General features: G+C 41.9%; 52 protein-coding genes and 1 pseudogene (1 of these 53 only partly in view). 22 read left to right on the top strand and 31 right to left on the bottom strand.

Annotation, left to right across the window (positions count from 1 at the left end; all coding sequences use genetic code 11):
• Positions 1-515: the 3' end of a cellulase family glycosylhydrolase gene (locus tag Q0541_RS20945; protein ID WP_298914636.1), read on the top strand. 1,084 nt of this gene lie to the left of the window's left edge; the window shows 515 of its 1,599 coding nt (coding positions 1,085-1,599); the start codon falls outside the window, past its left edge; the stop codon is at positions 513-515.
• Between the two features lie 82 nt (positions 516-597).
• The gene (locus tag Q0541_RS20940) at positions 598-2,379 is read left to right on the top strand and encodes a M61 family metallopeptidase (protein ID WP_298914634.1); all 1,782 of its coding nucleotides are present in this window, start codon (positions 598-600) and stop codon (positions 2,377-2,379) included.
• A gap of 50 nt (positions 2,380-2,429) precedes the next feature.
• On the opposite strand, the gene pyk is transcribed toward Q0541_RS20940, so the two are convergent.
• A complete protein-coding gene (gene pyk, locus Q0541_RS20935) occupies positions 2,430-4,199 on the bottom strand; it encodes a pyruvate kinase (protein WP_298914629.1) in 1,770 nt (589 codons plus the stop codon).
• A 370-nt stretch (positions 4,200-4,569) separates the two neighbouring features.
• Between pyk and crtR the strand changes: the two genes are divergently transcribed.
• Positions 4,570-5,469 (top strand): beta-carotene hydroxylase, encoded by a 900-nt coding sequence (gene crtR, locus Q0541_RS20930; RefSeq protein ID WP_298914626.1) that lies wholly within the window; start codon positions 4,570-4,572, stop codon positions 5,467-5,469.
• Positions 5,470-5,513: 44 nt separating this feature from the next.
• Here the strand turns inward: crtR and Q0541_RS20925 are convergent, their stop codons facing one another.
• From Q0541_RS20925 to Q0541_RS20905, 5 genes are all read right to left on the bottom strand, one after another.
• Positions 5,514-5,804: a hypothetical protein gene (locus Q0541_RS20925; protein ID WP_298914623.1), complete on the bottom strand. Its 291-nt coding sequence runs from the start codon at positions 5,802-5,804 to the stop codon at positions 5,514-5,516.
• Positions 5,801-6,070: a DUF433 domain-containing protein gene (locus Q0541_RS20920; RefSeq protein ID WP_298914620.1), complete on the bottom strand. Its 270-nt coding sequence runs from the start codon at positions 6,068-6,070 to the stop codon at positions 5,801-5,803. Before Q0541_RS20920 ends, Q0541_RS20925 begins: the two co-directional genes overlap by 4 nt.
• A gap of 319 nt (positions 6,071-6,389) precedes the next feature.
• The gene (gene aroH, locus Q0541_RS20915) at positions 6,390-6,803 is read right to left on the bottom strand and encodes a chorismate mutase (RefSeq protein WP_298914617.1); all 414 of its coding nucleotides are present in this window, start codon (positions 6,801-6,803) and stop codon (positions 6,390-6,392) included.
• 127 nt (positions 6,804-6,930) lie between these two features.
• Positions 6,931-7,752, bottom strand: coding sequence for a signal peptide peptidase SppA (gene sppA / locus Q0541_RS20910; RefSeq protein WP_298914614.1), 822 nt, complete (start codon positions 7,750-7,752; stop codon positions 6,931-6,933).
• Between the two features lie 544 nt (positions 7,753-8,296).
• Positions 8,297-8,593 (bottom strand): hypothetical protein, encoded by a 297-nt coding sequence (locus Q0541_RS20905; protein ID WP_298914611.1) that lies wholly within the window; start codon positions 8,591-8,593, stop codon positions 8,297-8,299.
• Positions 8,594-9,011: 418 nt separating this feature from the next.
• Here Q0541_RS20905 and Q0541_RS20900 point away from each other — a divergent pair, with 418 nt between their 5' ends.
• The 4 genes from Q0541_RS20900 to plsY all read left to right on the top strand — a co-directional run bounded on the left by Q0541_RS20900 (position 9,012) and on the right by plsY (position 12,601).
• Positions 9,012-9,809, top strand: coding sequence for an MlaE family lipid ABC transporter permease subunit (locus Q0541_RS20900; RefSeq protein WP_298914608.1), 798 nt, complete (start codon positions 9,012-9,014; stop codon positions 9,807-9,809).
• Positions 9,810-9,922: 113 nt separating this feature from the next.
• Positions 9,923-10,339 carry a DUF3119 family protein gene (locus Q0541_RS20895; protein WP_298914605.1) on the top strand — a complete coding sequence of 139 codons (417 nt, stop codon included), beginning with the start codon at positions 9,923-9,925 and terminating at the stop codon, positions 10,337-10,339.
• Between the two features lie 232 nt (positions 10,340-10,571).
• Positions 10,572-11,846, top strand: a complete 1,275-nt coding sequence (locus tag Q0541_RS20890; protein WP_273766264.1) for a DUF3086 domain-containing protein — start codon at positions 10,572-10,574, stop codon at positions 11,844-11,846.
• 77 nt (positions 11,847-11,923) lie between these two features.
• Positions 11,924-12,601 carry a glycerol-3-phosphate 1-O-acyltransferase PlsY gene (gene plsY, locus Q0541_RS20885; protein WP_298914601.1) on the top strand — a complete coding sequence of 226 codons (678 nt, stop codon included), beginning with the start codon at positions 11,924-11,926 and terminating at the stop codon, positions 12,599-12,601.
• 54 nt (positions 12,602-12,655) lie between these two features.
• Here plsY and Q0541_RS20880 read toward each other — a convergent pair whose 3' ends face one another.
• The 12 genes from Q0541_RS20880 to Q0541_RS20825 all read right to left on the bottom strand — a co-directional run bounded on the left by Q0541_RS20880 (position 12,656) and on the right by Q0541_RS20825 (position 25,838).
• A complete protein-coding gene (locus tag Q0541_RS20880) occupies positions 12,656-12,913 on the bottom strand; it encodes a hypothetical protein (protein ID WP_298914598.1) in 258 nt (85 codons plus the stop codon).
• A 63-nt stretch (positions 12,914-12,976) separates the two neighbouring features.
• Positions 12,977-13,216: a hypothetical protein gene (locus Q0541_RS20875; RefSeq protein ID WP_298914595.1), complete on the bottom strand. Its 240-nt coding sequence runs from the start codon at positions 13,214-13,216 to the stop codon at positions 12,977-12,979.
• Positions 13,217-13,567: 351 nt separating this feature from the next.
• Positions 13,568-14,140, bottom strand: coding sequence for a hypothetical protein (locus Q0541_RS20870; protein WP_298914592.1), 573 nt, complete (start codon positions 14,138-14,140; stop codon positions 13,568-13,570).
• A 119-nt stretch (positions 14,141-14,259) separates the two neighbouring features.
• Positions 14,260-15,864 (bottom strand): TrbI/VirB10 family protein, encoded by a 1,605-nt coding sequence (locus Q0541_RS20865; RefSeq protein WP_298914589.1) that lies wholly within the window; start codon positions 15,862-15,864, stop codon positions 14,260-14,262.
• On the bottom strand, positions 15,861-16,565 hold the full coding sequence (locus Q0541_RS20860) for a hypothetical protein (RefSeq protein WP_298914586.1): 705 nt from the start codon (positions 16,563-16,565) through the stop codon (positions 15,861-15,863). Before Q0541_RS20860 ends, Q0541_RS20865 begins: the two co-directional genes overlap by 4 nt.
• A gap of 135 nt (positions 16,566-16,700) precedes the next feature.
• Positions 16,701-17,525 (bottom strand): hypothetical protein, encoded by an 825-nt coding sequence (locus Q0541_RS20855; RefSeq protein ID WP_298914583.1) that lies wholly within the window; start codon positions 17,523-17,525, stop codon positions 16,701-16,703.
• Positions 17,526-17,638: 113 nt separating this feature from the next.
• The gene (locus tag Q0541_RS20850; protein WP_298914580.1) at positions 17,639-18,700 is read right to left on the bottom strand and encodes a hypothetical protein; all 1,062 of its coding nucleotides are present in this window, start codon (positions 18,698-18,700) and stop codon (positions 17,639-17,641) included.
• Between the two features lie 173 nt (positions 18,701-18,873).
• Positions 18,874-19,749 (bottom strand): hypothetical protein, encoded by an 876-nt coding sequence (locus tag Q0541_RS20845; protein ID WP_298914577.1) that lies wholly within the window; start codon positions 19,747-19,749, stop codon positions 18,874-18,876.
• 85 nt (positions 19,750-19,834) lie between these two features.
• Positions 19,835-22,582 (bottom strand): hypothetical protein, encoded by a 2,748-nt coding sequence (locus tag Q0541_RS20840; RefSeq protein ID WP_298914574.1) that lies wholly within the window; start codon positions 22,580-22,582, stop codon positions 19,835-19,837.
• Positions 22,536-22,907 carry a hypothetical protein gene (locus Q0541_RS20835; RefSeq protein ID WP_273766249.1) on the bottom strand — a complete coding sequence of 124 codons (372 nt, stop codon included), beginning with the start codon at positions 22,905-22,907 and terminating at the stop codon, positions 22,536-22,538. The genes Q0541_RS20840 and Q0541_RS20835 overlap by 47 nt, the downstream gene beginning before the upstream one ends.
• 18 nt (positions 22,908-22,925) lie before the next feature.
• Entirely contained in the window at positions 22,926-23,543 is a 618-nt protein-coding gene (locus Q0541_RS20830; protein ID WP_298914569.1) for a hypothetical protein, read from the bottom strand.
• Between the two features lie 1,059 nt (positions 23,544-24,602).
• On the bottom strand, positions 24,603-25,838 hold the full coding sequence (locus tag Q0541_RS20825) for a choice-of-anchor tandem repeat GloVer-containing protein (RefSeq protein ID WP_298914567.1): 1,236 nt from the start codon (positions 25,836-25,838) through the stop codon (positions 24,603-24,605).
• 1,504 nt (positions 25,839-27,342) lie between these two features.
• Here Q0541_RS20825 and Q0541_RS20820 point away from each other — a divergent pair.
• The 3 genes from Q0541_RS20820 (at position 27,343) to Q0541_RS20810 (ending at position 30,512) form a co-directional block, all read left to right on the top strand.
• Positions 27,343-28,386 (top strand): substrate-binding domain-containing protein, encoded by a 1,044-nt coding sequence (locus Q0541_RS20820; RefSeq protein WP_298914564.1) that lies wholly within the window; start codon positions 27,343-27,345, stop codon positions 28,384-28,386.
• A gap of 1,262 nt (positions 28,387-29,648) precedes the next feature.
• A complete protein-coding gene (locus Q0541_RS20815; protein WP_298914561.1) occupies positions 29,649-30,077 on the top strand; it encodes a hypothetical protein in 429 nt (142 codons plus the stop codon).
• Positions 30,078-30,278: 201 nt separating this feature from the next.
• Complete coding sequence (locus Q0541_RS20810) at positions 30,279-30,512, top strand: DUF3134 domain-containing protein (RefSeq protein WP_179074150.1); 234 nt, start codon at positions 30,279-30,281, stop codon at positions 30,510-30,512.
• A gap of 141 nt (positions 30,513-30,653) precedes the next feature.
• Here the strand turns inward: Q0541_RS20810 and Q0541_RS20805 are convergent, their stop codons facing one another.
• Both Q0541_RS20805 and Q0541_RS20800 read right to left on the bottom strand, forming a co-directional pair.
• Positions 30,654-31,937 carry a murein transglycosylase A gene (locus Q0541_RS20805; protein ID WP_298914555.1) on the bottom strand — a complete coding sequence of 428 codons (1,284 nt, stop codon included), beginning with the start codon at positions 31,935-31,937 and terminating at the stop codon, positions 30,654-30,656.
• Positions 31,938-32,313: 376 nt separating this feature from the next.
• On the bottom strand, positions 32,314-33,669 hold the full coding sequence (locus Q0541_RS20800; RefSeq protein ID WP_298914552.1) for a proton extrusion protein PcxA: 1,356 nt from the start codon (positions 33,667-33,669) through the stop codon (positions 32,314-32,316).
• Between the two features lie 78 nt (positions 33,670-33,747).
• Between Q0541_RS20800 and Q0541_RS20795 the strand changes: the two genes are divergently transcribed.
• Positions 33,748-35,925 carry a recombinase family protein gene (locus Q0541_RS20795; RefSeq protein ID WP_298914550.1) on the top strand — a complete coding sequence of 726 codons (2,178 nt, stop codon included), beginning with the start codon at positions 33,748-33,750 and terminating at the stop codon, positions 35,923-35,925.
• A gap of 84 nt (positions 35,926-36,009) precedes the next feature.
• On the opposite strand, the gene Q0541_RS20790 is transcribed toward Q0541_RS20795, so the two are convergent.
• Together Q0541_RS20790 and Q0541_RS20785 are read right to left on the bottom strand one after the other, a co-directional pair.
• A complete protein-coding gene (locus tag Q0541_RS20790) occupies positions 36,010-36,909 on the bottom strand; it encodes a beta-1,6-N-acetylglucosaminyltransferase (RefSeq protein ID WP_298914547.1) in 900 nt (299 codons plus the stop codon).
• 139 nt (positions 36,910-37,048) lie between these two features.
• Positions 37,049-37,471: pseudogene (locus Q0541_RS20785) on the bottom strand (DUF202 domain-containing protein); the annotation flags it as partial.
• Positions 37,472-37,639: 168 nt separating this feature from the next.
• Here Q0541_RS20785 and msrA point away from each other — a divergent pair.
• Positions 37,640-38,305 carry a peptide-methionine (S)-S-oxide reductase MsrA gene (gene msrA, locus Q0541_RS20780; RefSeq protein ID WP_298914544.1) on the top strand — a complete coding sequence of 222 codons (666 nt, stop codon included), beginning with the start codon at positions 37,640-37,642 and terminating at the stop codon, positions 38,303-38,305.
• A 184-nt stretch (positions 38,306-38,489) separates the two neighbouring features.
• On the opposite strand, the gene Q0541_RS20775 is transcribed toward msrA, so the two are convergent.
• Positions 38,490-39,683 (bottom strand): serine/threonine-protein kinase, encoded by a 1,194-nt coding sequence (locus tag Q0541_RS20775; RefSeq protein ID WP_298914541.1) that lies wholly within the window; start codon positions 39,681-39,683, stop codon positions 38,490-38,492.
• A gap of 113 nt (positions 39,684-39,796) precedes the next feature.
• Between Q0541_RS20775 and Q0541_RS20770 the strand changes: the two genes are divergently transcribed.
• The 3 genes from Q0541_RS20770 to Q0541_RS20760 all read left to right on the top strand — a co-directional run bounded on the left by Q0541_RS20770 (position 39,797) and on the right by Q0541_RS20760 (position 41,060).
• Complete coding sequence (locus tag Q0541_RS20770) at positions 39,797-39,967, top strand: hypothetical protein (RefSeq protein WP_298914538.1); 171 nt, start codon at positions 39,797-39,799, stop codon at positions 39,965-39,967.
• A gap of 128 nt (positions 39,968-40,095) precedes the next feature.
• Positions 40,096-40,302 (top strand): HigA family addiction module antitoxin, encoded by a 207-nt coding sequence (locus tag Q0541_RS20765; RefSeq protein ID WP_298914755.1) that lies wholly within the window; start codon positions 40,096-40,098, stop codon positions 40,300-40,302.
• Between the two features lie 98 nt (positions 40,303-40,400).
• The gene (locus Q0541_RS20760; RefSeq protein WP_298914536.1) at positions 40,401-41,060 is read left to right on the top strand and encodes a hypothetical protein; all 660 of its coding nucleotides are present in this window, start codon (positions 40,401-40,403) and stop codon (positions 41,058-41,060) included.
• A gap of 340 nt (positions 41,061-41,400) precedes the next feature.
• Here Q0541_RS20760 and rfbB read toward each other — a convergent pair whose 3' ends face one another.
• The 4 genes from rfbB to Q0541_RS20740 form a co-directional block, all read right to left on the bottom strand.
• Entirely contained in the window at positions 41,401-42,462 is a 1,062-nt protein-coding gene (gene rfbB, locus Q0541_RS20755) for a dTDP-glucose 4,6-dehydratase (protein WP_298914533.1), read from the bottom strand.
• Positions 42,463-42,785: 323 nt separating this feature from the next.
• Positions 42,786-43,784: a glycosyltransferase gene (locus Q0541_RS20750; RefSeq protein ID WP_298914530.1), complete on the bottom strand. Its 999-nt coding sequence runs from the start codon at positions 43,782-43,784 to the stop codon at positions 42,786-42,788.
• Positions 43,785-43,986: 202 nt separating this feature from the next.
• Positions 43,987-44,688, bottom strand: coding sequence for a DUF6391 domain-containing protein (locus tag Q0541_RS20745; protein WP_298914527.1), 702 nt, complete (start codon positions 44,686-44,688; stop codon positions 43,987-43,989).
• A gap of 468 nt (positions 44,689-45,156) precedes the next feature.
• Positions 45,157-45,420, bottom strand: a complete 264-nt coding sequence (locus tag Q0541_RS20740) for a helix-turn-helix transcriptional regulator (RefSeq protein ID WP_273766227.1) — start codon at positions 45,418-45,420, stop codon at positions 45,157-45,159.
• A gap of 362 nt (positions 45,421-45,782) precedes the next feature.
• Here Q0541_RS20740 and Q0541_RS20735 point away from each other — a divergent pair, with 362 nt between their 5' ends.
• Positions 45,783-46,760, top strand: a complete 978-nt coding sequence (locus tag Q0541_RS20735) for a carbohydrate kinase (RefSeq protein ID WP_298914521.1) — start codon at positions 45,783-45,785, stop codon at positions 46,758-46,760.
• Here Q0541_RS20735 and Q0541_RS20730 read toward each other — a convergent pair.
• The 4 genes from Q0541_RS20730 to Q0541_RS20715 all read right to left on the bottom strand — a co-directional run bounded on the left by Q0541_RS20730 (position 46,757) and on the right by Q0541_RS20715 (position 49,083).
• Complete coding sequence (locus tag Q0541_RS20730) at positions 46,757-47,521, bottom strand: HIRAN domain-containing protein (protein ID WP_298914516.1); 765 nt, start codon at positions 47,519-47,521, stop codon at positions 46,757-46,759. The genes Q0541_RS20735 and Q0541_RS20730 overlap by 4 nt on opposite strands.
• A gap of 28 nt (positions 47,522-47,549) precedes the next feature.
• Positions 47,550-47,753, bottom strand: coding sequence for a hypothetical protein (locus Q0541_RS20725; RefSeq protein WP_298914513.1), 204 nt, complete (start codon positions 47,751-47,753; stop codon positions 47,550-47,552).
• Positions 47,754-47,817: 64 nt separating this feature from the next.
• On the bottom strand, positions 47,818-48,498 hold the full coding sequence (locus Q0541_RS20720) for a polysaccharide deacetylase family protein (RefSeq protein ID WP_298914752.1): 681 nt from the start codon (positions 48,496-48,498) through the stop codon (positions 47,818-47,820).
• A 123-nt stretch (positions 48,499-48,621) separates the two neighbouring features.
• Complete coding sequence (locus tag Q0541_RS20715) at positions 48,622-49,083, bottom strand: hypothetical protein (protein ID WP_298914510.1); 462 nt, start codon at positions 49,081-49,083, stop codon at positions 48,622-48,624.
• Positions 49,084-49,244: 161 nt separating this feature from the next.
• Here Q0541_RS20715 and Q0541_RS20710 point away from each other — a divergent pair, with 161 nt between their 5' ends.
• The 6 genes from Q0541_RS20710 to Q0541_RS20685 all read left to right on the top strand — a co-directional run bounded on the left by Q0541_RS20710 (position 49,245) and on the right by Q0541_RS20685 (position 57,652).
• Positions 49,245-50,087: an RnfABCDGE type electron transport complex subunit D gene (locus Q0541_RS20710; protein WP_298914507.1), complete on the top strand. Its 843-nt coding sequence runs from the start codon at positions 49,245-49,247 to the stop codon at positions 50,085-50,087.
• A gap of 77 nt (positions 50,088-50,164) precedes the next feature.
• Positions 50,165-51,544, top strand: a complete 1,380-nt coding sequence (locus tag Q0541_RS20705; RefSeq protein WP_298914504.1) for a DUF2330 domain-containing protein — start codon at positions 50,165-50,167, stop codon at positions 51,542-51,544.
• A gap of 101 nt (positions 51,545-51,645) precedes the next feature.
• On the top strand, positions 51,646-52,296 hold the full coding sequence (locus tag Q0541_RS20700; RefSeq protein WP_298914498.1) for a sigma-70 family RNA polymerase sigma factor: 651 nt from the start codon (positions 51,646-51,648) through the stop codon (positions 52,294-52,296).
• A gap of 657 nt (positions 52,297-52,953) precedes the next feature.
• A complete protein-coding gene (locus tag Q0541_RS20695; protein ID WP_298914496.1) occupies positions 52,954-53,571 on the top strand; it encodes a cytochrome C in 618 nt (205 codons plus the stop codon).
• 725 nt (positions 53,572-54,296) lie between these two features.
• A complete protein-coding gene (gene secA / locus Q0541_RS20690; protein WP_298914493.1) occupies positions 54,297-57,089 on the top strand; it encodes a preprotein translocase subunit SecA in 2,793 nt (930 codons plus the stop codon).
• A gap of 104 nt (positions 57,090-57,193) precedes the next feature.
• Positions 57,194-57,652: an aspartyl protease family protein gene (locus Q0541_RS20685; protein WP_298914490.1), complete on the top strand. Its 459-nt coding sequence runs from the start codon at positions 57,194-57,196 to the stop codon at positions 57,650-57,652.
• Positions 57,653-57,671: the final 19 nt, after the last annotated feature.

Here is a 57,671-nt window from a genome sequence, read left to right as displayed (position 1 = left end):
ACTTGAGCTTTACTTACTGGAGTTGGAATCCTAATAGTAGTGATACAGGCGGAATTTTACTAGATGATTGGCAAAGTGTTGATCTACCCAAGCAGCAATTACTGTCCCAACTGCTTCCATCTGTACAACTTCAACAGCCAGACCAACCGAATAATCCTCCTGTTTCCCCAACTCTTACTCCTTCTGTCTCTCCATCTCCTACTGGTGCTGCCCAATTAAAAGTTACTACTGACATCTATTCCAACTGGGAAACCGGATTTTGTGTCAGGTTCAAAATTATAAATCAGGGCAATGTCAAGGTTAACAACTGGCAACTGGCGTTTCAGATGAATCAAACTAAGATTAATAACTCTTGGAACGCAGATTTTAAGCAGCAAGGAGCGATACAGTATCTAGTGACTCCTTTGGACTGGGGAAAAACAATTGAACCAAATCAAGTACGGGATACTGGCTTTTGTGCCAATAAACTTGGTTCTGACTACCAGCCACAGCAAATAACCGCCGTCTTGATTTGAACTCAAAAATTAAAAGCCGAATTTGTCATGATAGGAGAAATCACCAATCCCATTAATCATTGCTATTAACTCAGCACACAAGATGACTCAAGCAACAGCACCTCATCTCAATACTAACGTTCAGGAAACCAGGCCGACGATTCATTACCAGGTGGAAATGTCCCAACCAGAAACCCATCTGTTTGAGGTGACTTTACACCTTGTCGATTACCCCTCGCCGATTCTCGATTTAAAACTACCGGTGTGGACACCCGGTTCCTACTTAGTTCGGGAATATGCTAAGAATTTACAGGATTTTGTGGCTTTTGCAGAGGATAAGCCTTTACCTTGGCACAAGATCAGTAAAAATCACTGGCAGGTAGACAAAACGGGTATTTCAGAATTAACTGTACGTTACCGCATTTTTGCGAATGAGCTATCGGTGCGGACAAATCACTTAGATGCCACCCACGGTTATTTCAACGGTGCGGCACTATTTTTTAGAATACCGGGCTGTGAGAAGCAACCCATTCGCGTTACTATCATACCGCCACGCCTGGAATGGCAGGTAACTACTGCCCTGCCACCCGTTGCTAAAGAAACGAATACTTTCTTGGCTGGCGATTTTGATACTCTTGTTGATACTCCCTTTGAGATTGGTCGCCACCAATTGTATAAATTTGAGGTTTTGGGAAAACCCCATGAACTGGCAATCTGGGGACAGGGAAATTTCCAAGCCCAGCAGATGATTGCTGATATCCAAAAAATTGTCCAGGTAGAAGCGCAGATGTTCGGCGGTTTGCCCTATGAACGATACGTGTTTCTGCTACATTTATTTAGCCAAGCTTTTGGCGGTTTGGAGCATAAAAACTCTTGCTCCTTAATTTACCAACGTTTTGGGTTTCGTGCTCAGGATAAGTACGATCGCTTTATCCAATTAGTTGCACACGAGTTCTTTCACTTGTGGAATGTCAAGCGAATTCGCCCCAAAGCATTAGAGGTTTTTGATTACGACCAGGAAAACTACACACCATCATTGTGGTTTTGTGAGGGTACTACTAGTTACTACGACTTGTTAATTCCTTTGCGAGCAGGAATTTTTGATATTCAGTCGTATTTAAATAACTTGGGCAAGGAAATTACTAGATATGAAACGACACCGGGGCGCAAGGTACAACCCGTTTCTGAGTCGAGTTTTGATGCCTGGATAAAACTCTATCGCCCGGATGCCAATAGCGGTAATTCCCAAATTTCCTACTATTTAAAAGGAGAAATGGTATCCCTGTTGCTGGATTTACTGATTCGCTCCACTCACGATAATCAGCGCTCCCTCGATGACGTGATGCTGAAAATGTGGCAGCAATTTGGGCAAGCTGAAATTGGCTATACCCTAGAACAGTTGCAGGAAGTTATAGAATCTGTTGCAGGAATCGATTTGACTGATTTCTTTAAACGCTACATTGATGGCACTGACGATTTGCCCTTGAATCAGTACTTAGAACCCTTTGGCTTGGAGTTGGTAGCTGAACAGCAGGAAGAACCTTACTTGGGTGTGAGAATAAATACAGAGAATGGGCGGGAGATCATTAAGTTTGTGGAGACTGGTTCACCTGCACAAGCAGGGGGAATTGATGCAGGTGATGAGTTGTTAGCAATTGATCGGATTAAGGTAACGGGGAATAGTTTAAGCGATCGCCTCAAAGATTACCAACCAAGCGATACAATTGAAGTCACAGTTTTCCACCAAGACGAACTGCGTACCTATTCCATCATCCTCGCCTCACCACGTCCGACTCGATATCAGGTAAAACCTGTTGAGCATCCTGACTCCATGCAGCAGCAAAACTTTGCTGGATGGCTTGGGGTAGCGATCGCAACTGTTTGATCAAGGATTAGGGATTAGGAAAATTTTTTCCCAGTCCCCAATCCCTATTGCTAAGGCGTTCTCACCGCCCCAGAGTAAATCAAACCCCGTTGCAGATCCAGCGTTATAATCGCTCCATCCCGAATCACCTGCGTTGCCTGCTTCACGCCGACAATCACTGGCACACCCAGACGCAAGCCAATGACTGCTGCATGACTCGTGAGACTTTCCTCTTCGGTAATAATCCCGGCAGCTTTCCGAATTGCCTCAACAAAATCGGCACTAGTGCGGGGTGCAACTAATATGTCTCCCGGATTAAAGTTACTAACATCCATACCAGTATTAGCCACCCGGGCGCGACCACTCACTGAACCTTGTCCCAGTCCAATTCCGTGACCTAGTATTGCCGTCACCACCTCAACCTTAATCAAATCTGTGGAGCCGGAAATTCCCTGGAGTGTGCCAGCGGTCATTACTACTAAATCTCCCTCAGACAGTAACTTAAGCTCCTGAGCCACATTGATCGCAGCTTGAAATGTCTGACCAGTGGAAGGTAATCCTAGCACCAACAGCGGTTTTACTCCCCACACCATCTGTAGCTGCCGCGCCACATTCACATGGGGTGTCACTGCCAAAATCGGTGTCTGGGGGCGGAACTTAGAGACATTGCGAGCTGTTGCCCCAGTTTGCGTTAGCGTCATGATTGCCGCTGCACCTAGTTGTTCGGCAATTTGACCCACAGCTTGACTAATAGCGTTGGGAATAGAGCGTCGGGCATCTCTCAAAGAACGTAAGTTTAAGTGTTGGGCTTCCTCCTGCTCCATGCGCTCGGCAATCCGCGCCATCGTCGCCACGGCTTCTACTGGATAGTCGCCGACAGCAGTTTCATTGGAGAGCATTACAGCGTCTGTGCCATCTAAAATTGCATTTGCCACATCCGACACTTCCGCGCGAGTGGGACGGGGATTGCTCACCATGCTGTCTAACATCTGGGTGGCGGTGATGATGGGAATCCCCAAGCGATTTGCTGTAGCAATTAGCCGCTTTTGGAGTACGGGGACATCTTCCGCTGGCAATTCCACGCCCAAATCGCCTCTGGCAACCATGACGCCATCACATAAAGCCAGAACCGCCTCCATTTGTTCGATGGCTTCATGCTTTTCAATTTTGGCAACCACTGGCACTTGCTTGCCTGTACTTGAAATTAGCTCTTTAATTTCGATCATGTCCTGTGGATTGCGGACAAAGGAAAGTGCCACCCAATCTACACCCTGATCTAGACCAAACATCAGATCCTCTCGGTCTTTGTCGGTCATTGCTTTAATTGACAGGTAAACGCCGGGAAAGTTTACGCCTTTATTATTAGAAAGTTTTCCAGGCACGGTAATCCGACAATGCAAATCACCTTTGTCCCGGTTGATCTCCTCCACAACCATTTCGACTCGTCCATCATCGAGAAGGATTTTTGCACCAACTGGGACTTCTTCGGCTAAATAATCATAGGTGACGCAGCTAATTTCGTGCGTACCGACCACCGGACGATTTGTCAAGGTGAAGCGATCGCCTTTTGCCACAACTATAGATCCGTTGTCAAACTTCCCCAAGCGAATTTTTGGACCCTGCAAGTCTTGGAGAATAGCCACTGGCTGATTTAGTTCAAAGGCGGTTTGCCGAATTAAGCGAATACTACGCTGATGGTCGGCATGAGTTCCGTGGGAGAAGTTTAGCCGCAGCGTCGTGGCTCCCGCTTCAATAATTGCCTTGAGCATTTCAGGACTGCTAGTGGCGGGGCCAATAGTAGCGACAATTTTTGTCCGGCGCAGAGAATCTCTTAATTGCATAGGGGCTGAAGTTAGGGAGCTATCTGGGAAGTCATCGTAACTTGAGTGGCATCTCCTTTTCAGTCACTGCTATATCAATAGATATAAGCAGTTAGAGAGGGTTTATGGGAGAGTGGGGGCTGTGGGATAGACTAGATATAGTACATCAATCTTGTATCCATCCTCCCAACAAAGGAGTTTATCCGATCAACTTCTTACGAATTTTCATCCCCTACTTGTCAGTAAAGACTAGGCTTTGTCTGGAATCATAGCGTTATTCATCTGCTGATATGCAAAGCTGTAGATAAATCTTGCTATACAAAACTTTACAAAAATTTATTCTTTCCTCATCTTTATCGTATATTTGTAATGTTTGGTTAAGAAGGAGTCAATGTTAGAGAAAATCGCATCGGAGGCACAAAAGCCACTGACAATCCCACCCAAGGAATTTTTAGCGCCTCCTGGTGATTTCAATCGCACGCTACTGCTGTTTTTCGTAGCTGTGGCAATGCTGGTGTTATCTAGCTTTGGTTACTGGCTTTGGGAATGGCCGCACTGGTTGTGCTTTTGTGTTAATACTATTGCCTTGCATTGTGCTGGGACTGTAATTCACGACGCTTGTCACCAATCTGCCCATCGCAACCGGGTAATAAATGCGATGTTAGGGCATGGCAGTGCATTGATGCTAGCTTTTGCTTTTCCAGTGTTTACGCGGGTGCATTTGCAGCATCATGGCCATGTCAACCATCCCAAGGACGACCCAGATCATTATGTCTCTACGGGTGGTCCGCTGTGGCTGATTGCGGTGCGGTTTTTGTACCACGAGGTGTTTTTCTTTCAACGGCGACTGTGGCGTAAATATGAGCTACTAGAATGGTTCATCAGCCGCTTGATTGTTGGTGTAATTGTTTATATATCAGTGCAATACCACTTTTTGGGTTATATTCTCAATTTTTGGTTTATACCGGCTTTTGTGGTGGGAATAGCACTGGGATTATTTTTTGACTATTTGCCCCATCGTCCTTTTGCGGAGCGCGATCGCTGGAAAAATGCTCGCGTTTATCCTAACCCAATTCTGAATATTCTGATTATGGGACAGAATTACCACTTAATTCATCATCTATGGCCTTCTATTCCTTGGTATAATTACCAGCCTGCATACTATGTGATGAAGCCACTTTTAGATAAAAAAGGATGTTATCAAACTTCAGGATTGTTACAAAAAAAGGACTTTTTTGAGTTTGTTTATGACATTTTTTTAGGAATTCGGTTTGATCACCACAAAGAATAAAGTTGTTGCATAAAGCGATGCCTACGGCGGGCTACCCCAACGCGTCAAAAATCTCTGATTTCAACAACCACACCCGGAGCGATCTTTTCTAGGACACTACAAACACTGGGTATCAATGGAAGCAAATCAAGCAGGCGATTACTAAACGCCACCAGAACAACGACTGCAACTCCAGCCTGTTGCAAATTTTGCTGATATCGTAAGTTTTGGTCTGTTGTCAGGAGAACCGTGAAACTCTCTTGCACCATCAATTGCAAAAGTTCACCATTCTTTTTGCCTGACCATCCCATTTCCACAACTGTACGTACCTCATAATCAGTGAGTTCACGCCTCAAGGGTCGTGGAACACACTCATCAAGCAGAATTCGCCATAGGCGGTCAGCATTTCCTTTGCTAATTCGAGAGTGGCGTAGGCGTAGCCCGTCGTAGACATCGCTTGCTCACGGCTGACACTGGGAAAGTGATCTAAAAACTCATCCAGTGAGTCACCCGCTTCTAGGTAATCAAGCAAGGTTTTTATCGGCACACGAGTATCAATAAAAACAGGTGTTCCTCCCAATATATCAGGGTCGCTATGAACAACACGTGATGTGGATGTCATATAGTTAGCTTGTCTGCGACAGACTACCTTCTTATCCTAGCTATAGTTGTCTTAGAGGTTGTTTGAAAAGTGGTTGGCTGTTTAAAAATGCTGAACCGATTTGACGTTTTCACGATTTGATTTTAAGTATTCTATCTTTTCAGTCAGAAATCACTGCAAGAAAGGTTTAGCGTTTTTATGGCTTCTTCAATATCTACTCTGAAATCTAAGCGTTGAGTCATAAAATCTACATCGCTCTAATACCAATTCTCTATAAATGATGACGATTCGTTTCCTTGGCGTTCTTAGCAGTTCGCTTTTATTTATTAATATGAGTATTTTACACTTTTGACTTAACTGCTTGCTGTGATGCTTGTAAAGTCTGGGGCAAACTCCAGTCTGGACGCAAGCTAGCGGCGTTGCGTAAATAGATATGATGAATTGAGGCGGAGGCTGGCAGATAGGTGTGGATTAGGAACCGAATGCAGCGCTGTAAGCTGCCTTCGACATGCATTTGCTGCACATCCAACATGGCCACATTATCCCAACCAGGACGCGCTCTAGCGATCGCAGCTGGAAAAACTACGTCTAAATCACGTGTCACAGAGAAAGTCACACTAATCATGTCCCTCAGCTGGAATTGATTCCGGTTTTCCAGCTCATCTAGTAGTTCTGTCACCACCTCTCGGATTGCCTCAACAGTATTTTCTGAAGCAGTTGTTGCTCCGCGAATAGCCCGCATTTGCCAGTCCACGCCAAAATCCTCCTTAAAACACAAAAGTGAGGAGTTAGGAGTTAAGAATGAGAAGTAAGATTTTTAACTCATAACTCCTCACTCATAACCAGAGGCGGAGCGTCTTTGGCTCCGCTCCTAACTCATACTAGGGTCGATATAACCACAACGGTAAACCACTGGTAGACATTTCAAATTCGAGCCAATCAATACCAGCCCCAATTCCTGATGAAACCTGACGACTTCCTGGTAAAAGGCGACTCAATAAAGGTTTACGTTCTTCTAGGGTATAGCAGAGAGTTTTTTCCGGATCAAGACCGACCAGTTCTGCTGTCCAGCGACGGGCATCTTCTTCTGTACCCAGGCGGTCTACAACACCCAACTCTAGGGCTTGCTGTCCAGTAAAAATCCGACCATCGGCGAAACTTTTCACAGTTTCTACTGCTAAAGAACGGCCATCAGCTACCGTTTGGACAAACTGCTGATAACTTGTGTCAATCAACTCTTGCAGGATGTTTGCTTCTGGTTGAGTCAGTTCCCGGTCAAAAGCCAAAATGTCTTTATAAGGGCCAGACTTAATTACCATGAAGGAAACACCGATTTTTTCTAGCAAGCGTTCTAAGTTATTCCCACGCAAAATCACACCGATACTACCTGTAATCGTACCTGGGTTAGCTACGATGTGTTCGGCTCCCATGCCGATGTAGACTCCTCCAGAAGCCGAAATATTGCCAAAGCTAGCGACGATTTTAATTTTTTCGCGCAAACGCTTCAAGGCGCTGTAGATTTCTTGGGAATCTCCGACTGTACCGCCAGGACTATCAATACGTAGCAATAATGCCGGAAACTTTTTTTCTTCTATAGTTTTCAGGGCTTCTAGGACGCGTTTGCGAGTAGCACCGGCGATCGCACCAGTAATTTCAATCCGCGCAATTTGTTTTCTAAACTTGGGCTTAAACGGCCAAATCATGAGTTGTCAACATACCTCGTAATATAATTCAATATAAGATGCCCAGAGGTCACACGACTTGCTTTGCTCTGTTAAGAAACATGAGTCGGCACTGTGCTGGTCAGGATTTTAAGGAAATTTTTATATTTTACAGGGAGTTTTTTTTGATATTCTCGATAAATACTAATCAAGTCCTTAAAGATTTTAGCTAACACAAAATGCCAAACTCTAGTTTAGCGTCAAACGTGGTAATTTAGCACAGACTTTTTTAGCGGTTTTGCAGAATTCAAAATTTTAAAACCCTTGATAATTTATCTTTTTGACCTCTTGATAATTGATTTGCTACGGTCGCGCACCTGTACTAGTCGTCAGTAATTAATAACTAATAACTAATGAATAATAAGTATTTAGTCAAGAATTTTGGTACTTAATTTAATCAATAAAAATTCATTCAGCAACACTAATCCCTATTTAGGTTAAGACCAGTAGTACTTTCACTTTTGGAAATATCACTTTTTCTTTTGTTGTACAGCCTATGAGCACCTGACGAAGGAATTTGCACTACTTATGAATCAATTCGTAAAATTTGACACCGATAATAAGCGTACATATCAAACAGTGCCCCGACGAAACTCCAGGTCAAGCTAATCACAAATAATCCCCGGAGGGGAGTTCCACTGCCAAAGGTGGCGAGAAAATGCATAATCTGAGTAGCGATCGCCTCAGTTAACTCTTGTAAACCGGGGAAGTGACCGATGAGGGATAAAAGGAACAATCCGCCGCCAACGAGTAACATGGGAGCGACAAAACTAAAAATGATCGTAAGTAGTAAAGAGCGGAGAAAGTTAATGAAAATAGTCATTTAGGACAAACTCCGTAAGTAGAGATGACAATAGCTCGATAGCGGTTTGTCATTTTCTACAATACGTGCGATCGCTTCAGAGCAGACAATCTGTCAAAAATCTTAAGTTTTCATTAAAAGAAACGGCTACCAGTTACAGCACATGCTGGGGATATAAAAAATGACTTAAATCTACGAAAACCTTGTAAACTCAAGGTTATAGCCAAGGCTAGTACCTATTTATTGGTTTGCAGTATGTTTAACAACAGCTTCATTTTCTGAGAGCATCTTTAATCTAAGTTAATATTCAACCCCGTTGGGGGTATGGGGAGATCAGGGAGATGGGGGAAATAACCAATGCCCCAGTCGCCAGTCCCCATTCCCTATTCTCAACGACTTCCGCTATTCTTAAGGCAGTTACCGAGTTAGCTACAGAACATTGAACCAGACTACATCCAAATCCAGTTTAGGAGAATGGAGTCAGCGGCTGCTGGCAGCGATTTTTCTGGGTGGGCAAGTACTAGTTCACCTATTGAGGGGCAAAATCCATCGGCGCAACACCTTGCAACAAATGGCAGCAGTTGGGCCAGATTCCCTATTTATTGCTCTATTGACGGCTATTTTCGTTGGCGCAGTGTTTACCATTCAGGTGGCGCGGGAATTTATCAACTTTGGCGCAGGAAACATTATCGGCGGAGTGCTTTCTGTCGCGTTGACACGAGAACTCGCTCCCGTGTTGACAGCAGTGGTTTTGGCGGGGCGAGTTGGTTCTGCCTTTGCAGCCGAAATCGGTACCATGCGGGTCACAGAACAAATCGATGCCATGTTGATGTTAAGAACAGATCCAATCGATTACCTGGTTATCCCCCGCGTCCTTGCTTGCTGTTTAATGCTACCAATTTTAACCCTCTTGTCTTTGGTAACAGGGATGTTCGGGGGATTAATAATTGCGATAAATATCTACAGCCTGTCTGATACGGTATTTCTAGACTCAGCCCGTAACTTTCTTGGTATCTGGGATATTTTGAGCGCCATGATTAAGGCGTGTTGCTTTGGCATTTTAATCGCCATAATTGGTTGCAGTTGGGGGTTGACGACAACAGGAGGAGCCAAAGGTGTAGGACAGTCAACCACAACTGCTGTTGTGACTGCCTTACTGATTATATTTGTTAGCAACTTCTTTCTTTCTTGGTTAATGTTTCAGGGGACTGGCAGTGCATTCTTGCAAGGCCTATAAAAGTTAGGAGCAAAGCCGGAGACGCTCCGCCTCCGGTTAAGAGCGGAGCCGGAGACGCTCCGCCTCCGGTTATGAGTTAAAACTCCTTACTCCTAACTCTTAAAATAGGAGAGATGCCTACTAATAAAGCAGGATTTAAGACTGTGACCAGTTCATTTGCTCCTAACTCCACATCAACTGTGGAACTTAAGCCTAGTTACAATATACCTATAGTATTGGTGATTGCCGCCATTCCACTACTGTTGGTACAACCGTTGGTAGGTTCCGTTTTCACACTGTTTGGTTTGTTTCTCATGTTTCAGGCGTTAACGCTGCGTTTACAATTTACCGCCACCGACTTAGATATTTACAGAGGCGAAAAATGGATTCGGCGCTTTCCCTACCAGGAATGGCAAAACTGGCGGATATTTTGGAGTGGAGTCCCCATCCTGTTTTACTTTAAAGAAATTAAAAGCATTCACTTTTTGCCGATTTTATTTGACCCCAATACCTTGAAAAATTGCTTAGAACAACGTTGTCCACGTACTTAGTGCTGATATTGATTACCTATGAGGTTGCCCCAGAACTTGGGGCAAAATCCCCAAGTCTGACCAAGCTTGATTTTGTGCAGCTTCACAAATAATTGGTATAAGTACCATCTGTGCTGAGTCGTTTTGCTCTAGACTCGTAACTCAGCACTCATGACTCAGGACTTTTATGGCAGGTCAATTGTAATATTTCTGAAAGCTATTTATTCGCGTCATAGGAATTACACTATTGTTTATGAACCCAGAGGAATCTCAAACCCCAGAACCAATTGATGAGCGGTTGGCAGAAAAACAAGAACAGAACAATGCAGTTGAACATCCAGTAAATCCATCTGTTGAGTTAGTGGTAGAAACAGCAGCCATTAGCTCATCACCAGACTACGCAACTTTTGAGCCACTCATCTCCAATGCAGAAGTGGTAGATTCTACAGTAGAGCTAACAGAAAATTCAAATGGCGAGTTTGTAGCACAGTTAGAAGCAGGAAATGTCGGACTGGGGTCAAAAATCGGATCAGGAAATAATTCATTATACGCAGAGGCAGAGCAGCGAGTGGCAGAGTTGCAGAGCGCTGAAGCTGCCCTCAAGGAAGAAATAGCCAAGCTGCAAGCTTCTTACAAAAACCTTCAGTCACAAGTGACTGAAACTCAAACCTCACTGGGACGGCTTGTGCAAGAGTCACTGGTGCAATTAGAACAACGCAAACAAGCGCTGCAAATTTCTGTAGAACAGCTAGAACGCCGTCAAGAACGTATCCGCAACGAGATGCGAACCACTTTTGCCGGAGCATCCCAAGACTTGGCAATTCGGGTGCAGGGTTTTAAAGACTATCTCACAGGTAGCTTACAGGATTTGGCCGCAGCCGCTGAACAGTTGCAACTGACACCAAGTGTAGTGGAACGAGAAAAACCATCTGTAAAAGAGGCTAAACCAGTTGAACCCCAACCTGGAATACCCCAATTTGCCCAACAGCAATTTCAAGATACTACAAAGCAAATTCGCCGCCTAATTGACCAATATCGCAACAAACCAGATTACTACGGGCCAGCGTGGCAACTACGCCGAACCTTTGAACCAATCCACGCAGAACGAGTCTCCAACTGGTTTTTTACCCAAGGGGGACGGGGTGGTTTACGGACAATGGGGAGCCGCTTACAGAATATCCTAATTGCCTCAGCCGCAATTTCGATATTACACAAGCTGTATGGCGATCGCGTTCGTACTTTAGTTTTAGCTAATACACCGGAGCGATTAGGTGAATGGCGGCGCGGTTTGCAAGACTGTCTGGGAATCGGTCGCCCAGATTTCGGACCAGACCGAGGTGTGGTATTATTTGAGGCGTCTGATGCTCTGGCTCAGAAAGCAGACCGATTGACGAAGGCCAATCAACTGCCCTTAATTATCATTGACGATTCAGAGGAGCAAATCAGTTTGTCACTACTGCAATTTCCTCTGTGGTTAGCCTTTGCCCCTGACCCTAAAACCGTGAGAAACTATGATGATGACTTTTAATTAGTCAATAGTCCAGAGCTAAAAGCTATTTCTCTGGACTTTTTTGAATTTTGAATGAGTGAATTTTAAATTTTATTATGGCTATTTGGTTAACCGGATGTGGGGCAATTGTGGTCATAGCCTACCTGCTGGGTTCTTTTCCCACTGGGTACATTGCTGTGAAGCAGTTAAAAGGTATTGATATTCGGGAAGTTGGTTCAGGTTCCACTGGTGCAACTAATGTACTAAGAACCTTGGGGAAAGGGCCAGGAGCATTGGTTTTAGTACTTGATTCTTTAAAGGGAGTATTAGCGATCGCTCTAGTTTATTGGTTATTCAATTTTGCACCCAGTCAAAATTTTATCCCCTCAACGGTAGATGCACAAGTGTGGCAACCCTGGTTGGTAACAATAGTAGGGTTAGCTGCCATCCTGGGACATAGTAAATCGATTTTTTTGGGCTTTACCGGTGGTAAATCTGTTGCTATTAGCCTGGGAATTTTATTGGCAATGAGTTGGCAGGTAGGTTTAGCAACAGCGGGTGTGTTTGCCGTCGTTGTGGCGATATCACGGCTTGTCTCTTTGAGTTCAATTGCAGGTGCGATCACTGTTTCCATTTTCATGATACTTTTGCATCAACCGTTACCCTATGTTCTATTTGGGATTGCCGGTGGATTGTATGTGATTTTGCGCCATCGCACTAATATTGAACGACTGCTTGCGGGAACAGAGCCAAAAATTGGGCAAAATGTAGAGACACCAGAACAAATTGGATAATTAACCAACCGCAAATAGATATATTTTTTGCCCCATGCTTCAGCCGAGTTAGGCTTATGAATGAACGTTCCCTTTAATTAAACGGTGGAAAAGACGGCAAGGCCACAAAAAAGCTCCACAGATACTTACTGAGGCGATGGCGGCTACAACTCGCCAACTCGAACTAGGCGGAGTAGCAGAATCTGAAGGATGAGCTTGTGTACTTTTAGCTAGTTCTGGCACTGAATGAGATAACTGACTGGCTGTACTCACCCCTTCAATCGCTGCTCCAATTAGATAAGCTACCAGGGCAATTACTAGCCAGTGATTCATAATATTCCACTGTTTGAACTATGAGCGTATGCTTGGCAGTGAGCAATTATTTGATTTCTCGTGCTAATCATTACCGCCTTGCCCGAAGGATAATCGACCTTCAGCTGTATCGCGAATCAGGGGCAGTTTAGATTCTATATAAGTATTGAGGGTGCTATCTGCCTGGGCATCAATCCCCTGCTTAACTTTTAACTGCTGGAGGAGCAATTGTACTAAAGCAGCATCGTCAAACTGGAGCAGGGTGCTGACCTGGGTAGATTCGATTATAGCCCAGAGCTGTTGCATCATTTTAGCAGTCACCATGAGTCTGTAACCTCTTAAGCTTTTCTTTATATTTGCACGGATTTAGGATTTGTAGTTAGTTTTTATTTAAAGATTTATAAAGATGTAGGCTGAAAACGCCTGAGTCAGTTAAGAGGGTTAAGTTATAGCATTTTTTAATTGATTGAACTACACCATTCTCTATTTTCTATCTTAAACCGTACTCTATAAAGAAAAAAACTGCTAAAAGACTTAGATCCTCCCTAACCCTCCTTTCTAAAGAGGGAATTAGAGCAAGGCTTTTGAAAAGACACAAAGCAGATATACGTAACCATCAGCGCTTTTTGTGGAGGGAAACTTCAGTAGTTGTCGTCTGGTACTTTTGCTAGAAGTTTATTGTGAAACTCTCGCACAAGCTCCTTCCTGACCAGGAGGATCGGGAAAAATTGCTAAAGTGTGATATTCAGGGTTATCTTTTCCATATAACACTCGAAAAGTATACAACTTATTTTTACCTTGTGCTTCGGTAACAACTGTTAAAAGTGTATTGCTAGTGGGAGGAAATCCACGAATATCCAGTTTTTTAATTCGTCTAAGTTGAATGACATTCGCTGCTGAGTTTTTACAATCTCCTCCACTAGTATTAGGATCTTGACCAAACTGCATACATACTGGGCCATCAAAATCCATAGTTACCTGTGATGGATCGTTTAACCAAACTTTTTTAATTACTTCTCCAGCCGGAATAAAACTTAAGTTTGTTCCTTGTTGATACCAAACGTTGATAGTAGGTATTAGTCCCCCTAAACCCTGTGCTTGGCAAGAAAATACGGAACGCAGAACAGCATTATTAGCTACAGCACGACCTACTAACAAAAACATAGCAACCGAGAAAATTAAGGAAGCTATAGGTAGGAAATAATAATTATTTGAGGTATTTCCTGACAAGTTAGTATTATTTTTCATGATTGCAAATGGGGTAGATTGGTAGATATAATAAGGGGAGATGGGAAAGATAGAAGGAAAACTAATTACCAATTACCATTACCCAATCCAAAATCTAAAATTAGTATAAATCCTACCTCTTAAAACTGGGTTGCTTGATTAACGTATATTTCAATATTTGTACCGGCTGGCAAAAACCAAACATTAGTTTGTTGTGACATTTGGGCGATCGATTGTTGATTACGTTGGGCAATCTGGGGAACTACAGAGTTCATACCACCTTCCAGAACCGCAGCTGCAAGATTGCGTCTGTTCTTAGTGACAGGAATAAGCTGTTGGTATGGTTGGACGTTGGTGGTAGTAGGAGTGCCGTCGGTAGTGACAACTGGTGCAGTATTAACTAGTTGGTATTCAGTATCAGCACGATTTACTAACTCTGCTGCTTTACCAATACCTCCCAAAACGAATAGTCCTGCATCCATCGATGCTATCGACGAACTTGAACTGGGAAATTTATTTGCAATTAAAGGTTTACCTTGGGTACCGCGAAGAATAATTGTATTGTTAGGTAAGCTTCGTTCTGTAAGGTTGCCATCATTATGCGAGATAATTTTGACTACATTCATGGACAAAAGACCTTGTTCGGAAAGGGAACCAATTTCAGCGAGGAATTCGGTGTTTGCAGGTAGAGCAATCGAACCATCGGTAGATTTTAGTGGTTCTTTCAATCGGATCACAAATACGTTTTTCTGTTCACCTGTTTCATCACCACCGCCTGATTTAGTATTAGTTTCCCCAAATATCGCTGTTGCTAACACAGCTTTAGCACTACTTCCTACTGCTACAGATTTCTCTCCCTTCTCTTGCGCTTGGCTGACCACAGGAGCAGGAGTTTCCGGTTGTGGTGTCTGTTCCTGCGGCTGCGTATTGTTTGCAGGCTCAGGAGCAGCTGCGATGTTATTAGGTTGATCAGTGAGACTTACTTGACCGTAGCTACCTAACTTTGCTAACCTTGCCCACTCTTGTAATGGGGTTGGTGGAGATGGTGGAGTTATATTGACTACGGGTTGAGTGTTTGGCTGCACAACTGGTATTTGGGGTGATGGCAAAGGTTGAGAAGCAGGTACTTTAACGATGCGCTCAACTGTCACTGTCCGAGGTGGGTAAACTGTTGGTGGAGGTGTTGGGATCACTCTCTCTCTACCTCTGGAAGAAACTGACGGTTCTGCTTTTAAGGCTACTGTCGGCGTTGATTTAGCAATTCTGAGCTGTTGTTGGGCGGCTTTCACTGACTCTGCTTGTTCAGTCAGGGCTAATTTAGTTTTGTAAGTATCTAAATCTGTTTCTAGCTGTTGAGAGCTAGATTCATTAGTTGGCTGCGATGATACTTGTGGAGAAACAATATTTTTTGGCTTTGAATTGCTGCTACTCATCAACTGGGACAAAAACACACCACCCACCAAAACTATCGCTAAGGTAGCAGCCCCTACCAAGCCTAATTTTGCAAAGGGATTAGATGAGAGGGCTTGCTTAGTCTGAACTTCTTGTGGTTGAGAAAGCGACTCTTGCGGCGTTGCAGAGTCTTCTGATCCTTGGGTATCGGTAGAAAATTCTTCTTCAAAGCCGACCAACCTTGACATCCGCGATTCCCAATCAAAAGATTCTACATCTTGTTGGTGAGCATCGGTGGTTAGAGTAAATCCATTTTGAGGAGGTGTTTCCGCAGGAATTGAGTATTTAGTCATGGTAAAGCTTGGTTGGGATTTCCAGAACAATTTTTATCTTTGATATTACATACATTATAAATTTCTAGTCTGGCTTCACCAAGACGGTAAGCTGCGAAGTGCAATGGTAGTGATGCATTTGGTAGGGAAGTTGCGGGTTCATCTATTGCTCTAACTAAAACTTGTTTATTAAACGAAATTGATTTTCCCAACCTATCATAACCGTTAAAAACTAATTGATTAGCAAACATCTCCACTTTCCACTGTCCATCACCTATTTTTGTAGGTTGAGAGATTTTTTGAATTACTAATACATTTTCTGCTCCTCTATTAACATTTTCAAATTGGCTATCTGGATTTAAATTGGTAAGTTCTGACTTAAGTTTTTGTTTAAAATTATCAGCTACCAGTTGGGAGGTAATTTCCCAGACTTGCGTTGGCGGCTGTTGATCTGACCAAGTAAGCATTAAGCTCATAGTTTCACCCACAAACTGCCGAATCGCCTCTGGCTGTCGCTCTAAATTTGGTTGGGGGTCTACGGTTATAGTGCGACCATCAACAAGCTGCACTAAACTTTGAGGTGTGAGTTGACGACCTAATTGCTGTAACATAGACCCGTTAAATAGTAGTAAAAGCAGGGTAAATACATTTAACCCAAATGTTCCGACTGCCAACAGTGGCAATGGGTTATTTTTCCTATTTTCTGGTTTGAGTATTTGCATTTATATTTATATAAAATTAGTGAATTATAAATCTATAGGTCTTATTTGATTTTTTAAAAAACTCTGTACAACTCGAAAAGGCTGATTCCCTACTCCCCAGTACAGATGCGATTAATCGCGTCTCTGTCTACCTACTCATCTGATAAAGCTATCAGATGTTTGTCCAGCGCCGCATTGTGTAAATTTATCATTGTTAAGTCCGTTGTTGCCATCTAGCAAACATAAGTTCCGAATTTCATAAATTTCTAATCTATCAGCGCGGACACTATAAATTGCTTTTTGCAAGTCTGTACCATTGTCGCCTTGGGGATTACCAAAATAATCTGCTGCACGTACAAGTAAATCTTTGTTAAAAGGAGTTATGAGTTTTGCACCACCAACTCGGTTTTTTTGAATTAAGTCAGCTACCATACCCACTCGCCACTTTCCTGGTGCAATTTGTTTTGGCGGATAAACCCGCTTAATAACTAATTGTGATGTCATAGCTAAGCTGGGATTTTCAGAGAAAACTTCTGGCGGTGTCATTTCTGCAACTGTGCTTAAGAAACCTTTGCGAAAGTCTTCGGACAAGGCAAAACTAGCTATCCAACTGCTGGTACTAACTTTTTGGCTACTCGCTTGAGGTGTTTGAATAAGAACTCCTAAATCTGGTTTGGGGTTTGCAACTTCTTCGATATTTTGTGGTGGCAAGGTTCCAGACCAGCTAAACATTGATATCATCGTTTTGCTGATGAATTGGCGAATTGCTTCTGGATCTCTTGCTAAATCATCGATATTACCTACTGGTTTACCGTCGATTAATTGCACAAAGTTGGGAGGTTTTCTCAGACTGAGTTGGCGAATATTTAGCCCTTGTAATAAGAAGAAAAATAAAACTAATATATGTAAACCGAAGGTTGCGATCGCAAAAAGTGTCAAAACACTTGCTATTGATTGTCTTTTTTCCAGTAAACGCACCATTTACTCACCTCTTCCGCAAAAAACTTCAGCTATTCTATATAAATTATCATTTGCATATAATTCAGCAATTACGACACTTGCCAAAATTTTATTCATTTGGAATTTGGAATTTCCTATATCCTCTCCTTTACTAAAGAAGCCGTATTACTGATAGCACTGAAGACTGCAAAACCGCCAGCAGCAGCCACAAGTAATGATAAAATTGGTGCTAAAATTCCCAGAAAAATTATGAACCACATTAAGTCTGGATCAGCATTAGCATTTTGGCCTGGCCCATTTACAATAACTGCGGCAGTCAGCACAGCAATAATATTGAATGAAATTTTGGCGATTCCAATAGATAAAAATCCCGTCACCCATGCGAAAATTGGTTTACCAGCTACAGGCAGTAAAGACCCACCTACGGCTATTGGCCCTAAAACCGCTATCAGCAACATAGTAGCTTCTATCAAATTCTGGAAGGCATATTGTAAGGAAACTAAAAAGTTTTTGATGCTTGTTTGGACTGTAGAACCTAACAAAGAATTAAATGAGGTTTCTGATACAAAGCCTTTGTTATATCTAATATTATCTAACTTAGTTTGTAGCCTATATATCCAAATTTTACTTCCGTATGTATTTCTATATTTCTGCAAGAGAATATTGACTTTATCGGCAGCGCTGACAAAGCATTGACTTTGTTGAGCGCCAGTTAGCGATTGGCAAGGACGCAGAAAAGAACCAGTTACTTCTTCAGCAACACTCATATTCAGTGCTTGTTGGTACATTTTACCCGCATCTGCTGATACCACTACTTGCTGATTCACAGTGTTTAAAAAATCCCTGACTCCCAGTGTCAGATTAGAAAGGATACTTCCCTTCCCTGAATTACTTAAAAGGATCACCACCACAAAAGGCCAAATTAAAGCTGATATTGGACGACTATATTCGTAGGATATTAAGTCTTTGAGGAATTGTATCATAAAAAATAACAGGGTTCCTACCGCAAAAAAAATACCCAGATTTGTCAGCGCTCCATACAAGTTATTACTGGTATTATTTTGTAATAAATCCAGCCATTGTTTATTCCAACCTTCGGCAATACTTAGAGAAGTTACGGCACCATTATCGAGAACCTCATCAATGCCTACTTGGACACCTACTTGGGCAAAAATTAGTTGAATAGCAAGTTGCATTTTGAGTTGATGGGCTGTTTTTTTAGATTTCGTAGGGTGCGTTAGGAACGTAACGCACCATCCAGGATGCTTTCGGTGCGTTAGGCTGTCGCTAAAGCACCCTAGCAAACCGTTTTTTTAGATTTACTGTTGGTTTGTAAAAACTTTAAGAATTTTAAAAATTGTATGGAAAATTAGAGTTTTTTTATCCTAAAATCCGACTTACCAACTTTTCTGCCAAACAAATCTAGTTGAGAAGTAGCTCGTAAAAGTCGCGCTGCTTCTGTAGATGTATCTACTCTGCGAGCGCGATTCGCCTCTTCTGCCTGCTGAGAAATGTTTGCTAAATTTAAATTAGAATATTGCAAAGACTGATTCGTTTGTATTGTCTGAGCAAATGTTTCACCTATAATTGCTGATTGTGCCCGTTGAATCTTAATAGTTTGCAAGTTATTTTCATTTAGGATTTTTCCTAACTCTGATAAACCCGAAAGAGTCGCTACTGCACCCGCATCTATTGCAGCTTGCTTTAATCCCTTACTTAAATTATCAAATCTAACACTATCTAGGTTGTTCCCTGCCCCCGCCGTATCGCTAATTGCGTCAATATCTTTTAGTGTATTTTCAGTATTTTCTAACTTTACTTGTGTCCGATTTTGTCCATCTTTACCAAGAATAGCTTCTGCTGCTCCACGAGTAATAAAACGATTGAGTTCATTACTAACTAAATTTGCCCGTACTGCTGCATTATTTTCAAAGCGGCTTGCTTTAGATTCTGAACGATAAGATTCGTTGATAATGTTATCACGAACATTTTGCCCCGCATCGACGGGGTTAGGTATCTTCAATTCTGTATTTCCCTTGGCACTATCAAGAGCATTTCGGCTCTGTGTTTCTACAGGGTTTAAGTTTTCGCTCAGATTATTTTGAAAGTATTTTCCCATATCTGTGGAATATGATTTAAAATTAGTCCAAACCTCGCCTAATCCACCTCCCAGTTGAACTTGTGCCATTGCTGGTAGGATTGCCAGAGATAGCAACGTCAGAGTAAAAATGGTAGTTTTTCGCATACATTTGTGCCTGAAAAAGGTAATTTAGCTTTTTAACTATGATTTATAACTTTTTTAAACACTGTTAACTGCTTACAGAACCCGATTAACTACTACGTAGAGTAGCCACTAACTGACGTGCAAATGCAGAAATTGCTTCATATTTATTGCTGTGAAGTTGCATCATTTTACTGCGTGCAGTTTGTTCAGAGGGGTTATTAGCAACTGCTGCCAATTGTTCGTAACCTGGATAGTAACGACAGAATGTATAAATACCGTTATCATCTAGCAGCCATTGGCTATAAACGCCTTCTTTGCGGGGAAAAAAGCTTTCCGACGCATTACGAGAAATAATTTGGCGGGGATACTTTAAGATGTCTGCAAAACTATCCACTGCAACTGGCTGAATGCGTCCAATCAATCGTGTTGTCAGGTTTTGCAAAATTTTAGATGCAGCTTTAGATTTGGCAATAGTATCAGGATCTTGTCCTGATAAGATGACTCTGATACCGGCTTTAGCACCGTTCGCACAAATTCTGCCAACTAAGTCAGAAATTTGCTCGAATTCAAATAAAATTGGTGCTTCATCAATGAAGAATATAGAAGCTGGGCTGCTGAGTGCGCGTCGTAATGCTGCTGAATAGGCACTCAAAGATAGTACGGCTGCATCTTCACTATCTGATAGGTTTCTGAGAGCAAAAACTAAAAGTTGTGCATCGGTAGGAAAGCTGGATGGTGCAGAAATAGCTTGTCCCACGCGGCTAGAAAGCCAAAACCGCAAGCGCAGCTGAATTTGACTGAGGGCATCTTCTACTCTGCCAGTTAAAGAACTTAGCTGCAAGTGTTCTGATGAACAGAAAAACAGAAAATCTTTTAAGGTAGGAGTTTTCAGCCAAGCCTGAGTGCCAAATCCCCCTGCCATCGCCTGTATATATCGCTCTTTTATGCCCTGATCAGCAAAGAAGGCTTCTAATGCTAAGTTAAGCAGCGATCGCACGGTTTGCGATAAAATTTGACTTTCAGTCGATGATCCTAAAACCATTGTCATTAAAGCTGATTCTAGGAAGGCGGTATAATCGTTAAAGCGATCGCGCTGTTGTTCTGGTTCTAGCGATCGTAAGTCTGGCTGTTCAAATAAGTTATTCGATTGTTTAGAGATATCAAAATAGGCTCCATTCCCCTCCATAAACTCTGTGTAGTCAGTGAAAGTAGATGTGCCATCGGGTTTAGGGAAATCTAACGCCACTACAGGAATGCCATGCGCCAAAGCCTGAGTTAAAATCCCTGATACCAACACCGATTTCCCAGCACGAGTTGTGGCAAACAAAGCTAAATTTTTGTGTTGATTAAATAAATCTAAATGTACGGGTGTTCCGCCTTCTTCAGCAATCAACTCAAAGCCTTGTCTATCACCTTGTTTAGTTAAAACTAAAGGCATTAATCCGGGAACTTCACTTGTTAAATATAGCTGGCGACGGTTGAAGGGTGTTGCTAACAAACCCTCCCAAACTATCGGTAGAGTTTGCAGCCAAGTTTTCCAGGCGTACTCAGTTTCCCTAATTACCCTTGCTGGACGTTGAAAACAGTTTTCAATATATCTTGTTGCCTCATCTAATTTCTCTACAGTTGGACGATGTACCAAAATAGCTATGCTCGTATAGATTGGTACTGCACCTTCAAATAATTGTTCTTGTGCTGCTACCGATTTCTTCAACTTTAATTGAGCGTTGACATCAATAGTTTTACTTTTTTCTTGAGCCATGATTGTCGTCATGTTTGACTGTTTCAAGACTCGTTGCAAAGTAGTTTTCACTAATGCTGGATTTGCCGCCGTCAACTCACAAAAAATCTCTGTATCTACTACTCTTTCTCTGGCCAACAGTTCCCATAAATAGCGCAGTTGAGCAGACTTATTGGGCCAACCTCCGGGTTTTTCCAGAAATGACAGTGCGCCAATATAACGATTGTTAACATTTACCCAGCGGCGATCGGCACAAGGTACGCTAGACTCCATCAGCAAAGTTGTGCCGTGGATATTGTCTATAAGCAATTTAGTACTAGCTAAATCTGAATTAACTTGCTCATGTAGTCCTTGTTCATCTAAAGTCATCAACTGGGGAATCTCTATTGGTTCTGTATCATTAAACCTTTTCCATATCTCCTTCCAGAGTTCATCAGCTCTCAAAGGCTTGACATCCAATCCCATTTGGTTAGATAAAATTTGTTCCCAACGGAGAAAACCCTGTTTGTAAGCATTTGTGATCAAGGTTTCAATGCGTTGGTTTTCTACTTCTGAGAGATCCCCTTTGAATTTCAACCACCATGATTCAGCTTTGACTAAAAGTTTCTCTATCCAATCGTCTGCATGTTGCGAGTTAGATTCAATCGTGTAAGTGACGTAAATTCGTAAAAATTTTGGCTTCCGAACACCAGAAATAGTAAGTTCTTTAACTCTAGCTCTTTCCGCCATCAACAAATATTTGATATCTCGTGATGGCGCATTTCTGATTAATGTTGCTAATTCTTTTTGGCGCTCTTTGTCGGAACTAAAAGATCCCAAATGCAGTGTCATTCTTTCACCGCTAGGGATATCTTTCAATCCTGCTTCAATGTTATTAAAAAGTGTATCTATTTGTTCCGGTCTTAAAGTGGGATGGATTCCCTTACAGTCAAAACCAAAAACAAAGCAGAACCTATCTTTTTGAGTGCCTTTTGTCAAAAGGTAAGCGCCAATATCACGTCCATTCATTGCTACACGTAGCATTGTCGCCAAGTGTAAGGCATCTTCAAATGGTGTTAATCTACTTTCATTTCCGGCGACGCTGACGCTTTGTTTTCCGATTTTTTGCTTCATGGTTAACTTCCAGTAAGCTTTGATAACGAGCAAAGCCTCTTGTCCAAGCGGGAACACCAATAAATTTACTTAAAAAACTCCAACTTCTACCACCAGTTAAGATCCACCAAGTTCCGATTCCCCAACCAGTCATGAGTATTGTCCACAACCATTTTTGAAACTCTTCTTGGAAAATCCCCCCAAAAATTCCATTGATAATAAAGTAGGAGGCTAAGGCAATTACCGTCCAAGGAAGAATTTGATCAGCAGGGATTGGTCCTAATGAAGGTTGGCTTCCTAGAACCTGATTGACTGGACGAAATTCTTGTTCCCGCTCTTGAGACATTTGAAATATCTGAATTATTTACTGCCCTTGTGGACCAATTACAAAGCGTGTGAGTACATCAGCAATGGTAACAGCAACAACAACTAATAGGGGAGTTCTAGCAATGCTTTGCCAATCTTCATCTTTACGCACTGCGTTAATCACACCAACCAGAGAAATTGCAATATAGAGTAAATAAATCGCCCGCAACACATTAAATATCAAACTTATTGCTGTCTCACTACCACCACCAGCTGCCTGTGCTCCACCCAAGTTTCTTTTGAAAAACTTTTCAGCTTCCCCAAAAAACTGTGCTTGTGCGGGGGCTGCAAACCAGTCTAACCAATACAAACTCAGAATGATAGCTGCTGCTAAAATTTGTAATAATATTAGCGAGCGCTTTGGTAAATTCACCTGCTGCCCAATTTGCTGGGTAATGACTGCAATTAAACTACCAACTAGTAAACAAAAAAGCAGGATAGGACTTTTTAGGCTGATAACGCTTATAAATACAGCACAAGCAATCAAAAAAGGTATAGATTCAACCAGAATAATCAAGCTGGATTCCAGTCCCAGTCTTAACTTCTGAGATCCTTTGACAGCGCTACCAGTTAAAGCTTTGAAAAAGTTTCTCTTGTGAGAACTTTGTCTAGACATTTGCTAATTTTCCTATAATGTACTTGAGTGTTGGTTGTCTAAAATTTTACAATCGTTTCCAATTTTACATGATTGAATACTCATTTTTCCTCAACTTATAAAGTTTAGCAAAGTTCTATACTATACATAAATTCGTATTAAGTTAAGTTAAGAAAGCATTAATATTTCTTTAATTAAGTATAAAGGTACGAGCGTCACCCGTAGGGCTTGCCGCCAGGTATCGCTAATTCCCTGACAAATCTGACTTCATCGTTTAAACTCGTTATTATCTCACCAGAGTCATCAATAGCGATAGTTACAGCTTCTATAGAAAAACATTTTATTCTCTACAAGCAACCGTTTTGTAAGATATTATCCTGATAGGATGTACTACTAACCCAAGTTGCCAGTTATTGATTCAGGCGATCGCAACGAGATCATTTAAGGAATAAAATCCCCTCCAGAGAAAAATTAAAAGGGATTTATGTTGAATTAAATTATTACTATCTATGCTATCACTGATAACCTCTTAAAGCTGATTGGGCATTATTAGGCATTTCATATGATGTCTGGCAAATTACTTGTGATTCGTGCGTGACCTCTCAAGAGCAGCCCTTCCCCTAGTAGTGAAACTCAATGCCCCTACGAAGTGGGGATTAGAGGCATGGAGCCTGTAGCTTTAGCTATAGGCGGGATGAGGTTGTCTTAATTATGGGCAATTAGACGGAGATAATCTCAGAGAAATTATGTATAAATTATTATAACGTCATTAATTGCAGCAATTTTATTTCCATTTTAGGAAATTTAGTTTCTCCCACTGTCCATAATTACTTTCAGATAGCCATGCTTCCTGACTATCTAAAAGTAATTAATCAACATTTTTCAAATCTACGTTTTACTATTTATTTTGCACGTAGATTATAGCGGTTCTCAATTGCATAGAATACAGACCTAACAAGAACAGCCCCAACCCTTGTGGCGTTGGGGAGTAAGCCTCAAAGCCTCTCTCCTTTAAGGAGAGAGGAATGGAAGTGAGGTCAGAGTGTATTGCATCCAAACGAGAAGCGCTATATCTTCAGGCTATGGTGTAAATTTAAATACAGTTCCTTTACCAGAAGTGCCACCAGCAGAGGCAGTACCGTAATAATCAGTACCGACCGGAATTAGCGTGGACTCTGGCGTTGCCCCATTAGTGCCATTAAAATTAATCAACTGGGTGATAGTTGAAGTTGAAGTAGTTCCAACATTCAATTTATAGACAACTCCTTTGTTATTTGCCCCGCCAGTAGAAGCTCTGCCATAGAAGATACCACTGCTTGCTCCTGGTGTAAGCGCAGCCTTTGGGTTGGCCCCATTAGCGCCACTAAAACTGGCAACTAAAACCGGTGCACCGATAGGACTGGTGGCTGTTCCAATTGGAACTCTGAATATAGCACCTACATTGCTGGCTCCACCTAGCCTAGTAGTGCCGTAGAGGAATCCGCTAAATACAGTTAATCCAGCCTCTGGACTTGCCCCATTAGCGCCAGTAAAGCTAGAAAAACTGTACCTAGTAGCAATAGGATTAGCAGGAGTGTACTTGAATACAACTCCTTTATTACTTGCTCCACCTAAAGAGGCAGTGCCATAGTAGCTTCCATTGGTAGTCACCAGTTGCAATCTTGCTAATGGGGTTGCTCCATTAGTACCGGTGAAGCTGATTACAGTGGTGACTGGACTGCCACCCAGCGGAACATTGAATATAGTTCCTTTATTACTGGCCCCACCTGCCGAGGTTGTCCCCCACAAAACCTTGCCAGTGCTATCCGCAATCAGTCGGCCTGCTGGGTTAGCTCCATTACTGATGCCAGTAAAATTCACAAAAGTTGTCAGACCTGTAAAAGCTGGTGATGCCAAGCTAAACAATGTACCGAGGTTACTTGCGCCACCTGTAAAGGTCGCCCCATATAAATTGCCATTGCTTGCCTGGAATAATCTAGCGATTGGATTAGTCCCTCTGTTGGGTAGGGCTGTTCCCGTAAAGTTGATCAGTGTGGTCAGAGTACTGAAACCGGCACCACTCAACTTGAATGCACTTCCGTTGTTAGATGAGCCACCAGCAGAAGTGGTTCCATAAAGATTGAGATCCTTACCTTGAAATACACCAGCTCTTGGCGCAGATCCATTAGCACCGTTGAAATTTGCAACAGTAGTCAATGATGCAGCAACAGCTTGATGTAAAGGCAATACCAATGGAGAAGCCAAAACAGCCACGGAAGTTAAAATTGATACCCTGTTTTTGTTTTGACGTTGTTTGTACAGATTAGTCTTATTCATTTAAAACCTAGAAAAAATTTGATGAGACTGGATATAGGGCTTAAGTCAATAACGTAAAATTGACCTCGTTGATGACTTCGTTTAGTAGCATAAATAACTATTTTTTTTATAGATGTCGTGATCAACACAAAAAATGGGAAAAAACCCTAAATTTTGACAAAATAAAGCTTTTTTATTACTTTGATGAGAGAATAATCTCAAATGCTTTTAAAACAATACTTTTACGAAAGATATTTAATGATTACTCCAATTGGTATAACAGCCAAGCGATCGCCTATTTAATTAACCCCTCGTCAAATTAAAGGTGTCCAAGACAGACATCCAACCCATCCAGCCCCAATACGCTTGGGTTAAGCCCGAAATCTTTTGTAGAGAGGTTGCAAGGCAACGTGTCTATATACCTAAAATCAATACCAAAAATCCTTAACCCAAAAGTATTGCATCCAGCCCTGTTTACTGCTGGGACACAAAAGCATCTTATTTAACCACATTAAGAGCTTAAAAAGGAGTTTCTTGAGCAAAATTTTTATCCCCTTTGAAAGGGCTAATACTATGACTTACCCATTGACATAAAACACTAAATATGAAATATGAGTTTCTGGTATGATAACTAGATTTTCCAGCTATTTTTTTGCGACGTCTGGGTTAGGCTACGCCTATGCAACTAATAAAAGGATGATTGATAAAATGCTAAAACAACGTATTTTTGTGAATACATGCGCTGATTAATTTGTCAACTGCGTAAACTATATTAAATACTTATTAACACTTCTAAAAAAAGCTTAATTAAGTAAAACCATATATAAGCGAAAAGTTCAGATTTTACTCTGGATAGAGAATAAAAAACTGCGACAAAAACCACTTTTCAAACACCTCTAAATTCCAGAAATATATTTAAGTTTTTTAATCATTCCATAATGCAATCATTACTTGAACTTTACCTTGAGATTATACTGTTGATTTCGTTGGCCAATTTTAACAGCTATTAGCTACCTAAAAGATTTGTGAAATACTGACTTTCTTTACTTAGCACCTTAGCGGTAGCTTGTGGCAAACTGCTGGGCATGTACATTTAAAGATAGTGATTTTCATAATCTCAGATAAAATTGCCATCCCAAATAAGTAAGTAGGTAGAATTAAACATGGCTTTTTAAAAGGGAATAAGGACTGAGAATGGGAATTGAGGTATGACTCATAGTACCTAGTAACCACACTTCCTGATAATAAAGCCCCTCAAGATTTATTTCTAAAAACTTACTTATAAATGGAAAATTTTTAAGGAGCGAAAAATTATGTAATAGGGTCAATTAGCAATAGCTAAATGCCCTCTACATCTTTGAAAACTTTACCTTGAGTTTACTCTAAATTCTTCAGAGCTTTGTGAAAACTTTTGATTTACTGATAATCTTTATAATGCAAATTGTTTGTCATTATATAAGGTTATTTAGAATCGCCAGTTTGACACTTGATTTTGATTTGATAAGGTGTTGAACCGGAAATTAATTTGAAGGAGCAAGACATGGCTTTTTATCGCGATCGTCCATTGACCTACTTGGCAAGTTCAATTTCTGTACTTGCTATAGCAACTGGTTTAGTAGTAGCTCAATCTGCTACTCTGATATCTCTAGCTGCGCCCAATATAGGTAATGGTGTAGGTGCAAGTACTGTAAGTGCTTTATTTACAGATCTAAAATCGAAGTTCGCATTCACATATACTGCAAATGGTAGTGGCGCAGGGTTAAAAGCTTTTTTCACTCAAACTCCACCAGCTGGTACTCCTCGCCCACTCACTTTTGCAGCTAGTGACGACCCTGTAGCAGGAACAGAAAAAGTTACTGGCGGTCGTGGTTACGTCCAAGTGCCTGTGGTAAGTGTCGGAATCACATTAGCTTTTAACAACACTAGTGGTCTACCAGCAGGACTTAAGCTTTCACGAGCTAGTTACTGTGGTATTTTGAACGGTAGCATCAAAAATTGGAACGATAAGAGCATTAGTGCAGATAACGGTCGCCAAATAGCACTCAATCTACCCATCAAAGTTGTACGTCGTGCTGACTCAAGTGGTAGCACTTTTGTTTTAAGCAGTCATCTCAATGCTGCATGTAAGACTCCAGGTGTTCCAGCAGCTAATGTATGGAAGGGAGGAGTGGGTACAACTGTTAATTGGACAAGCACTTTCCTTAGCGCTACTGGTGGCGGAAAGGTAGGCGATGTGATCGCAAGTACTAAAGGTGCAATTGGTTATGTGGATAATGCTACCCGTTTAACTAAAAAGCTACCTGCCGCACTCTTACTTAACAAGGCAGGTAAGTATATTGCTGTCTCACCAGCTTCAATTACAGCGGCTATTAAAGATGGGACTGTTGTAACATACGGTACTAATAAGCAGCTGACTAGAATTGATAATTTGACCGATCCTAAGAGTGCAGGTGCTTATCCCATTTCCGGAGCAACTTATTTCTTGTATTACTCAGACTTAGACTTTAAAGGGTTCATTACAGCTGCAAAAGCTTTAGCTCCATCTCTCGGATATGGTTCTGTTCCTTAGGTTTATAAATTAACCTAGGAGACTACCAGAAAATAGCTGTTAATTCTGTTGAGAAACTTTAACAGCTATTAGCTATTGCAGTCCTAAAAGATTCATGAAATTCTGACTTTTCACGGTAAGTCCTCAAGCTCCGAAAAAGCGTGGCTTTTTCCACAGTCTAATTCTCAATAGCTCTGAGTTAATGAAAATATCTAACGCAAAAATCAAGGCTTGGGAAACCCTCAAAATGACCTTTTCCACATCTCGTGAAAAGTCAGGATGATGCCCCGGGATTATATTTACAATCCTGGGGATTTATTTAGGCAATTATTTATCTCAATAACTCCTAAAGATACTCTTAATTTTTAGAAAATATAAGGCAATAAATAAACTAGTATAAATTAAATACCAGATGGTTTGTGATTGCGATCGCTCTTAAAGGATGTTTGAAAAGTATCGTTATTAACATCAAAACCCTCGAAACTTAACCCACCTAACCGTTAGGGAATAGCACCTTTGGCTTTGAGGATTTAGCAAGTGCTGGTGACAAAGATTTTAACGATAGATATTATTGTGCGAGCTAATTTGAGTGCTGTCTAGTAATTTTAGGAGTTTATAACCACCAAAAAAGGTGAACAAGGCAGTCTTGGGATAACCGAATGGATGAATCTCCCAACTGCTGTGGGCTTGTACTCCTTTGGAGAACCCGCATGGTAATCTGGGGTTGGGCACTGACTACAATCTAAAAATAAGGATTTGAGCAAACCGAAAACAGTGCCTAGTTTACTTTATGAGATAAGGCAATCATCCTAAGTATTTATCATTGCTTTTTATATTACTGCGGTAATAATTATAACTAGTTAATCAACGTATTTAGTTATCTAAAAGTCGGAATTGAATACAATCTTACTGTTGTTAGTGGCCTAATATCTATGGGTCAGAGTAGTTGAAAAAAGTTCAACCGTCAACTATGTTATAATGTTATAATTAGATAGTTGAGAAATATTTTCGGTCATATAACTGACTATAATAGACGCCTCTGCGAATCTAAATCTCTACACCCTTAGATTGTGAAGGTGTTTTATGTTAGTTGATATTGGCAATCTATCCTTTTAGAGATGAGAGTCTTCAGTATTGCAAAAATTAAAATTTTTAGTTAGCCAAACTGTATTGGAATACCTCGTGTAAAACTGGTATATCTCACTGTCCAAAAATGTGCTAAGAAGAACGGACAAGTTTAATGTGTCACAAGCCCAAATAATATACGGTTAGTACTTGAACTTATGGCAACGGATATAATTACCCGTCCTGAATCCCTGACAGAAGATTGTTTCTTTACTTACGCCCTTGGCACTGATTTACACGATGCTAATTCGACAGCCCAATATTTACGCAGAATCAGGAAAGAAGATAAACCCTATATTGACCTAGCTGTTTCTCCCAGACCTGGCTATCGGTTTGAGGTTTGCCTTATCCCTGTTGAAGGGTTCGCTAAAGAAACAATATTGACAAAAGATGGGTTCGCCAAAGCTTTAGCGATTATTTGTGCTGTATCTAACAAAGCTAGGAAGCGATTCCCCTCAGGAAATGGACAAGAGATTGTCCGGTGTCAATTTAGCAACTTAACTGATGCAGTCGCTGTCGCGAACAGATTGTCTGCATTACCCTCTAGTATGTATGAAACTCTCGCCAAGCTGCCAAATGCCTTGTGATATCGCGTCCACTTGAATATTTATTATTTAGGACTGACACAAAGACATTTTAATGGTAAGTAACTAGACGGACTAGAGATAAAAAACTCAATAGTTCATATTTCATCTATTCAGAAAAGTCTTGTATAACAAGCCTTTTAACCTTAATGTACAACTTTCCTGTTTTTGTACAGTGACCCATAATTCAAAGTGAGTTTTTTTATGCCTATAAGTCCCTTACGTGAAGAACCTCGTAATCAGCGAGCGCCTGTAATTCGTACAAGTAATGAGTTTATTCTCTTGGAATGGCTAAAGTCAACTGGTCGTCTCATCGAGCGTGAACATCAAGAATCTGAGTATCTAAATGAAGTAGAAGAAATTTCAGAAATGATCGACCTTGACGATATCCCTTACGATCATGACGATGATGATGCTGATATGGATATTGAAGCCTAACCCTGGCGAATGAAATTCGTGGCTATACAAACGAGAGCTACACCGACCTGGGTTAATGGAAAATCAAAAGTTTGAAACCCGCGCAGGCGGGTTTTGACTGTGTAGATGCGCCTATAAACCGCAGATTTCAGGTTAAGTTAACTACTTGAGTAATAGATAAAATAATTGTCCATTGCTAACTGTGACACCAGCGCGATCGCCTGCTAATTTCCCAGTACCTAAAAAATAATCTACCCTACCTGCGCCTTTAATTGCACCTCCGGTATCTTGGTCAAGAACATACCGACTAACGATGCGCTCCTCCATTTTTCCAGTAGGATTAACAAAGGGAATAGAAGTGTGAATCAACGCTAAAGCACCAGGAGGCATGAGGGATTTATCTGTAGCGATAGAACGCTCTGCTGTTAGTGGTACGTTGATAAAACCTTGGGCTGGCTCACCGTGGTTTTCTTGAAAAAAAACAAAACTGCGATCGCGCGGAATATAAATATTTAATTCTTGGGGATGCTTTTGGAAATAGTTAAGAATAATTGGCATAGTTATACCTTCTAGCGGTAATTTGCCATCATTCACTAATTCTCGCCCAATGCTTTTGTAGTTATAAGCGTTATTACCAGCATAGCCGATTGTTGTTTGAGTCCCATTGGGAAGCTGAAGTCTCGCTGAACCTTCAATTTGAGCTAGATATGGTTCGAGGCGATCGCGAAACCAAAATAACTCTAATCCTCGCAATTTCCCTTTTGCAGCTTGTAAACCATCTGCTCCTTCTAACTCCAGGCGTGTAGGATGAGGCTTAGACCAGGAGTTTAAATCAGGAGGTAATCGATAAACAGGATAACGATATTCTGGTGTAGGGACGCGACTGGCTGCGTAAAGCGGTTCATAATAGGCGGTGAATAAAACGGAACCTTTATTGTCTTTACCAACTGACTGGTAAAGAACAAATTCCCGCTCGATGGCTTGATGTAATTCGGTTGCAGAATTAGTTTTTAATAGGAGTTCGCGGAATCTTTTCAAGCTTTTGAACACGCGATCGCGTTTAATCTCAGCTACCTGATAGTTTTGATAAGCAGCCACAGCATTAACTGTTTGCAGATATTGGAGACTGCGAGCGATCGCACTCACCAGCGCCTTTTTGTCTGGTATTTCTCCATATAGAACTTCATCTAAACAAGAGGTATCACCCTGACAACAAGTAACTGGTAATCTCTGAATTAATACTGCTTTTTGCTTTTGTGTAAATGCATTTTGATTTTCAGCAGTCAAAGAAAGTGGTATATCCCACTTTTTAACACGACATTCTGGCGGACTCAGTTCTCGATGCACCAAAGATTGCATCCGCACCAGCAAAATCGACAAAACCACAGGTAAGCTGATGCAGATAACTTTGTTGAACTTTCTTAACCTAGTAAGTGTATTTTTCATCAAAATTCAAAATTTTTGCCTTCCCATACTCCACCAAATTGCGGTTTATGTCATTAGTGTTGATAGGTTGTGAAAGTTCGCACTCAGCAGATATAGCCTTTGAAATTGAGCGATTTATCACTCACTACGAACCTGTGAAAATTAATCACACAGACTACTAATACAGCGGGCGCGTAAATCCAGCTACCATCTTAATTAACCAGACTTAACAAGGGGCAAAATCCCTTGTTAAAGGTAGGCAAACTATTGCCACAGTCTACTAGGTAGACGGCAATAAAGCAAAACATTATCAAAGATTGTTTGTTGTTTATTTTTGACGCCAGTTGCTACAAGCGAGAGAAACTACTAAGCCACTAGCTCACCAATGCCCAATTCTTTATTCATTCATATTACGGTAAGTGGCAACTGCTGAAGGCGATATCCGGTTCAAATATCGGAATATCCAGTATTTGAAAATGGTATCTAAAATCACTGGAAATGTAGCAATAAATAAGAAGATAAAATCTCTATTTGCTGGTAATCCCCAATGACGCGATACACCTTCTAGAAGTACTTCCCACCCATGAGGAGAGTGGAATCCCACAAATATATCAGTAAACAAAATGATGATAAATGCCTTGGCACTATCACTAAGTCCATAGACAATATTATCAAAGAAATCTTTGAGTACAGCAATAGAAGACTTACTGACAACCAAAAGCCAGATAAAAGCGCCCACCGAGAAAATATCTGCAAAAACATTTTTGATAGCATTAGAGCTTTCGTGACGAAATTCTTCAGCAAGCTCTACAGCCTTATGTGTCATTTCAATTTCCATCTGTTCAGACGACAGTGGAGGGGCATTTCTAATGAAATTTTCAAACTTGAGCTTTTCTTCAAATCTTTGTAATTCTGCAAGTGCTTCCTCTTCCATTTCTGAATTGAGGAATATCTGCATTTGCTCACTGCTTCTAAACCGCTCAACAGATGGGCCGACTACGAAAGTTTTTGCTATCTGATGCGTCAAAAGTGGTACGATAATTAATAGTAAAATAAATCTGATAGATATTATTGTTCTTCTTTGAGCCTGACGAAAACTCTGAATTACTTCTTTTTCAGAATTAGGATCTAATTCAACTTGCAGACGAGTGATAGTACTTAAAATAGAGCGCGGTAAAACACCTGTTGTATCGACTTTACGCAGTTTTGGTTTTTTGTGCGAGTCTTGAGTTGGTATTTTGGGTGGTAACGTTGGAGTATTAACGAGCAACGACTTGTTGTCCGATATTACAGAAGAGTTAACTGGTAGATTTGCAGGTTTGACTACTAAAGCTTTAGAAGTTATTTGATCAGAATTTGTTGTGTATTTGGATATAACTTGATCGATAAAGTTTAGCTTTTCCAAAATCAAAGAAGGACTTGGATGCTCTATACCTGCTTTCTGAGCAGCTTTTTGATTTTCTTCATTTAGAAACCAACGGCTTGCTCTAAACTCCGTCAGCCGCATTCTGACAATTTTTAATAGCTTCTTGAGGTCTGACTCAAAATAATCCATCACACTGTTACTGTACATGGCTGAATCAGTGTCTATTTTATTACCATTGAAATGCTTATTTTCTATTTCCTGAATCTTTAATGCTGCATCGTAAGCTTCATGTAAAGAACGTTCAGGAGTCTGTAAGTACCGTCGATAAGCAGCAAGTAAGAAGGAATAGATTTTTTGGCTAAAAGCAGAGTTTTTCATTGCAGACAATCATCCAGCATTATTTGGTGATTCTTAACCTTAAGTTAACGCACGAGGTATACTAGCAAATCTACAAGGAGAAAGTTTGTGGTTTCTCATTCGGTTTGGATTGTTGGCACTAGCCGCAGTGGTAAGACGGCTCGCTTGGTAGAGCAATTTTGTAGTTGGGTACAACCGGAAAAACAGCTTACTGAATCATTTTATACTAAAAAGCCTGGACGAAAAAAAGCCGAACGCATACCGGAATTTTTATATCTTAAACAAACAGAGCCAGGAGTTTTAGTCTTAGCTGCCAATGATGATAATCGTCGAGAATTGGGAGATATAATTGTTACATCTACCTTAGGAAAATATCCGGTTCGTGCCAAAACACCCCTAGGTTTTTTCCAGGATGAAGTTATTTTATTTTGGCCGTTGCTAATTAACTCGTTGAGCCTGAAGGCACAGTTTCCGGTAAGATTGCGACCAGAAACGGAACAAGAGTTAGCAACCAAACTCTGGCGTCCCCAATTAGACGAAGAAATTTTACGGATTGCGGGAGTGAATGAGTCTCGATTGGTGCGTCGCATTCTAGACTTATTGCAATTAGCAGCTTACAGTGGTGTACGTTGCGAAGATATTGCCCAGATTTTGGCAAAGGGTCTGGGGGATAATACTACAACTTTAGAGCCGGAATTTCTAGCCTCTTTGCTCCTAGATTGGCGTAACTGGTGTTTAGAGAGGGGGTTACTAAGTTATGGGATTATTACTGAACTTTATAGTCAATATTTGTTAAGCGATCGCAATTACCAGCAGCACCTAACTAAACGCTATCAGGCGGTACTGGCGGATGATGTAGATGATTATCCTAGCGTAGCGCGTCTTTTGTTTGAGTTGTTGTTGGATCAAGGTGCAGTCGGGGCCTTTAGCTACAATCCCGATGGTGCAGTGCGATTGGGATTGGGAGCAGATCCCAACTATCTAGAAGGGTTAGCAGAGCGTTGTCGAGTAGAAATCTTAACCGGGCCGCCTTCAGAGTCCCTTGGTGAGGAACTTACTAAACAGATGGTGGAATTAGTCACAGAACCGATGGTACTGTTGAGTTTACCAAAAATGGTGCATTCAATTCAAACCACCTCCCGCGCCCAATTATTGCGGCAAACAGCAGAGGTAATTGCTAATACCATCCAATCACAGCAAGTGCAAGCAGAACAAGTGGCGATTATTGCACCAGGTTTAGATGCGATCGCTCGTTATACTCTAGTAGAAATCCTGATCAAGCAAAACATCCAAGTAGAATCGCTGAATGACCAACGTCCCTTAGTTAGTTCACCCGTCATTCGCGCCTTACTCACCATGCTGGCACTAGTTTATCCCGGCTTGGGACGCCTCGTAGATCGGGATGCCGTGGCAGAGATGCTGGTTGTATTGAGCAGAAAACAACAAGCACCAGAAAACTCTTCACTCCTAACAGACGCAATTAATCGCGTCTCTACTGATATTGACCCGGTACGGGCTGGTTTAATTGCAGATTACTGCTTTGTACCGCATCCTGATCGCCCCAATTTGCTGCCAGTGTCAACCTTCGAGCGCTGGGATAGAATCGGCTATGCGGCGACTACAGCTTATAATGAGATATTACAGTGGTTAGAACAGCAGCGATCGCAACAAGAACTGCGTTTAATTCCCAGTCCCATTTCCCTTTTAGATAGGGCAATTCAGCGTTTTTTGTGGAATGGTAGCAATCTCCCATACGAACAACTAGCAGCATTACGGGAATTATTAGAAACCGCCCAACACTACTGGGAAATTGACACCAGATTACGGCAAATTGCCCCGGATGAAACAACGCCTTACACAACTATTATCCAATTCATTCAACTACTGCGACGTGGTACTATTACCGCCAACCCTTACCCTGTGCGCCCCATCGGTGGAACCAGAAGGGCTGTCACCTTAGCAACTATATTTCAATATCGATCTAGTAGGCGATCGCACCGCTGGCATTTTTGGCTGGATGCTGGTTCACCCCTGTGGGCAAAAGGTGGGGCGGCGACTTTGTTTGGTGCGCCGTTTTTCCTGCGAGACAGGTTAGGCGAACCTTGGACAGCAGAAGACGAGAAATTGGCAGAAGAACAACGACTGCGAAGGATTTTGACCGATTTACTATCTCGTGTATCCGAGAGAGTTTATTTGTGTCACAGCGATTTAGCAGTGAATGGACAAGAACAACTAGGGCCGCTGTTACCTTTAGTGAATGCCTGTGTAACGCATTCCGTTATATAAAGCTTATCCTTTGTCTAAAGTTCAATAGTCGAGAACATTTATTATTTCTTCTCTACGACCAAAATTCAAAATTTATTTGCTTTTTTAAGATTGACTCAATATCATTTTATCAATCATATCTAATATATCCGGGTCTATAATCATATCAAACTTTCTAGCAAATAATTTTTCTGACTCTCTAATTTTATCAAAATCATTTTTTTCTAAAATTTTGGGATGAAAGGCATTAACGTTAGGCCACTCTAGATATGTCAAGCGAGTGTTAATAATTTTCTCTTTAAAAGGTGAATTTCTAATGAGGATTTGGTAAAACAATTCATCTGGACAATAAGTGTAATTAAAACGATTAATAAACTTAGGATTTTGCTTAACAAAATCATTTATCCATTTTATGGATTCTCCTGTTAAGCACCAAAATGCTGAACCTCCATAAAGAGCAAAGCCTTTAGGGAATTTACGTCTTTTCGGTACTAGCAAAATCAACAATGAATATAAGAAAGAGTTAATACCAGATTTAAACTTATCCTCTCCAGGGATACGAAAACCTCTATTTTTCCCAGGAAAATACCAACATTCTAATCTTGTTAAGCTATAGCCAGGAGTAGGTAGTGGGAAACACTGTATAAATTCTTTACCTTTATTCTCTTGGAAAAACTTCTTAATCTGTTCATTTGACTTGATCAAATAGTCTTGACCCGATAAATATATAACATAATCGAAGTAAGTACCTGTTTCAACTATTGATTTTATTCCTTCAAGACTAGCTTTGACAATATCAAAACTTCCCCACGCTGTACTGTGTCTCTTTATGAAAGAGACATTTGGAAAATCCTTGAGTTGAGTCAGTACCTGATGATAAATTTTATCATCAGCTTTTTTATCTATATGTATAAAAAATGAAATATCATCTGTATTTAGTTGATGAATAAGACGTAATAATTGTTCTGGATATTTATGCGCCAAAATTACATATGCTATTTTCATAAAAACTGCCTTATTAGATAAATCAACTTTTTGAATACTATCTTACCTCGACTTGAAAAAACAAAAATATTTGTTTGTATATAGTAGTAATTGTCCCCTTTTTAACATTAAGGTTTGGGGTTGATCTTTGCAACTTTTGGGACTGTGGTTGAATTGGAACAGGAGAATGAGAAGGGACTTGATCACGCCTTAAGAGCAAAGGAATACTGAGAAACCCCAAAATAATTACTACTCCGGTCATTATCCAAACCATTAACCTGTTTGGTCTATAATCTGCTCGTTCAATTTGCCAGAAAACTTGGTTGTATCGCCACGCAGCTAATGCAATAACCAGAATTCCAAAAATTACCAAAGCTAGACCCAAATTTTCCGAGTTGGATAATGGATTTACCGGAGGTTCTCGTTGAGTAATCGCAATATTCAACTGGCGCAGAAATATACCAAATCGCGTAATCGCAAAACCGAAGCCAATCAATGCAATAGAAGTGCGTAGCCAAGCAAGAAAAGTCCGTTCGTTCGCTTGATGCTCCCTTTGACGGTCAATTTTCGGTATTTTATCCATCTTGTGACGCCAAGTTCCCCTTGATATAGCATTAACTAGTGAAACAAACACCCAGACGCATCTGTAAGGGTGAAGACAATCCAGTGAGGACTTTCAGAAAACCCCAAGCGATCGCTAGAATCTTTACAATAGTAAGTAAGGTAAAGATGTATATCAGAGTCAAAATCAATGGCGTTATTTGGATTTGGCAAAAAGCAAGTTATGCCCACGCCTGAGGAAGCTTTGTCAGGAAGGGCACAGTCTATGTCAGTACCCGCTGCTCATTATGTCAATAAGAATCCCCTGAAACCTCCTTATCCCGATGGATTAGAGAAAGCAATCTTTGGCTTGGGTTGTTTTTGGGGTGCAGAACGTAAATTCTGGCAACTTAAAGGAGTTTACACTACCGCAGTGGGTTACGCTGCTGGGTTAACACCCAACCCCACCTATGAAGAGGTATGTAGTGGGCGAACTGGTCACAATGAAGTGGTGTTGGTTGTGTTTGATCCCAAAGTGATTAGTTATTCTGAACTGCTCAAAGTATTCTGGGAAAGCCACAATCCTACCCAAGGTATGCGCCAAGGTAATGATGCTGGCACTCAGTATCGTTCAGGAATTTATGTATATTCTGAAAGTCAAAAGCAGCTAGCAGAAGCATCGCGGGAAGCTTATCAACAAGCTCTCAACGGTGCAGGTTATGGCAAGATTACTACAGAAATCCTGGATGCACCTGAATTCTACTACGCAGAAGCTTACCATCAGCAATACCTTGCTAAAAATCCCAACGGATATTGTGGTTTAGGAGGGACAAACGTATCTTGTCCCGTGGGCGTAGTTGAATCGCAAGTGAGTTGATAGGAGTGCACAGCTGTCATTGCGATCAACTTAAGCGAAAATCCCTTTGAAACCTCGTTTCCAGGTTCGACCTGGAAATGCTCTTTCATTGCAGAGCGTGGACTCAGGCATTCCCAGTCAGAGGCTTCTTTTCGAGGAAAAAGGCGGCAGGGGGGAGAATAAGTACTTTCTCCTGACTCCTGAATTACAGTGCAGCTTTGAGCAAAGCGATCGCACTGACCCACAATACAATACTAATAGGCGCTCCAATTAGTATACCAGCGATCGCCCAGCCTCTTTGATGGGCTTTGAATTGTTCAATACTGTGCCACCGTCTACTTTTCCAAGCCCATTCATTGCCTTTGGCACCAAGTGCGATCGCCATGAACCCCGAAATCTGGGGTATAAAACAGAATAGCCCATACCACACTTGATTCGGCCACATCCACAACCAAGGCATGAGAAACGCGCCCCAGTTCCAACCAAGAATTTCCTCTGGGACTGTTTCATTGTGATTATTTATCCCGCACCCAGAATTGTTGATTATTTCTTTTAGCGGTAAAAGCTGATTCTTATTTGCAGATTTGACAGCTAAACCAGATTTGAGAGAACTTAGTGCTTGGCTAGCACTAGTAAATCGTTGTTCTGGAGCGGGTTCTATCAACTTTTGCAGCCAACTGACAAAACTAGGACTGAGGTTAACTCGGTCTGTAAATTGCAGTCGTAAATCCTGCTGGGGTAAATCAGAGGGGGAAGTCCCAGTTAACAAATGAATTAAAGTTGCACCCAGTGCATAAAGGTCTGAAGCTGGAACCGCCCGACCACCAAATTGTTCCATTGGGGCATAACCATAAGTACCCACAACGGTAAAAGTAACGCCTTCTCTTGCCGCTTTGTCCTGAACTGCGCCAAAATCAACTAAATAAATCTGATTATCTTCACCCCAGATTAAATTACTCGGTTTAATATCTCTATGTAACACTCCTGGATTTAACTCATGTAGATACATGAGAATATTTAAAATCTCATCGGCGATTTTTCTAGCTCGCTTTTCAGTAAACCTTTTGCCAAGAGCAAGTTTTTCCTTAAGCGACTCACCAGGAATATATTCTTGGATTAAGCCAAACCAGAGTGTGCGATCGTCGATACAAAAATAATCTATATATCGAGGAATGCGGGGATGATTTAGCTGTTTAAGAATTTGTGCTTCCCTCTCAAAAAGTTTCAGGTCATCCCACTGTACAGTACCGCCAAAGGCCAAAAGTTTGACCACAACGGTCGAATTTTCGCCATCAGAGGCTTGTAAATCCAATGCTTGCCAAGTTTGACGAATTCCATTGTTGCCGAGTTGGCGCTGGATTTGATAACGGTCTTGTAATATCTGTTCTGGTTGCAGCATCTTACACCTGCTGGCAATTTACGCTGATCTGATTTCCTTATTATTTAAGGATAGTCATTATCTAAGAAAACTGTGTGAGCCAGATAATTTATTGAAAAAGGAGTACCTAAGCCGTGAGAAAATTTAGAACACTCGATGAATTTGAACAAGAGTACTTCCTTAAGCACCCGGAAGAAATCGACGATTATTTGACCGAGATTTTTCAGGAATATTCAGAAAACAACGATTCTGGCGCATTGTTGGCATCCTTGCGCGTTTTTATCAGTGTACAAGGAATTGTATAGGTAGCAGAGCAAACAGGTATGACGACACGAAGGGGATTGCAAAAAGCGTCAGCAGAGGAGACAGCAATATGAGCCAGAAGCTAGTACCAGCAAGAATACCAACAGCAGGAAAAATTTTAAGTCGATAAATAGAAGCCCGTGGCTGGACACAGAAAGATTTAGCAGAAATTATGGGGCATCCAGTTCAAACCATCAATGAAATTATTCAGGGAAGCAAGCAAATTACACCTGAAACAGCTATTGAACTCTCCCAAGCCTTGAGTACTTCTTTTGAGTTTTGGACAAACCTTGAAGCAAAGTATCAAGTTCATCTAGTGGTTTCCCAAAAAACTTGATTTGATAGGCATTACAGTCTTTTACTCTTAATCTCTTGTTTTACTAAAACTAGTATGATACTATACATCTGTTTTATATCAAGCTAAGGAGATACTTTATGCTTAGTAATTGGTCTTGGGGTAAAGTCTTAAAAACTTTTGGTAGTTTGGCTGTTGGCATTGCAAGTATTAGTACAGTTAACTACTTAAACAGTGACCATCTAGCTTTAGCGACATCAAATTCTTCTAAACTCCAGAACAGCAATCAGTTAACTATTAGCAAAGGCAAAAGTAGCTCAGAAAATCTACTAATTGCTCAGGTTCCTTCTATTACTCGAACAATTAATGGTGCAGTAGTTACGGCATACCCACTTTACCGTTACTATAATCCATCAATTGTTGACCACTTTTATACGGTTAATTTTGATGAACTAGGAAATGGTAAGGGCGGATATATCTCAGAAGGAATTGCCGCCTATATTTCTAAACTACCATACGCTGGAACTGTTCCTCTATATAGATATTACAGCTCCGCAGCTACAGACCACTTCTACACTACTAATTTTAGTGAGCTAGGTGGTGGTAAGAATGGGTATGTGTTTGAAGGTATTGCAGGTTATGTTTATCCTAGACCTATTACAAATACTCTTCCTGTATATCGATATTACAGCTCCGCAGGTACAGACCACTTCTACACTACTAATTTTAGTGAGCTGGGTGGTGGTAAGAATGGGTATGTGTTTGAAGGTATTGCAGGTTACGTTATCCCCTCTAAGTAAGAGGTCATCATGCCCAATATCGAATACGACTGTGTAAGGCACTGGCTTTGAAAAAAGCAAGCAATACTGTTTCAAATGTTGAATTAAAATTTTTATGCCAAAATTTTAATTCAACATTTTTAGTAGACCGAAAAGTTCTGCGATCGCACAAACTCCATCCATAATGCCTGTTAATCAATCAGTAGTAAAAAAGCCTTTTCTCGGAAAGCGATTGAAGAATTTGCTCAAAATCAAAATAGACATCCAGGCATAATTCTTGGTCGCTTACATTATGATGAATTAGTTCACTATAAAAATTTGAGGAAGTTACTCGTTAGAGTTAGCCCAATTTTAGATTATTCTATAGATAATTTTTGCGATAGTAGGCTTGATATTCCGCAGATAGCAGAGGTTCCCACCAATTACGATGATTGAGATACCATTCAACAGTTAAACCTAAACCCTCAACAATCGTTACTGAAGGTGTCCAACCAAGCTGAGTTTTAATTTTGTTGGCATTAATTGCATATCTTCTGTCATGTCCCTGTCTATCCTTGACAAAAGTAATCAATTGCTCTGTTGGACGTACTGGTAAATCAGGTGCTAATTCATCCATCATCTGACATAAAAGTTGCACGAGGTTAATATTTTCTACCTCATTATTGCCACCAATATTATATGTTTCTCCTGGTTTACCATGATTAATTACCGCTTCCAGAGCCAGACAATGATCGCCCACATAAAGCCAATCCCGCACATTTTTACCATCGCCATAAACAGGTAATTGTTTCCCTATCAAAGTATTGATGCACATCAGAGGAATTAGCTTTTCGGGAAACTGATAAGGACCGTAATTATTAGAGCAGTTTGTGATAATTGTCGGCAGGTTGTAAGTATGATAATAAGCACGCACTAAATGGTCACTACCAGCTTTTGAGGCTGAATAGGGACTATTGGGAGCGTAGGGTGTAGTTTCACAAAAAGCCGCATCATCTGCGCCCAGACTACCGTAGACTTCATCCGTAGAAACGTGCAGGAAACGATAATCAGATGGCTGTGCTTTTGCCTCCCAATGTTGCCGAAAAGCTTCCAGCAGCGTGAAAGTTCCCACTACATTAGTTTGCACAAAAGTTGCTGGCCCAAGAATTGAACGATCAACATGAGATTCAGCGGCAAAATGGGCGATGGTATCTATATTTTCAGATACTAGTAACTGATCTACAATGGTGCGATCGCAAATATCCCCCTGGACAAATCGAAAATTTTCTCCTCCCTCAACCAGCGCCAAATTCAGACGATTTCCCGCATAGGTAAGAGCATCCAACACCACCACCCGGTCATCTGGATAAACTCGACACCAGTGATGCACAAAATTCGCCCCAATAAACCCCGCACCCCCCGTAACTAATAACCGCCGATTCATCCAATTGCCTCTCTTCTCTCTGTGTTCTCAGCGCAGCAGTTGCTTCTCCTAAGGGAGACGCTGCGCGTAGCAAGATCCTCGTAGGGGTACAAGTCGGGGAACCGCAGACGCTCTCTACGAGACGCTACGCGAACGCAGGCTCGCTACCGCTGCGCTATGCGCTAAAGCCTCTCCCCTTCTCCCAAAGGGAGAGGCTAGCGCCAAGGGAGAAGGGCGCACTGCCTTGCCTCTGCGGTAGCCTGCAACAAGCCCTCCGGGTTCAGCAGTCGCTCATGGGGGAAACTCCCAAGACCGCGCTGCTTCACCGCTACGCGTTTACGTTTTTATTGCTTAAAGTATTTCTTCTCCAGCTTTCCATATATCCTCTGAGCCAGTAATTTTGCCACACGTATTCCTGTCAAACTCTTAATATTAGATGGCTGCTGCATAGTATGATCAAAGAATTCATTTAACTCATTTAGAATAACTCGGAAACGATTAATAATATTTTCAGTTCGATACTCAGCAAAAAACTCTTCAGATAAACTAAAAGCTCCTGAAATATCAATCACCTTTAAAATCCGCTGGACATCATATTCTTGTGAATATCCAGCAATTTTATAGCAATTAAATCCAGGATCTAAGTAATCTGCAAGTCCACCATTGACACTAGAAAATACTTGACAACCACAGGCAAGAGCTTCCATTGGTTGCAGACCAAATCCTTCACTAACACGCTGTTGTGCCCAGTACTCAGCCGAATCATAGAGGTAAACCTTAGCTCGGTTGAATAGTCCAGGTAAATCCTCTACATAAGAGTCAACAACCAATACTTTACAACGTTTTTGCAAAGCTGGAATTAATTCTTTAATTAAATACTCAGAAGATTTCCGAGCCTGAACTAAAACATCAATATCCCGTTCAAGACCTAAATTTTGAAACTCATCAGAAATTTGATTGGGCAAATAATAAATGAGAGAATTGGGTGATTTTTCTCCCCAATATCCCATTGTATAGCGGCTAACAGTAATGACCGGAATACTCGCAGGCAGTCTAAATGGATAACCTGCACTATGTGCATGGTAAACGACATTGTATTGCTTAAGTTTAGCCACGAGTTGAGCTATATCAAATCCCCAACTGATAACAAAAATTACATCACTTAAATTTTTCTCTTTTAGCAAATCATCAATAAAAAGCTTACCTTTTTCCCGTTGACGGTAAGTTACAACATCAGCACTACAGAACTGCTGAACTAAATTAAGTGCTTTTAACTCAGCCCAAAGACCACCACAAGCAAATTTGCCATCTGTACCGGGGAGTAAGAAGTAAAGTTTTCTCATAATTTTATTAGGGGAGTGGGTACTTGTACTGAGCTGTTCGACAGGCTCACTGTGAAGACGTTGCTGTAAAGCCTACGGCATAGCTACGCCCTAAGCGCCAGCCTCTGGTAGAGTTGTATTGGGCATTGGCAAGGGGAAGAAGAAAAATTACTTCTTTCCTCTCTGCTCGCAGTAAAAACTGTCCCTCTGCCTCTTGCTCTCTTCAGTCTTGCCAGCCCACTTTAACAAAATGTGCCTCACGCCCCCAAACGTCGCGTGTACGCCTAATATTTTCAATTGCTAGGTTAAAAGGAATGGCAGTTGTTAGGTAACGCTGTGCCATAGAACCTAAATCAGGTGCGAGTTCAGCGGCTGTCGTCGCTGCTAACCCCAAACCTATAATTTGCTCGATTGGTCGAAATGGTAGTAACAGATGTACACTGACAGCTAGTCCAGCTGTTAAGAGCATTGCTACTGATAAATTTGTGCCGCAACGGGGATGTACAGCCAAATCCCATTCTCCACTGGTGAGGCGATGTCGAGCAATTGTAACCGCACGCCGCAAATCACTAATATTTACCTCACCATAGAGGTAGAATCCCTGCTCAGTAGATAAACCGCCTAATAGTTCGTTATCTAGTTGAACGTTAGTAGGTTCTCTTTTGGCAGGATAGGCACTTTTTGATTCGCCAAGAACCCAAACAGTAGCGTGTTCTAAGGCGTGAACCTGCCGGATAATCAAAATTTCTTTCAATCCTGGAATAAACGATAGCTGCCTGAGTAAGTCGGCATCTTGTCTGGGTTGTGGAAAGTCTAAGGGTCGGTATTCTGGGGTCGAAACTTTCTCAGATACAGGTGTCGTAAGATCAAACTTAAAAAATTCAAAGGGAGACGAGCCAGTCTGAAAAGAAGCAGAAGTATTCATTGGAACACTGCTCTCCAAGCCGATGGAGCAACATAGATTTCTTTCAAATGTAACGCTTGCACCACTGAATTGTTGCTAATTTTTGTGGATGATTATTGAGTTTGGGCATTGACACGCATGAGCAATGCTGTGCCCCTAATACAAATGTAATTTTCAAATCATCCATATTTGGTCTTTCCTGTCAATGCCTAAGTCCTATAATTATTCTCCTGTGCCCCTGTGCCCCTCTGCGTAAGTTCTAAATCTGTTCTGCTGAATTTGGAAAGCAATTCTGATCTTTATAGTTTCCGAGTCCGAGGGTCAGCTGGCTCCACTAACATAAACTCCGGCTGAGTGAAGGACTCGGAACTTTTGGTAGAGTGTTCACACTGAAAACTTAGGCGTGAGGAGGGGAAAAATCAGTAAACCTGAAAATTGGCTTGTCAGTATACCAGACCAGAGCAATTACGTTGCTACCAAATAAATTGTTTATTCGATCTGGTTAGGCAGAAGACAACAATTAACATCATTCAAACAGACTTTTCCCCACTGTAAAGCCCAGCGGACAAGAGCTACTCGATTTTCTGTCTGGGTCTTAGTCAGAATATTACTGATATGGTTATCAACTGTACGCTTGCTAATCTCCAGTTTTCCTGCAATCTCTTGGTTAGTTAAGCCAGTGGCCACTAAGTCGATAATTTGCAGTTCTCTGTCTGACAGACTAACGGGGGTCTCAGACTTGCCACCAGCCATGACTATTTCTATCCTCGCTTGGTATATGTACTTAATCGCTCTTTCTAATTCTAGAAGATTCTTTTGTTGGTAGGGGTTTCAAGTGTTAGCAGTAATACCATTGTCAATATTTTCTTTGGATTTCAAGTTGGCAAGAATATAAATCATGACAATATATAAGTACTATATAACACTTATTTATTTTTAAAAGTTAGTAAAAATATTTAGATAATTTAGGCGATGCTTAGAAGCATATAGATGTTATGGAGTAGTAAAAATTGCTATTTAATTCTATGAAGGACTGGCGACAGATTAGTAAAAATTATTGTAGATTTTATACTGTAAATTCCTAATCCAAATCGAAATCTAAAATTAAAAATGAGATGAGCAATCCCCGTGTTTTGTGCCTTGGTGAAATTTTGTTTGATTGTTTAGCCGATCAATTGGGGCTAAAGCTGGAAGAAGTGAAATCTTGGACTCCCTACCCAGGAGGGGCACCAGCTAACGTAGCCTGTGCTTTAGTCAAGCTGGGGACATCAGCCGGCTTTATCGGAGCCGTTGGCGAAGATGAACCAGGGAATGCACTGGTCAAGCTATTACAAGATGTAGGTGTAGAGACGACGGGGGTACAACGCCATCCCACAGCACCAACGCGGCAAGTTTATGTTACACGGGATCTAGCTGGCGATCGCACCTTCGCCGGATTTGGTCAGTATGATACCGCAGAATTTGCTGATACTTGTCTGCAAGCTAAACAATTGCCAAATTCGTTGTTTCAAGAGGCAGATTTTCTGGTTTTGGGTACTTTGGAATTAGCCTATCCTGAAAGTGAACAGGCAATTTACCGCGCCCTAGAGTTAGCAGAACATTACGACTTAAAGATTATGCTAGATGTCAACTGGCGTCCTGTATTTTGGGACGAGCCAAACATCGCTCATCAAAAAATTCCAGAATTATTTAAGCGAGTCGATTTCCTCAAACTCTCTAAAGAAGAAGCTGAATGGCTATTTGAAAGCGCAGATCCCGGAGCCATCACTTACCGTCTAGGTTCAATTGAAGGAGTATTAGTGACAGATGGTGAAAACGGTTGCACCTACTGTCTGGGTGAGAACGAAGGCAAATTATCTGCGTTTTCCATCCCCGTAGTTGATACAACTGGTGCAGGTGATAGCTTTTTGGCAGGATTCATCTACCAACTGAGTCAGCACGGCATCCACAGCTTGCGAGATGCAGAAACAGCAAAACGCATTGTCACATATGCCAGTGCTGTTGGAGCGCTGACTACCATTAAAGCAGGTGCGATCGCTTCCCAACCTACAAATGCTGAAGTCGAAGCTTTTCTAGCCGCACATCAACTCTAGGAACTAGCATAAGTCATCGGGATATCAGCTACCAAAGGCTGATACTCCCGACTAGAAAATGGACGAAAATCCTCATGCCATTCTGCGGTCATATTGCACAATAAACGTAGTTGGAGAGGTGTCGGTACTGGGTTAACGCGCTCAACGTGTACTTTTACAAGTTCAGGATTTTTGTTTTTGAGTTTAAAAACATCATCGACAATATATCGAGGGCAATAACCTACGATATAATGATCCTCAGTGCATAAAAGTAATGCACGCGAGTCATAGGGATTTTGAAATTCGTTAGCTAAATATAATACTTCACCCGTTTGTAAATGACTAATCCGTTCAGTTACACAAGCAGGAAGGTGTCGTAATCCATGTGCAAAAAAATGGATATGGTATAAACCATTTTCATCTGGTTCTGGACAAGGGAAAACTTCAAAATAATCTGTTACCTTGCGTCCACCACTCCGAGAAAGAATACTAACTGGATCGTCTTCTCCTTCAGAAATATTTAGCGATTCAATATAATCTTTGTAATCAGGGCGAGAGCGTCGCATTAATCGATTAGAAAACAAGGGGAATAGTTCAACTGATGCGTATTCTTTGTTCAAGTCTGGGAAGGAATACAATAGCTGAAAATTATGTTCAGCTTGAGCTTTAATAGCACCTTGCGTATATACAAACTGATATTTTTTTCCGTCAAATGTTAAGCGAACAATGGGAAGCCAAGCGCGACTTTTAGGATCTTGCCAAGCTAAAAAAAGTGTTTTCATAGTAGGGTGTCCAGCAGCTTACTTTGATTTAACTCCAATATCTTTTGTGCAACTCACACAACTGGGCTGCAATCTTATCTGCCCAATCTTCTCCTGTGTTTGGTCTAGCTTTCTTGAATAGACAACGACCTAGATCCTGATGACGAAACCAGAACTTTTCTTTTGTTCCCAAATCCTCATCAGCCTCCAGGGCATCTAGGGGAACATCAATGATAGGAAACTGCTCTGGCATAATTTATGCGAAAGCCTGATTTAGAGGAAATTATTAACTTCACCTATTATTAAATGTGTAATAGTCAATGGTTGGTCTTAACTCGTTGCCACAGAGTATCAACAGTCACAAACTTATAGCCTTGTTGTAGAAGTTGCGGAATCAGGATTTGAATTGTGGCAGCAACATCTTCTCCTCCGCAAGCACCATCATGCAAAACGATTATTGAACCATTTTTGACCTGCTGCATAACTCGCTCTACCACGGTAGTGACACCTGGTCGCACCCAGTCTTCTGGTACAACACTCCACATAACTGGGCGGTAATTCCACTGAAAAAATAATTTTAAAGTAGCAGGTGTAAATAAACCATTGGGGGGGCGGACATCCCGCACTTGTTCTGGTTGTAGGTTGCAAGCATTGTAGATGGCAGCTTGGTTTTTTTCTAAACTGTCCTTCAGGTCATTTGGGGAAAGCATGGCAAAAGAGCGATGATCATAGCCATGCAATCCGATCCAGTGTCCACGCTCGCTAACGGCTTTAGCAATGGCTGGTGAACGGTTGACGCAAACACCCAACCAAAAAAAACTGGCAGTAATGTTGTAACGATCTAACACCGCCAAGACTTCGGGTGTGTATTGCGGATGGGGCCCATCATCGAATGTGAGGGCGATCGCTTTAGAATGGGGATTTCCAGCCCAAAGGCAGTTGGGAAAGCTTGGCTGGAGAATCCGGTATAAAATTGGGAACAGGGGAGCTAGCTGCATTTTGCGTTTATCTGCTGCTGACAACTTTTTGTCGGTGTTGCTTGCGAAACTGCGATGTCTGCGACGGGCTATTCGGTGATGCTTCTGGCAATAAAGCATATTTAAAGCACCGCATACAATGCCTCAATATTCTACCCAAATTGGATGCCTTGGTAAGCGATTGTCACAGAAGGGGCAAGGAAGCACAGGATATCTTTCAGCAGCTTTCATAAGAGTGAAATGATCTTGATTGATCCCATCTCCAAAATATGGATCGATAAGCATAGGATTGGCTGTTTTTCCTCGCCAATTACAAGAATTACAGGTTAACGTTTCCAAATGAACTCTTTGGAAGTTTGATTCTATTTCAACAAAAATATATGGCATCCATTCCTTTTTCCTCATCGATATTTTTCCAAGTCCCAAGTGAAGCTCAGGGTATTTCTGAGTAAACTCAAGTGCTGACCAAAGCAAATCTAAAATAGCCAGTGGTAGATCATCAATGAAGGCGTTTAATCGCAAAGTTTCCCAGTCTTCTTGGCTGGGAAATAATATTTCTTGACCGTCAATACAAGTGTGTTTGATGCTGGGCTGATTTGAGTTCATGAGCTTGTGACATACTTCTACACCAAACCTCTCTCCGTTTTACCAAGAAGACGCAAAGAGTGGGGACGCTTTGTAACAAAATCTGTAACAGAAATACTATTTGAGTTAGCACTCGTCTAGATTGATGACAAATCTACGGGGAAACCCTGAATGAAAGGGTAATGTTGCTCAAAGATATACGAGATTATCAAATTCTATTTCTGGGCTTGTTCCTAGTCGTGGGAATCGGTACACGAGATTGGACGCTGCGACCAGAGTTGATTGGAGTAGCGATCGCCACAAGTCTTGCGACCCAATGGATATTGTCATTAGTTACTGGCAAAGAACAAATGACGAATCTTCGGAGTGCTTTAATTACCTCACTGGGACTGTCCCTGCTGTTGCGGGCTGACCACTGGACAACAATGGCAATAGCCGCAGCAATTGCGATTGCCAGCAAATTTATCTTCCAAATCGGTGATAAGCATTTCTTTAATCCCGCCAATTTTGGGATCATTTCTGCCTTGATTCTCACCCCCGATGCTTGGGTTTCGCCGGGACAATGGGGTGAAGAATGGTGGTATGGGCTATTATTTGCCGGAACTGGTGGCATGATTTTGCAGCGCCTTGGTCGTTGGGACACCACAGCAGCTTTTTTGGGTAGCTACTCCTTGCTGGAGGCGATTCGCAATCTCTGGCTGGGTTGGACTTGGGATGTTTACTGGCATCGATTGATGAGCGGGTCTTTGCTGCTGTTCGCCCTATTTATGATTACAGATCCGCGATCGATCCCCAATTCTCAACTTGGGCGTGTAGTTTGGGCAGTTTGCATCGCCGGATTAACTTTTATCCTGCGGAATTATTTCTTTGTTTCCACAGCAGTTTTCTGGGCACTGTTTGCCCTTGCACCATTGACCATTCTGCTAGATGTTCTCTGGGTAGCTCCACGGTTTGCTTGGCAAGAGGGAGATGAGGTAGCAGGGGGGAGAACTTCTTACTCACCCCTCTTGTACAGACGCGATTAATCGCGTCTCTCCTCGCTCCTGTACAGACGCGATTAATCGCGTCTCCTAACTCAGCACTAAAAAAGTAGAGGTATAAAATGAAGTTTTTTCGACTCTTAACACCATTATTGTTGACAATTGTAGCTGTTTTATGCTTCGCACCCGCAGCTTGGGCATTTTGTGGATTTTATGTAGCGAAGGCTGATACAAAACTGTATAACAAAGCTTCTCAGGTCGTGATAGCACGGGATGAGGAACGCACTGTCCTAACAATGGCAAACGACTTTCAAGGCGAAGTCAAAGATTTTGCAATAGTAGTACCTGTGCCAACGGTGCTGCAAAAAGAGCAAGTTCGCGTAACTGAACCGAAAATTATCGAGCGCTTGGATGCTTTTAGTGCGCCGCGATTGGTAGAATATTTTGACTCAGATCCTTGTGCTATTACTGATTCGGTAAATCTACCTGCTGCGGCACCTAGAGGACGCGCAAGCAATGAGCCAGAGAGTAGGAGACGCGGTGATGCTAGTTTGGGTGTAACAGTCGAAGCACGTTTCAACGTCGGCGAATACGACATCGTGATCCTTAGTGCCAAAGAATCTGGGGGACTAGAAACTTGGCTCAAAGGCAATGGCTACAAAATTCCCAGAGGTGCGAAACAGTTATTAAAGCCCTACATCCGCTCCTCAATGAAATTCTTTGTTGCCAAAGTCAACTTGGATAAATTCGAGAAATCTGGCTACCAGTTCCTTCGTCCGTTACAAATTTCCTACCAGTCACCCAAATTCATGCTGCCAATTCGTTTAGGCATGATCAATGCTACAACAGAGCAGGATTTGATTGTCTACATCCTCTCGCCCCAAGGACAGGCAGAAATCACTAATTACCGGACAGTGAAAATCCCTTCTAACACGAACATTCCTTTGTTTGTCAAAGATGAATTTGGTGAATTCTACAAATCTATGTTTCAAACTGTCTACACCAAAGAAGATAGGAAAGTTGGTTTTTTGGAATACGCTTGGGACATGAGTAGTTGCGATCCCTGTTCTGCTGATCCCCTAACCCAAGATGAACTAAAGCAAGCAGGCGTATTTTGGCTAGATGATAATTCTGAAAGTAATCTGCCAGCATCCCCCAGCTTTCGTCGTCCCTCTCCTAGAAGTAACGTCTTCATCTCCCGGCTGCATGTCCGCTACACCCGCGACAAATTCCCTGAAGACCTGATATTCCAACAAACTGCAAACAGTGAATCTTTTCAAGGGCGTTATGTTTTGCAACATCCCTTCCAAGGGGAACTCAAATGTCAGGCAGGTAGAGAATATAAGCAGTCTTTGCCCAAGCGTTTTGAACAAGAGGCGCAAACTCTAGCTAAACTAACCAACTGGAATATCCAAGACATTCGCAACAAAATGAAGCTGAGTATTGGTAATCTGACATATTCCTGGTGGGAAAATTTATTATCCTGGGTAAAATTATATTGAGAGGATTTGAAAAAAAATACTGCATCTTGACCAAAGGTAATTTTTTAGGGGGTTGTTATAGGCAATACTAAGATATTCTTGCTTTCTGCCCCAAGATTGTCATGGTTCAATTCGATGAACAGCTACGCTGCTTAGTTAGCGAAGCCTGTGGACACCCACCTGGAAGCCCTCAGCGTCAGAAGCTGCTCACGCAAATTATTCGCTTGACAGCAAGTAGACTTTGGAGGGAAAGTACTCCCTACTATCAAGATGCACTACAACAAACTTGGTTGTATTTCTGCCGCAATGTTTGTGAAGGTTTGACAGGTCAAATCTATGACTCCACCTATGGCAGTGTCATCACTTGGCTGAATGCTTACCTAAAACGGAGACTACAAGACTTTTACACTAACCAGAACCGAGAACAAGCCACAACAGTCCCTCTTTGGGTTCGTCAGTCTACATCAGGTGGAATCGGGGAAACCATTGATCCTGTAGATAACCTCCCAGCTACCCCCCAACCACCTCCTATTCTGGAAGACTTGGAGATATGGGCTAAGACAGATTCCGAAGGAGAACTGCGCCGTACTTACATTAAAGGGCGTCCAGATGTGAATTGTCAGGTGTTAATTCTCAAACGCCTACCCCCGGAAGTCAGTTGGAGAGAATTATCTGAGGAATTTGGGCTGTCAATTCCGACATTAAGCAGTTTTTATCAGCGGCAGTGTCTACCACGTTTGCGTAAATTCGCTGAATTGGAGGGATTGTTATAAACCTGACTTTTCACGGTAAGTCCTCAAGCCCCGAAAAAGCGTGGCTTTTTCCACAGTTTAATTCTCAATAGCTTTTAGTTAATGAAAATAGCTAACGGAAAAATCAGGGCTTGGGAAACCCTCAAAATAACCTTTTCTACATACCGTGAAAAGTCAGCCCGATTGCTCGGTTTCGACTGAACGAATCGCACACAATGGCGGCGTTTAAATCCCTATCCACAACTACTACAGTTATAAGTTATTGGTGAGGATTATATTATTTACAAGGTGAGAAACAGTAGTATCCAAAAAAGTAAAAGTGCTGGATACTGATTGATTTATCAAGTTGAGTCACCTACAAGTATTTTGTTACTAACGATTTATTTTAAGTCTAACTGAGAAGATATTGGTGTAAATGAAATCCGAGGTATTTTAGCTGATTTTTCTAGTGAGTCAGGTTAAAACTGTCAGAATATTTTTCCTTGTATAGTCAGTAGTGCGCTGAATAGACATTTATATTACTGTTATGCATGGAGAGAGGCACAGACGCAGAGCGGCTTGCCAATAAACATCGCCACATTACTAAAAGTACTTACGCAAAATGTGAAACACTGCCAAGACTGCGTAAGTCCTATGATTAACACTAGCGCTACTTCTAAATATCTGGGAATGTGAGGAATGTCAATTTTTGTTAAGCGCAAAACCCACAATGGCGAAAAGCGCCTGCCTAACAGCGATGGGCTACGGGCGGGACGTAGCGATCGCCAAGTGCTACAGCAAAGCGCCGAACGCCAATTTAAGCGCCAATTTTTCGGTTTACTTTTGGTAATTGTAACGTGGAGCCTAGCTATGGGCTGGCTTCTAGCCTTGGCAACTAATGCCCACAGTGCTACTCCCCCTGCCGAAATTGGCACAGTTGACGTAGTTCCTGCACAGTACCAACTAGGGCAAGAACTCTATTTGGAAAACTGCTCCACATGCCACATCGCCTTACCACCAGCCGTTTTACCCACCCAAACTTGGAAAAATCTCCTGCAAGACTCGCAGCACTACGGCGCACAACTAAAGCCTTTAGTCGATCCGCCACGCATCTTGGTGTGGAAATATCTTTCGACTTTCTCCCGTGTGCAGCTAGACGACGAAGAAACACCCTATCGCCTCAACAACTCGCGTTATTTCAAAGCTCTACATCCAGGAGTTAAGTTACCACGTCCTGTCCAGCTTGGCAGTTGTGTTAGCTGTCATCCCAGTGCTAGTGATTACAATTTCCGCCGCCTGACACCAGAGTGGAAGTGAAGAGTTAGGAATTATAGCATTTCACGCAAACCCTGATACATATAGATTTATCGTAGGGGCACGGCATTGCCCATACGTGTCAACTTAAGGCAAAAGCCTAGAACAAGCTTTTAGAGGTGCCTCGAAAAGAAGTCTCCGACTGGGAATGCCTAATGAGAGGCTCTGCCTCAACACTAGCGGTAGAGCCGCAATTGAAGAGCATTTCCAGCCAGAGGCTTTTAACGAGGTTTTAAAAGAGTTTTAGCTTTAGTTGACACGCATGGGCATTGCCGTGCCCCTACTAACGTATTTGTATCATTGTTAGGACTTACGCAAAAATCGCCCAAAAGCTTAATTTATCGTAGACACGTAGTGGCTTGCCGCAGGCTACCGCCAACGCGCAGCGTCTCGTAGAGAAAAATTCGTGGACTGTGCGTAAGTCCTAATTATTAAAGTGAAACGGTATTAGGAGTTGAAAAATTCATAACTCATATCTTATAAGTCTATTCCCCCACTCCCTCTCTGGCCCTATCTGGGGGCAAAATGATACTATGAAGAAAGACTAAATATAAGATAAGAGTTAAAAGCAATCAGTTTACTAAATGATTGGCTAGTTTTTCTCCTGTTTTTGAGTTAATTCTCGGTTACACCCATCCACGACCAAGACGGTTGGGTTGGGTTAAATGTTTATAATCAATACCGAACCTTTAATCCCCATCCCCCTTGATTCAGTTCTATAACCTGCCATGTTAAAACTTTTGTTGGGCGACCCCAACGCTCGTAAGCTTAAAAAATACCAACCTTCTGTTACTGAAATTAACCTTTTAGAGGAAGAAATTAAGGTTCTTTCCGATGAGGAGTTAAAAGGTAAAACCGCTGAATTTAAACAACGGCTTGCCAAAGGCGAAACTCTGGATGACATTTTGCCAGAAGCTTACGCCGTTGTCCGGGAAGCAGGACGGCGAGTCTTAGGCTTGCGGCACTTTGATGTCCAACTCGTTGGCGGGATCATTTTGCATATAGGGCAAATTGCCGAAATGAAAACCGGTGAGGGAAAAACGCTCGTGGCAACCTTACCGAGTTATTTAAATGGCCTTACTGGTAAAGGTGTACACGTCGTCACCGTGAACGATTACCTGGCTCGTCGGGATGCGGAATGGATGGGACAGGTGCATCGGTTCTTGGGGCTGAGTGTGGGGCTAATCCAGTCAAGCATGACTCCCAGTGAACGCCAGAAAAATTACGATTGCGATATTACCTATGTCACCAACAGCGAGGTAGGGTTTGACTACCTGCGGGATAACATGGCGACATCAATGGCAGATGTGGTGCAACGCCCGTTCAATTTTTGCGTGATTGACGAGGTGGACTCGATTTTAATTGATGAAGCGCGGACACCACTGATTATTTCTGGGCAGGTGGAAAGGCCCACAGAAAAGTATCTGCAAGCCTCTGAAATAGCATTCACACTCAAAAAAGACGAGCATTACGATGTGGATGAAAAAGCTCGTAACGTGCTACTGACTGATGAAGGCTTTGCTGAAGCCGAAAATCTTTTGGGAGTCACAGATTTATTTGACCCAGAAGATCCTTGGGCGCACTTCGTTTTCAATGCGATTAAAGCCAAAGAACTTTTTCTCAAGGACGTAAATTACATCGTCCGCAATGGGGAAGTGGTAATTGTGGATGAATTTACCGGTCGGGTGCTACCGGGACGGCGTTGGAGTGATGGACTACACCAGGCTATTGAAGCCAAAGAACACGTAGAAATTCAGCCAGAAACTCAAACTTTAGCAACAATTACTTATCAAAATCTGTTCTTGCTGTATCCAAAACTCGGTGGAATGACCGGAACAGCAAAAACAGAAGAACCAGAATTTGAAAAAATTTACAAACTGGAAGTTGCGGTAATTCCCACCAACCAAGCCAGAAGACGGGAAGATTTGTCTGATATGGTCTTTAAGACAGAACCAGGCAAGTGGGGTGCGATCGCTAAAGAATGTGCCGAAATGCACGAACTCGGCAGACCTGTATTAGTAGGAACCACTAGTGTGGAAAAATCCGAACTTCTCAGCCGACTGCTGAAGCAGCTGGAGATTCCCCACGAATTACTCAACGCCCGACCGGAAAACGTCGAGCGTGAGGCAGAAATCGTTGCTCAAGCTGGACGGAAGGGTGCTGTGACTATTGCTACTAACATGGCTGGTAGAGGTACAGACATCATCCTGGGTGGAAACTCCGAATATATGGCACGTTTGAAGCTGCGGGAATACTTCATGCCCCGGATCGTCATGCCAGAAGATGAAGACACCTTTGGTGTTCAAAGGCCAGCCGGATTGCCTACAGGACACGGCGGTGGTCAAGGCTTTGTCCCTGGCAAAAAAGTCAAAACTTGGCGGGCTTCACCAGAAATTTTCCCCACCCAGTTGACAAAAGAAACAGAAAAACTGCTTAAAGAAGCAGTAGAAATTGCAGTGCGTGAGTATGGCGATCGCAGCTTACCGGAATTGGAAGCAGAAGACAAGGTAGCTATAGCAGCAGAAAAAGCTCCCATCGATGACCCTGTGATTCAGAAATTGCGGGAAGCATATAACCGCGTTAAGCAGGAATATGAACAATTTACTACCCGCGAACACAATGAAGTAGTGGAAATCGGCGGTTTACACGTAATTGGTACAGAACGCCATGAATCGCGGCGGATTGACAACCAGCTGCGGGGACGTGCAGGAAGACAAGGTGACCCAGGAACCACGAGATTCTTCCTCAGTTTAGAGGATAACCTACTGCGGATTTTTGGTGGCGATCGCGTTGCTGGGTTAATGAATGCCTTCCAAGTGGAAGAAGATATGCCCATCGAATCTGGGATGCTTACCCGTAGTTTGGAAGGCGCACAGAAAAAAGTTGAAACCTACTACTACGACATCCGTAAACAGGTATTTGAGTATGACGAGGTGATGAATAATCAACGTCGTGCTATTTATGCTGAACGCCGCCGAGTGTTAGAAGGTCAAGATTTGAAAGAACAGGTAATCAAGTACGCTGAAAAAACGATGGATGACATCGTTGACTACTATATCAACGTAGACTTACCCTCGGAAGAGTGGGAGTTAGAAAAGTTGGTTGAGAAAGTCAAAGAATTCGTTTATCTGTTAGCGGATTTGCAGCCAAGTCAATTAGAGGATATGTCAGTCAGTGAGATTAAAGCCTTCCTCCATGAACAGGTGCGAATTGCTTACGATCTCAAAGAAGCGCAGATTGACCAAGTTCAGCCCGGACTGATGCGCCAAGCTGAACGCTTTTTTATCTTGCAACGCATTGATACCCTGTGGCGGGAACACCTGCAACAAATGGATGCCTTACGCGAATCGGTGGGATTGCGTGGTTATGGTCAAAAAGACCCGCTAATTGAGTATAAGAGCGAGGGTTACGAACTCTTCTTGGATATGATGGTTAACATTCGCCGAGATGTGGTTTATTCGTTGTTCATGTTCCAACCGCAGCCTCAGCAGATGATGCAGGCAGAATCAGAGATGGTGTAGATAGGGAATATCTTATGCAGAGACGCAAAGGCGCAGAAGCGTTTTTGCGTCTTTGTGTTTTAAGGCATCTCTCATAAATATTTTGTTTTCAGGAGTTTGCTGAAATGGGTAAGTTGGTACTGCCAAATCTTCAGGGTAAGCAAATGGGGCAAGTAATAGTTACCCTCACTGTCACCAATCGAATTGATCAAGTTTTGGCTCAACGAGGCTTCATTTCTCCGGCGGAAGTTCGCTGTTGTACTTTGGATGATGTTTTAGTTGATACGGGTGCAACTTTGCTATGCTTACCTACTAGCATTATTAGTCAACTAGGTTTAGTCCAAGGTGGAGAAGCTCAGGTAGAGACTGCGGCTGGAGTAAAGCAGGGGCGAATTTTCCGAGATGTTGAACTTAGTATTGCAGAGCGTCAAGGAACCTTTGATTGTCTGGAACTCACAGAAGTACCTTATGCCCTTTTTGGTGTGACGCCAATGGAAGTTTTAGGGTTAGAACCAGACCTAAAAAATCGTAAGTTGCGGATTTTACCGATGAATTCTGAGCAAACTTATCTGAGTGTATTGTAAGCGATCGCTTATACTTGGC

This window comes from uncultured Nostoc sp., assembly GCF_937863485.1.
GTDB lineage: Bacteria > Cyanobacteriota > Cyanobacteriia > Cyanobacteriales > Nostocaceae > Nostoc.
This window is presented reverse-complemented; position numbering and strand designations above follow the sequence as displayed.

Bases quoted from the DNA above. Each gene is read 5' to 3' on its own strand.
- Q0541_RS20760 (WP_298914536.1), top strand. From the start codon at position 40,401: ATGCTTAGTAATTGGTCTTGGGGTAAAGTCTTAAAAACTTTTGGTAGT.
- Q0541_RS20860 (WP_298914586.1), bottom strand. From the start codon at position 16,565: ATGCAAATACTCAAACCAGAAAATAGGAAAAATAACCCATTGCCACTG.
- Q0541_RS20695 (WP_298914496.1), top strand. From the start codon at position 52,954: ATGTCAATTTTTGTTAAGCGCAAAACCCACAATGGCGAAAAGCGCCTG.
- Q0541_RS20740 (WP_273766227.1), bottom strand. From the start codon at position 45,420: ATGGCTGGTGGCAAGTCTGAGACCCCCGTTAGTCTGTCAGACAGAGAA.
- sppA (WP_298914614.1), bottom strand. From the start codon at position 7,752: ATGATTTGGCCGTTTAAGCCCAAGTTTAGAAAACAAATTGCGCGGATT.
- Q0541_RS20855 (WP_298914583.1), bottom strand. From the start codon at position 17,525: ATGGTGCGTTTACTGGAAAAAAGACAATCAATAGCAAGTGTTTTGACA.
- Q0541_RS20815 (WP_298914561.1), top strand. From the start codon at position 29,649: ATGGCAACGGATATAATTACCCGTCCTGAATCCCTGACAGAAGATTGT.
- Q0541_RS20880 (WP_298914598.1), bottom strand. From the start codon at position 12,913: ATGAATCACTGGCTAGTAATTGCCCTGGTAGCTTATCTAATTGGAGCA.
- Q0541_RS20720 (WP_298914752.1), bottom strand. From the start codon at position 48,498: ATGCAGCTAGCTCCCCTGTTCCCAATTTTATACCGGATTCTCCAGCCA.
- Q0541_RS20905 (WP_298914611.1), bottom strand. From the start codon at position 8,593: ATGACTATTTTCATTAACTTTCTCCGCTCTTTACTACTTACGATCATT.
- Q0541_RS20875 (WP_298914595.1), bottom strand. From the start codon at position 13,216: ATGGTGACTGCTAAAATGATGCAACAGCTCTGGGCTATAATCGAATCT.
- Q0541_RS20840 (WP_298914574.1), bottom strand. From the start codon at position 22,582: ATGAAGCAAAAAATCGGAAAACAAAGCGTCAGCGTCGCCGGAAATGAA.
- Q0541_RS20705 (WP_298914504.1), top strand. From the start codon at position 50,165: ATGAAGTTTTTTCGACTCTTAACACCATTATTGTTGACAATTGTAGCT.
- Q0541_RS20685 (WP_298914490.1), top strand. From the start codon at position 57,194: ATGGGTAAGTTGGTACTGCCAAATCTTCAGGGTAAGCAAATGGGGCAA.
- Q0541_RS20825 (WP_298914567.1), bottom strand. From the start codon at position 25,838: ATGAATAAGACTAATCTGTACAAACAACGTCAAAACAAAAACAGGGTA.
- Q0541_RS20715 (WP_298914510.1), bottom strand. From the start codon at position 49,083: ATGAACTCAAATCAGCCCAGCATCAAACACACTTGTATTGACGGTCAA.
- Q0541_RS20870 (WP_298914592.1), bottom strand. From the start codon at position 14,140: ATGAAAAATAATACTAACTTGTCAGGAAATACCTCAAATAATTATTAT.
- msrA (WP_298914544.1), top strand. From the start codon at position 37,640: ATGGCGTTATTTGGATTTGGCAAAAAGCAAGTTATGCCCACGCCTGAG.
- Q0541_RS20730 (WP_298914516.1), bottom strand. From the start codon at position 47,521: ATGAAAACACTTTTTTTAGCTTGGCAAGATCCTAAAAGTCGCGCTTGG.
- Q0541_RS20865 (WP_298914589.1), bottom strand. From the start codon at position 15,864: ATGACTAAATACTCAATTCCTGCGGAAACACCTCCTCAAAATGGATTT.
- Q0541_RS20850 (WP_298914580.1), bottom strand. From the start codon at position 18,700: ATGCAACTTGCTATTCAACTAATTTTTGCCCAAGTAGGTGTCCAAGTA.
- Q0541_RS20940 (WP_298914634.1), top strand. From the start codon at position 598: ATGACTCAAGCAACAGCACCTCATCTCAATACTAACGTTCAGGAAACC.
- Q0541_RS20775 (WP_298914541.1), bottom strand. From the start codon at position 39,683: ATGCTGCAACCAGAACAGATATTACAAGACCGTTATCAAATCCAGCGC.
- secA (WP_298914493.1), top strand. From the start codon at position 54,297: ATGTTAAAACTTTTGTTGGGCGACCCCAACGCTCGTAAGCTTAAAAAA.
- pyk (WP_298914629.1), bottom strand. From the start codon at position 4,199: ATGCAATTAAGAGATTCTCTGCGCCGGACAAAAATTGTCGCTACTATT.
- Q0541_RS20810 (WP_179074150.1), top strand. From the start codon at position 30,279: ATGCCTATAAGTCCCTTACGTGAAGAACCTCGTAATCAGCGAGCGCCT.
- Q0541_RS20890 (WP_273766264.1), top strand. From the start codon at position 10,572: ATGAACCCAGAGGAATCTCAAACCCCAGAACCAATTGATGAGCGGTTG.
- Q0541_RS20710 (WP_298914507.1), top strand. From the start codon at position 49,245: ATGTTGCTCAAAGATATACGAGATTATCAAATTCTATTTCTGGGCTTG.
- Q0541_RS20790 (WP_298914547.1), bottom strand. From the start codon at position 36,909: ATGAAAATAGCATATGTAATTTTGGCGCATAAATATCCAGAACAATTA.
- Q0541_RS20805 (WP_298914555.1), bottom strand. From the start codon at position 31,937: ATGAAAAATACACTTACTAGGTTAAGAAAGTTCAACAAAGTTATCTGC.
- plsY (WP_298914601.1), top strand. From the start codon at position 11,924: ATGGCTATTTGGTTAACCGGATGTGGGGCAATTGTGGTCATAGCCTAC.
- Q0541_RS20835 (WP_273766249.1), bottom strand. From the start codon at position 22,907: ATGTCTCAAGAGCGGGAACAAGAATTTCGTCCAGTCAATCAGGTTCTA.
- Q0541_RS20845 (WP_298914577.1), bottom strand. From the start codon at position 19,749: ATGCGAAAAACTACCATTTTTACTCTGACGTTGCTATCTCTGGCAATC.
- Q0541_RS20735 (WP_298914521.1), top strand. From the start codon at position 45,783: ATGAGCAATCCCCGTGTTTTGTGCCTTGGTGAAATTTTGTTTGATTGT.
- Q0541_RS20830 (WP_298914569.1), bottom strand. From the start codon at position 23,543: ATGTCTAGACAAAGTTCTCACAAGAGAAACTTTTTCAAAGCTTTAACT.
- Q0541_RS20920 (WP_298914620.1), bottom strand. From the start codon at position 6,070: ATGACATCCACATCACGTGTTGTTCATAGCGACCCTGATATATTGGGA.
- rfbB (WP_298914533.1), bottom strand. From the start codon at position 42,462: ATGAATCGGCGGTTATTAGTTACGGGGGGTGCGGGGTTTATTGGGGCG.
- Q0541_RS20725 (WP_298914513.1), bottom strand. From the start codon at position 47,753: ATGCCAGAGCAGTTTCCTATCATTGATGTTCCCCTAGATGCCCTGGAG.
- Q0541_RS20895 (WP_298914605.1), top strand. From the start codon at position 9,923: ATGCCTACTAATAAAGCAGGATTTAAGACTGTGACCAGTTCATTTGCT.
- crtR (WP_298914626.1), top strand. From the start codon at position 4,570: ATGTTAGAGAAAATCGCATCGGAGGCACAAAAGCCACTGACAATCCCA.
- Q0541_RS20745 (WP_298914527.1), bottom strand. From the start codon at position 44,688: ATGAATACTTCTGCTTCTTTTCAGACTGGCTCGTCTCCCTTTGAATTT.
- Q0541_RS20750 (WP_298914530.1), bottom strand. From the start codon at position 43,784: ATGAGAAAACTTTACTTCTTACTCCCCGGTACAGATGGCAAATTTGCT.
- Q0541_RS20700 (WP_298914498.1), top strand. From the start codon at position 51,646: ATGGTTCAATTCGATGAACAGCTACGCTGCTTAGTTAGCGAAGCCTGT.